At 60.4% G+C, this 57,671-nt stretch carries 50 protein-coding genes (2 of these 50 running past the window's edge); 15 read left to right on the forward strand and 35 right to left on the reverse strand.

What is annotated here, in order from left to right:
• The 4 genes from VVD49_RS18915 to VVD49_RS18930 form a co-directional block, all read left to right on the forward strand.
• Positions 1–474: the 3' portion of a condensation domain-containing protein gene (locus tag VVD49_RS18915; RefSeq protein WP_327600785.1), read on the forward strand. Its footprint begins 837 nt before the window's first position; only the last 474 of its 1,311 coding nucleotides appear in the window; the start codon falls outside the window, past its left edge; the stop codon is at positions 472–474.
• A gap of 204 nt (positions 475–678) precedes the next feature.
• The gene (locus VVD49_RS18920) at positions 679–1,248 is read left to right on the forward strand and encodes a cytochrome b (protein ID WP_327600786.1); all 570 of its coding nucleotides are present in this window, start codon (positions 679–681) and stop codon (positions 1,246–1,248) included.
• A complete protein-coding gene (locus VVD49_RS18925; protein ID WP_327600787.1) occupies positions 1,245–1,826 on the forward strand; it encodes a YceI family protein in 582 nt (193 codons plus the stop codon). The genes VVD49_RS18920 and VVD49_RS18925 overlap by 4 nt, the downstream gene beginning before the upstream one ends.
• Before the next feature lie 75 nt (positions 1,827–1,901).
• On the forward strand, positions 1,902–2,471 hold the full coding sequence (locus VVD49_RS18930) for a YceI family protein (RefSeq protein ID WP_327600788.1): 570 nt from the start codon (positions 1,902–1,904) through the stop codon (positions 2,469–2,471).
• A 69-nt stretch (positions 2,472–2,540) separates the two neighbouring features.
• On the opposite strand, the gene cysC is transcribed toward VVD49_RS18930, so the two are convergent.
• From cysC to fusA, 11 genes are all read right to left on the reverse strand, one after another.
• Entirely contained in the window at positions 2,541–3,110 is a 570-nt protein-coding gene (gene cysC, locus VVD49_RS18935; RefSeq protein WP_327600789.1) for an adenylyl-sulfate kinase, read from the reverse strand.
• Positions 3,111–3,153: 43 nt separating this feature from the next.
• The gene (locus VVD49_RS18940) at positions 3,154–4,065 is read right to left on the reverse strand and encodes a sulfotransferase domain-containing protein (RefSeq protein ID WP_327600790.1); all 912 of its coding nucleotides are present in this window, start codon (positions 4,063–4,065) and stop codon (positions 3,154–3,156) included.
• 97 nt (positions 4,066–4,162) lie between these two features.
• Positions 4,163–5,866: a hypothetical protein gene (locus VVD49_RS18945; protein WP_327600791.1), complete on the reverse strand. Its 1,704-nt coding sequence runs from the start codon at positions 5,864–5,866 to the stop codon at positions 4,163–4,165.
• Positions 5,867–6,295: 429 nt separating this feature from the next.
• Positions 6,296–7,471 (reverse strand): acyl-CoA dehydrogenase family protein, encoded by a 1,176-nt coding sequence (locus VVD49_RS18950; protein ID WP_327600792.1) that lies wholly within the window; start codon positions 7,469–7,471, stop codon positions 6,296–6,298.
• 16 nt (positions 7,472–7,487) lie between these two features.
• On the reverse strand, positions 7,488–8,414 hold the full coding sequence (locus VVD49_RS18955) for a 3-oxoacyl-[acyl-carrier-protein] synthase III C-terminal domain-containing protein (protein ID WP_327600793.1): 927 nt from the start codon (positions 8,412–8,414) through the stop codon (positions 7,488–7,490).
• On the reverse strand, positions 8,414–9,289 hold the full coding sequence (locus VVD49_RS18960) for a hypothetical protein (RefSeq protein ID WP_327600794.1): 876 nt from the start codon (positions 9,287–9,289) through the stop codon (positions 8,414–8,416). Before VVD49_RS18960 ends, VVD49_RS18955 begins: the two co-directional genes overlap by 1 nt.
• Before the next feature lie 124 nt (positions 9,290–9,413).
• A complete protein-coding gene (locus VVD49_RS18965; protein ID WP_327600795.1) occupies positions 9,414–9,647 on the reverse strand; it encodes a hypothetical protein in 234 nt (77 codons plus the stop codon).
• Positions 9,648–9,658: 11 nt separating this feature from the next.
• Positions 9,659–10,963, reverse strand: a complete 1,305-nt coding sequence (locus VVD49_RS18970) for an AMP-binding protein (protein ID WP_327600796.1) — start codon at positions 10,961–10,963, stop codon at positions 9,659–9,661.
• Positions 10,964–11,012: 49 nt separating this feature from the next.
• The gene (locus VVD49_RS18975) at positions 11,013–11,339 is read right to left on the reverse strand and encodes a phosphopantetheine-binding protein (protein ID WP_327600797.1); all 327 of its coding nucleotides are present in this window, start codon (positions 11,337–11,339) and stop codon (positions 11,013–11,015) included.
• A 265-nt stretch (positions 11,340–11,604) separates the two neighbouring features.
• On the reverse strand, positions 11,605–13,908 hold the full coding sequence (locus VVD49_RS18980; protein ID WP_327600798.1) for a non-ribosomal peptide synthetase: 2,304 nt from the start codon (positions 13,906–13,908) through the stop codon (positions 11,605–11,607).
• A gap of 202 nt (positions 13,909–14,110) precedes the next feature.
• A complete protein-coding gene (fusA, locus tag VVD49_RS18985) occupies positions 14,111–16,240 on the reverse strand; it encodes an elongation factor G (protein ID WP_327600799.1) in 2,130 nt (709 codons plus the stop codon).
• A gap of 281 nt (positions 16,241–16,521) precedes the next feature.
• On the opposite strand from fusA, the gene VVD49_RS18990 reads away from it, so the two are divergent.
• Positions 16,522–16,920 (forward strand): hypothetical protein, encoded by a 399-nt coding sequence (locus VVD49_RS18990; RefSeq protein ID WP_327600800.1) that lies wholly within the window; start codon positions 16,522–16,524, stop codon positions 16,918–16,920.
• A 43-nt stretch (positions 16,921–16,963) separates the two neighbouring features.
• Here the strand turns inward: VVD49_RS18990 and VVD49_RS18995 are convergent, their stop codons facing one another.
• From VVD49_RS18995 to VVD49_RS19090, 20 genes are all read right to left on the reverse strand, one after another.
• A complete protein-coding gene (locus tag VVD49_RS18995; protein WP_327600801.1) occupies positions 16,964–18,067 on the reverse strand; it encodes an NDP-sugar synthase in 1,104 nt (367 codons plus the stop codon).
• 180 nt (positions 18,068–18,247) lie between these two features.
• Entirely contained in the window at positions 18,248–19,606 is a 1,359-nt protein-coding gene (locus tag VVD49_RS19000; protein WP_327600802.1) for a UDP-glucose dehydrogenase family protein, read from the reverse strand.
• Between the two features lie 72 nt (positions 19,607–19,678).
• Complete coding sequence (locus VVD49_RS19005; protein ID WP_327600803.1) at positions 19,679–20,896, reverse strand: acyltransferase family protein; 1,218 nt, start codon at positions 20,894–20,896, stop codon at positions 19,679–19,681.
• A 102-nt stretch (positions 20,897–20,998) separates the two neighbouring features.
• On the reverse strand, positions 20,999–22,138 hold the full coding sequence (locus VVD49_RS19010; protein ID WP_327600804.1) for an acyltransferase family protein: 1,140 nt from the start codon (positions 22,136–22,138) through the stop codon (positions 20,999–21,001).
• Positions 22,122–23,150: an acyltransferase gene (locus VVD49_RS19015; protein WP_327600805.1), complete on the reverse strand. Its 1,029-nt coding sequence runs from the start codon at positions 23,148–23,150 to the stop codon at positions 22,122–22,124. Before VVD49_RS19015 ends, VVD49_RS19010 begins: the two co-directional genes overlap by 17 nt.
• 15 nt (positions 23,151–23,165) lie before the next feature.
• Positions 23,166–24,407, reverse strand: a complete 1,242-nt coding sequence (locus VVD49_RS19020; RefSeq protein ID WP_327600806.1) for a hypothetical protein — start codon at positions 24,405–24,407, stop codon at positions 23,166–23,168.
• Positions 24,397–25,575, reverse strand: coding sequence for a glycosyltransferase family protein (locus VVD49_RS19025; protein WP_327600807.1), 1,179 nt, complete (start codon positions 25,573–25,575; stop codon positions 24,397–24,399). Before VVD49_RS19025 ends, VVD49_RS19020 begins: the two co-directional genes overlap by 11 nt.
• Positions 25,576–25,604: 29 nt before the next feature.
• Positions 25,605–26,669 carry an acyltransferase gene (locus VVD49_RS19030; RefSeq protein ID WP_327600808.1) on the reverse strand — a complete coding sequence of 355 codons (1,065 nt, stop codon included), beginning with the start codon at positions 26,667–26,669 and terminating at the stop codon, positions 25,605–25,607.
• Positions 26,666–27,862, reverse strand: coding sequence for a glycosyltransferase family 4 protein (locus tag VVD49_RS19035; protein WP_327600809.1), 1,197 nt, complete (start codon positions 27,860–27,862; stop codon positions 26,666–26,668). The genes VVD49_RS19030 and VVD49_RS19035 overlap by 4 nt, the downstream gene beginning before the upstream one ends.
• A complete protein-coding gene (locus VVD49_RS19040) occupies positions 27,859–29,076 on the reverse strand; it encodes a glycosyltransferase (protein WP_327600810.1) in 1,218 nt (405 codons plus the stop codon). The genes VVD49_RS19035 and VVD49_RS19040 overlap by 4 nt, the downstream gene beginning before the upstream one ends.
• A 13-nt stretch (positions 29,077–29,089) precedes the next feature.
• Complete coding sequence (locus VVD49_RS19045; protein ID WP_327600811.1) at positions 29,090–30,181, reverse strand: glycoside hydrolase family 26 protein; 1,092 nt, start codon at positions 30,179–30,181, stop codon at positions 29,090–29,092.
• Positions 30,178–30,825, reverse strand: a complete 648-nt coding sequence (locus tag VVD49_RS19050) for a serine O-acetyltransferase (RefSeq protein WP_327600812.1) — start codon at positions 30,823–30,825, stop codon at positions 30,178–30,180. Before VVD49_RS19050 ends, VVD49_RS19045 begins: the two co-directional genes overlap by 4 nt.
• On the reverse strand, positions 30,822–31,985 hold the full coding sequence (locus VVD49_RS19055; protein ID WP_327600813.1) for an acyltransferase family protein: 1,164 nt from the start codon (positions 31,983–31,985) through the stop codon (positions 30,822–30,824). The genes VVD49_RS19050 and VVD49_RS19055 overlap by 4 nt, the downstream gene beginning before the upstream one ends.
• A gap of 3 nt (positions 31,986–31,988) precedes the next feature.
• Entirely contained in the window at positions 31,989–33,164 is a 1,176-nt protein-coding gene (locus VVD49_RS19060; protein WP_327600814.1) for a glycosyltransferase, read from the reverse strand.
• 2 nt (positions 33,165–33,166) lie between these two features.
• Complete coding sequence (locus VVD49_RS19065; RefSeq protein WP_327600815.1) at positions 33,167–34,534, reverse strand: hypothetical protein; 1,368 nt, start codon at positions 34,532–34,534, stop codon at positions 33,167–33,169.
• A 188-nt stretch (positions 34,535–34,722) separates the two neighbouring features.
• Positions 34,723–35,601, reverse strand: a complete 879-nt coding sequence (gene epsG / locus VVD49_RS19070; protein WP_327600816.1) for a chain length determinant protein tyrosine kinase EpsG — start codon at positions 35,599–35,601, stop codon at positions 34,723–34,725.
• 90 nt (positions 35,602–35,691) lie between these two features.
• Positions 35,692–37,035 carry a chain length determinant protein EpsF gene (gene epsF / locus VVD49_RS19075; RefSeq protein ID WP_327600817.1) on the reverse strand — a complete coding sequence of 448 codons (1,344 nt, stop codon included), beginning with the start codon at positions 37,033–37,035 and terminating at the stop codon, positions 35,692–35,694.
• A 148-nt stretch (positions 37,036–37,183) separates the two neighbouring features.
• Positions 37,184–38,032, reverse strand: coding sequence for a polysaccharide export protein EpsE (gene epsE, locus VVD49_RS19080; protein ID WP_327600818.1), 849 nt, complete (start codon positions 38,030–38,032; stop codon positions 37,184–37,186).
• A gap of 209 nt (positions 38,033–38,241) precedes the next feature.
• Positions 38,242–38,469: a hypothetical protein gene (locus tag VVD49_RS19085; protein WP_327600819.1), complete on the reverse strand. Its 228-nt coding sequence runs from the start codon at positions 38,467–38,469 to the stop codon at positions 38,242–38,244.
• Positions 38,470–38,730: 261 nt separating this feature from the next.
• Positions 38,731–39,966, reverse strand: a complete 1,236-nt coding sequence (locus tag VVD49_RS19090; protein WP_327600820.1) for a porin family protein — start codon at positions 39,964–39,966, stop codon at positions 38,731–38,733.
• Positions 39,967–40,061: 95 nt separating this feature from the next.
• Between VVD49_RS19090 and VVD49_RS19095 the strand changes: the two genes are divergently transcribed.
• From VVD49_RS19095 to VVD49_RS19135, 9 genes are all read left to right on the forward strand, one after another.
• Positions 40,062–41,462: an undecaprenyl-phosphate glucose phosphotransferase gene (locus tag VVD49_RS19095; RefSeq protein WP_327600821.1), complete on the forward strand. Its 1,401-nt coding sequence runs from the start codon at positions 40,062–40,064 to the stop codon at positions 41,460–41,462.
• A 130-nt stretch (positions 41,463–41,592) separates the two neighbouring features.
• On the forward strand, positions 41,593–41,991 hold the full coding sequence (locus tag VVD49_RS19100; RefSeq protein WP_327600822.1) for a VOC family protein: 399 nt from the start codon (positions 41,593–41,595) through the stop codon (positions 41,989–41,991).
• A 483-nt stretch (positions 41,992–42,474) separates the two neighbouring features.
• Entirely contained in the window at positions 42,475–42,873 is a 399-nt protein-coding gene (locus tag VVD49_RS19105) for a hypothetical protein (RefSeq protein ID WP_327600823.1), read from the forward strand.
• Between the two features lie 56 nt (positions 42,874–42,929).
• Positions 42,930–43,199 carry a hypothetical protein gene (locus VVD49_RS19110; protein WP_327600824.1) on the forward strand — a complete coding sequence of 90 codons (270 nt, stop codon included), beginning with the start codon at positions 42,930–42,932 and terminating at the stop codon, positions 43,197–43,199.
• A gap of 570 nt (positions 43,200–43,769) precedes the next feature.
• Positions 43,770–44,315: a hypothetical protein gene (locus VVD49_RS19115; RefSeq protein WP_327600825.1), complete on the forward strand. Its 546-nt coding sequence runs from the start codon at positions 43,770–43,772 to the stop codon at positions 44,313–44,315.
• 93 nt (positions 44,316–44,408) lie between these two features.
• Complete coding sequence (locus VVD49_RS19120) at positions 44,409–44,720, forward strand: EF-hand domain-containing protein (RefSeq protein WP_327600826.1); 312 nt, start codon at positions 44,409–44,411, stop codon at positions 44,718–44,720.
• A gap of 129 nt (positions 44,721–44,849) precedes the next feature.
• Entirely contained in the window at positions 44,850–45,035 is a 186-nt protein-coding gene (locus tag VVD49_RS19125) for a CsbD family protein (RefSeq protein WP_327600827.1), read from the forward strand.
• Positions 45,036–45,584: 549 nt separating this feature from the next.
• Positions 45,585–47,648 carry a hybrid sensor histidine kinase/response regulator gene (locus tag VVD49_RS19130; protein ID WP_327600828.1) on the forward strand — a complete coding sequence of 688 codons (2,064 nt, stop codon included), beginning with the start codon at positions 45,585–45,587 and terminating at the stop codon, positions 47,646–47,648.
• 86 nt (positions 47,649–47,734) lie between these two features.
• Positions 47,735–49,978: a hybrid sensor histidine kinase/response regulator gene (locus tag VVD49_RS19135; RefSeq protein WP_327600829.1), complete on the forward strand. Its 2,244-nt coding sequence runs from the start codon at positions 47,735–47,737 to the stop codon at positions 49,976–49,978.
• On the opposite strand, the gene VVD49_RS19140 is transcribed toward VVD49_RS19135, so the two are convergent.
• From VVD49_RS19140 to glgA, 3 genes are all read right to left on the reverse strand, one after another.
• A complete protein-coding gene (locus VVD49_RS19140; protein WP_327600830.1) occupies positions 49,966–51,093 on the reverse strand; it encodes a mechanosensitive ion channel family protein in 1,128 nt (375 codons plus the stop codon). The two genes, VVD49_RS19135 and VVD49_RS19140, sit on opposite strands and share 13 nt — an antisense overlap.
• Complete coding sequence (gene treY, locus VVD49_RS19145; protein ID WP_327600831.1) at positions 51,090–53,930, reverse strand: malto-oligosyltrehalose synthase; 2,841 nt, start codon at positions 53,928–53,930, stop codon at positions 51,090–51,092. The genes VVD49_RS19140 and treY overlap by 4 nt, the downstream gene beginning before the upstream one ends.
• A 109-nt stretch (positions 53,931–54,039) precedes the next feature.
• The gene (glgA, locus tag VVD49_RS19150; protein ID WP_327600832.1) at positions 54,040–55,572 is read right to left on the reverse strand and encodes a glycogen synthase GlgA; all 1,533 of its coding nucleotides are present in this window, start codon (positions 55,570–55,572) and stop codon (positions 54,040–54,042) included.
• Positions 55,573–56,050: 478 nt separating this feature from the next.
• Here glgA and VVD49_RS19155 point away from each other — a divergent pair, with 478 nt between their 5' ends.
• A complete protein-coding gene (locus VVD49_RS19155; RefSeq protein WP_327600833.1) occupies positions 56,051–57,322 on the forward strand; it encodes a cation:proton antiporter in 1,272 nt (423 codons plus the stop codon).
• Positions 57,323–57,392: 70 nt separating this feature from the next.
• Here the strand turns inward: VVD49_RS19155 and VVD49_RS19160 are convergent, their stop codons facing one another.
• Positions 57,393–57,671 carry the 3' portion of a hypothetical protein gene (locus VVD49_RS19160; RefSeq protein ID WP_327600834.1) on the reverse strand. It continues 75 nt past the right edge of the window, so 279 of the gene's 354 nt are visible here — the last part of the coding sequence; its start codon lies beyond the right edge, outside the window; the stop codon is at positions 57,393–57,395.

A 57,671-nucleotide genomic window follows, 5' to 3' on the forward strand; every position in this document is an offset into this window, starting at 1 on the left:
TTCTCCAACCGTTCGATCAATGGGACGGCCAATCTTGTTGGCTACCTGTCCACGACCATGCCGTCGTTTCTCGACGCCAATCCGGCGGGCGGTTCCGTCGAATGCGTGAAGGCCCTGCATCGCGAGTTTTTTCTGTTGATGTCGCAGTTCGGCATGATTCCGATCTCGGAAATCAGTCCCGGCATCGCAGAGTGCTATCCGCCCGCGCCGGCAGGATCTTCGATCAAATTCGGCAAGATTGTCATGGATGTGACCCAGAATGATTTCTCGCGGCTGTTTGGCCTGCCCAGCCGGACCTTCCAGGCAAGCATCGCGGGTGGTCTTGGTGCTGAATACAAATTCGTTTTTCGCGCGCCGCGCAGCGGTGCAGTCGAGTTATGGGTTAAAGGGCTCAGACAGTCGGGAAGCGAAGAGCTTGCCTTGCGCGTAATTGACGAACTGCTTCCCTCAAGCCTAGCGTCAATGTGCAACTGAGCGCTGCTGCACTGCCATAGATACGTTGCTGCATTCATATCGTCAGAAACAGCAAAACTGGCAACGCAACTAACTTGCTGATGAAGCGGATTGGCGCGGCAGGCGCCTATATAATCCGCGGCGGCGTGCGCTTGCCCCTCGATCTGCCGAGTGCTGAGGGCAGGCTGTGATGACGACTCAATCCTGGTACGGACCGTTTCAGACATGACCAAGCTCCCTTCACAAAGTGCTTACAAGCCAACGGCAATCGCCTTGCACTGGTTGATGGGCTTGGTGCTTGCCGTCACGTTTGCGTTGGGCCTTTACATGGCGGACATGCCTTTGTCGCCAGACAAGCTCCGCTATTACTCATGGCACAAATGGATCGGTGTCAGCCTGTTCATGCTGGCGGCTGTTCGGCTGGCGGTTCGATTGACGAGCCCGCATACCCTGGCGGGCGGATCACGATCGCTGCAGGAGAGCCTGGCGCTGTGGGCTCATCGCATCCTGTACCTGCTCATGTTTGCAATCCCCTTGTCTGGCTGGTTGATGAGCTCGGCCAAAGGGGTCCCAACCGTCTATCTCGGGCTGTGGCAGTTACCGGATCTGGTCGGACGGAATGCTGTGTTAGGCCGCAGCCTTCAGACCCTGCACGTCACACTCAATTTCACGATGGCGGTGATTGTCATCGGACATGTTGCCGCTGCATTGAAACATCACTTTGTGGATCACGATGGTGTCCTCGCGCGCATGCTGCCGTGCGTTGAACCCAGGTCCTCCGGAAAGCCATCATGAAAAGCAAACAGATCATTGCAGCGGTTTTTGTTTCGTATGCCGCGTTAAGCGCAGGCATACGCCCAGCGGCGGCGGTTGAGTACACGCGCGTCATTGCCGACAAGAGTGCCATCAAGTTCATCTACAAACAGATGAACGTGCCAATGGAAGGTAGTTTCGGGCGTTACGCGAGTCAGCTCCGATTTGATCCCGCGAAGCCGGCTGCAGCAACTGCAAGTTTCCAGATCGATCTGGCCAGCATCGACACCGGCGCCACGGATGCCGATGAAGAAGTGCGCGGCAAGCTCTGGTTCAACACGAAAACCTATCCGCAAGCGAGCTTTGTCTCTACGTCGGTTGCACCTCTGGGCGGGAATCGCTTCGAGGTCAGAGGCAAGCTGACGATGAAGGGCAAGACGCAGGACATCGCGGCACCGATCAGCTTCACGCAGGATGGTGCGAATGGTTTGTTCGAAGGCTCTTTCACTATCAAGCGCGCGGACTTTGCGATCGGCGAAGGGGCGTGGGCCGACTTCGCAACGGTGGCGAACGAAATCCAGATCAAGGTAAGACTGCTGGCGGGTGCCGGCGGAAAGTAGGTTTCTTTACGGCGTCCTGGCCGCCAGCAGCATCTTCGAATACGCCTGGAATCCCTCACCATGGAGACAAGAAGCATGAAGAGAATCGCTTTTGCAGTTGCCTGTGCAGTCATCGCCGCAAGCGCTTCGGCGGCGCCGGAGAACTATTCAATCGACCCGACCCATAGCGCCGCACGCTTTGGTTATGACCATCTGGGCTGGACCTATCAGCAGCATCGTTTTGACCAGATGACGGGCAAGATCGTCTACGACAAGGTTGCGCATACGGGTTCGGTGGATGTGACGATCGATGCAAAGTCGCTCAACACGGGTTACGCGCTGTTCACGCAGCAAATGCAGGCGGAAGACATGTTCGATACCGCGAAGTACCCGACCATTACTTACAAGTCGACCGGTGTGAAATTCGAGGGTGACAAACTGGTGGCGATCGATGGTGAGTTGACGGTCAAGGGCATCACAAAACCCGTGTCGCTCACCGTGACCTCATTCGCTGCGGGTCAGCATCCTGTACAGAAGCGACGTGAAGGTATTGGCGCGAATGCCATCGCCAAGATCAAGCGCTCTGACTTTGGTATTGCAAAGCAGGTGCCTGTCGTGGCTGATGAGGTGACACTGACATTCACCGTGCAGGCCTTCAAGGACTAAGCCTGGCGTGGATGAAAAAGCCGGCACATGTGCCGGCTTTTTTGTACCCCGCGTTCTTGGCGGAAATGATCACTCGACATTGTCAAGTACATGCCGCATCAGTTCGGCAACGCAGTGTGCGGGCGGCATCAGCGCGGTATTGATTGATACCTCGGGATTCTCCGGGTGTTCGTATGGTGCGGATACTCCGGTGAATCCTTGAAGTTCACCCGCATGGGCGCGACGGTACAGGCCTTTCGGATCACGCGATTCGCATACAGCAATCGGGGTGCTGATGTAGGCCTCGATGAAGCGTTCAGTGCCCACGATGTTGCGGGCCATCAAGCGGTCTGCCTGGTAGGGCGAGATCAACGCCGCGATGACGATGATGCCGGCCTCATTCATCAAGCGTGCAACCTCGGCAACGCGGCGGATGTTCTCGGAACGATCTTCTGCCGAGAAGCCCAGGTCGCGACAGAGCCCGTTGCGCAGGACATCGCCATCGAGCACGTAACAGGCATAGCCAGCCTCCTTGAGTTGCTGGCCCAATCCTGACGCGAGCGTGGACTTGCCTGCGCCGCTCAACCCCGTCAGCCAGATCGTGCGTGGTATGACGGTTGGCGTGTGCCTGGGTGTGGAGCGGATGCCTGAGTCTTGCATGGTGATCACCTTGTTGTAGGTATGCGTTGAACTGGCGCGGCTGTCAGTCCGCCTGCGCGCCATGGGCCAGCCAGCGAGCACATTCCTCGCCGAGTTCATGTACGGCACGTGCTTCGTATTCGGAAATCTCGGCGGCTGTAAGCGTGTCGGCCCAACGCCCATTGACGCCCTTGTTGATGAATACCTCGGCGCCTCCAGTGAGCCACTCTCCGCCGCCGCCTACATGTTTGCTGGCATTGCGCTTCATCCAGTCAAACGAGCAATGCTCGATGACGGCATCCCATTTGGCAGGTGTGATCTCAACCTCGAGGAAGTCCGCAATCTCGCGGATTTGCTTGGGCATGTCGCGCTTCAGATCCATGAAGTGCACGAACTTCACATTGGGCAGGTGGCGCGCTTCCCACCAGCCGCGTACGTTTTCCCAGAATGGCCACCAAGGATGACCGTCCTTGTCCATCCAGTCTCGCCAGTACTGCCGGATATCGGCTGGCGGTCGTTCGATCCTGGGCCCCACCAGCCCCGGCGTTTCGTTGAGATCCTGATACCAGCGCTCGTTTGCATTCGTGTGGTGGTTGTACATGCTCCACACGACATCGCGTGCGTCGCGACCGATATAGAGATACTTTGCCTTGGGTGAAAACACCAGTGCATCGAGAGGCAGATGGGTCTTCACGAAACGACGATGATTTTGCGCATTCAGGGCAAAGAGCTTCAATGCCTTGGCAGGAAACCGCAGATCCAGCCAGGGAGAGCGTTGCGCGACGTCGACGTCCGGGTCCCCACCGAAGATCAGCTGGGCAACGATCTGTTGCATCCAGGTCGTGCCCGACTTGGCATAAGTCGAGATGATGATGTCGTCATCGCGGAAGCGGAAGTTGTTCCAGATCGTCGAATCGAAATGGTGATTGTGGAACTCACGCGTCTTCGTCGGCCAGGAAATTGTCTGATCCATCATGTGCCTTCAGTGGTGGGGCGGAAGCCTGGCTGCGCAATGCAACACTGCTTGCGGATTGGAGCGTGGCCCGGGTGGGTAGCCACGCTCCGGCAGGCGCTTACAGAGACCTGAGGAACGCGTTGAGGTCGTTCTTCTCCTGCTGGGTCAGGTTCATGGTGAAGCGTGTGTTGTAGAACTCGGTCGTGTCCTCGATGGTCTTTGCAGAACCGTCGTGGAAGTAGGGCGCACGCGACGCCAGGCCACGCAATGCCGGCACCTTGAAGCGCCCCATATCGGTCCACTTGCCGCTGACAAGCGCGAAACCGGGATCCTGTACCTTGAGCAAGGTTCCTGCGGCCATCTTGCTGAGAGCGTCTGTTGCCGTGCCGGAGGCTGCCGTCAACTTCTTGAACGTGTAGAGCGGCATATCCGCAGTGCGTTTGCTCTCATCGGAGACGCCGATATTGAACAGATTGGCTTGCGACAGGCTGCCGACCTGGGGTGTGCTGTGGCAGTTAGTGCACGTCGCGCCGGTGACCGGATTTGCCGCTGTGCCCGCCACATCGCGCATGGTGAAGGTACGCGTGTTGAAGAGTTTCTCGCCACGGGCAATCGATTCACGTGCTGCCTTGACGCCAGCATCGGTAGTGCCGGTGTTGGTCAGCCAGTTGGTGAACAACTGCATGACAGTCAGCTTGGTGACGGGTGGCAGCAGCCCCGTCTTGGGATCTCCCTGCGCGCTGTTGATCTCGAAGTAGTAGTTGACGGTCGTCAGCTCCTTGGCACTTGCCTTGCTCTTTGCCGCAGTCAGGAAGCCAGCCGCGTTGTCATACTCCTGAGCGGTGAACAGGCTCATTTCGAAGTTGAGAATCGCTTGCTGTTCAGCGTTGGTCAGCGCAGTAGCCGCTTGCGCATGCCCCGTCGTTGCATTGCTTGCCTGGGTCTTCAGATCGTCGCTGAACGGGGCAAAGCATGGTGTAGGTGCTTTTGCGGGCGTGAGTTTGAGGTTCGCGAGATTGAGACAGTAGTCAGCGGCGGGGCGAGAAGATGCGGCGTCATATGGAATGCGTACGGTTTCGCGACTGTCCCACATGACCGTAGCAAGGAAACGCAGATTGGCGCTTGGAAGTGGGCGGCGGAACAATGAGAGCTCGCTCGATTTCGCATAGCCATACGGATCATCAATGGCAACGAGTTCGAACTCAGCGGCCTTGGGTGGTGTTTCGTTGGTCTGGGTCGGTACTGGCATGCCAACCCGGATCACGGCCTTGTTCAGCAGCATGCTGTAGGCTGCGCGCCGTTGATCGTAGGAGCCAACCGGCGCGTTTGGTGAGTTGGCACCGTCATTCGGACTGAATACGGGGTCGAGACCGCCTGTGGCTTCGAAGCGCGCCTGCAACCCGCTTGGTGTCATGCTGAAGCCTTCTTCCTGCACGTGGCAGCTGGCGCAGCTACGGCCGTTTGTACCGAACGCCTTGAAGAAAGGATTGGTGGTCTTGTCGATGGCGCCCAGCGTGCTGTAGCTGCGCAGCATGCCTGCATCATTTTTGAAGATGCCGCCTTCGTCGGTGCTGGGATATTCGCCGTCTGCATTGGGATAAAGCCCTCGGCTGTCGGGGTAGTAGCCCGCCGCATCAGGGTAGAAGCCGCGTGAATCTGCATACAGGCCCAACGCATTCGGGCCCAGACCGCTCGGATCTGCAGGGGCAGATGATTGCGTAGAGTTGCTGTCGCCACCGCCCCCACCGCACGCGGCGAGTACCAGCGCTGTCAATACCGCCAGAGCGAGCCCTGACCTGTTCTTGTTGAAATCGACTCTCATGATTTTCTTATCCGGATTTATGGTTCGAAGGGTCAAGCTTTACTAGCCAGGGATTGGATACGAGGTAGACGTGCCGCCGTTGCTGGCGAGAGCAAGCGGAAGGGGCGTATGGCAGCCTGCGGCGGATACGCTGCGGGGCAAGGACGTCGGCCGACAAGTCTGTCGGGTCTTTGCAGCGGGTTGGGCACGGTCGAGGCCGTGTCGCAAGCGACGTGCAGGTGCCAGCCGTTCCATCCCTGAATCGAAGAAATCATTTGCCCCTCTCCACACGCTGCCTGACGCCCGAGTCATCGATCGCCAGCAGACGCCACCAGTCCCCGACACTTGAAAGGTCGAGGTTTATTTTTCTCAGTCAAACGCATCCGCACATGTGGCCGATTGCCTGATCTGTTGCCGAGTACTTCTTGCCTGGATACCCTTAACTGCTAGTCAGGCTTCCTGCATATCGATGATCTGTTGCGCGATGATGTCGCGCATCACTTCGCTGGCGCCCCCTGCCATTGAGCCTGCGCGTGAGTCTCGATAGATCCGTGCGATGTCCGAGCCCGCCAGGTAGCCCCGCGCCCCCTGCAACTGCAGACATTCATCTGCGGCACGACAGGCCAGTTCGGTCGCTTGCAGCTTGGCCATGGAGCACTCCTTGGCGGACAGCTCATCGCGCAGGTACATCCACGCGGCGTGATAGGTCAGCGCGCGTGTACTGAACAGCTCTGTCGTGAGATTGGCCAGGCGATGGCGGATGGTCTGCAGGTCGGCGAGCCGGCCGTCGAATGCGGGTCGTGATCTGACGTGTGTGAGCGTGCTTTCGATACAGCGTTCGACGCCACCAAGCGAAAGTGCCGCTGCAACGAGTCGTTCGAGCTGGAAACCACGCATCAGGTACATGAAGCCGCTATTGCTTCGCCCGATCAGGTTTGTGACGGGAACGCGGACGTCAGTGAAGCGGATCTCCGCCGTGCCCGCTGCGTGCCAGCCGAGCTTTTCCTGCGGCGTGCGTTGAATACCCGGGGCACTCGCATCGACCAGCAATAGCGAGATGCCTGTATTGGCCCGGCGCGCATCCGCGGCAGGCTTCTGTGTGCGGACGGCCAGCACGAAGAAGTTCGCGTTGATGCCATTGGTGATGAAAGTCTTGGTGCCGTTGATGACGAAATCATCGCCGGAAACTTCGGCGCTCGTGGTGAGGCGTGACAGGTCCGAGCCCGCATCCCACTCGGTGATCGCCAGGGCTGCCGTCTTCTCTCCACGGATCGCCGGGCGGAGATACTGCTCCTGCAATTCGCTCGTCGCATACTTCCCGAGGTAATGCGTCGCCATGTAAGCGTGTACCGAGATGCCGGCGCGCAATCCTCCGTAGCCGATACGTCCAAGCTCTTCCAGAAAGACGATTGAATGGAAAAGGTCGTGATTGCTACCGCCAAGCTTCGTTGGATGCAGCAGGCCCAGCAGGCCGTGCTCTCCAAGCATGCGCCACGCACGCGTCGGAATCGAGCGTTCTAGCTCCCACTGCTCGGCACAGGGAACGATCTGCTCGCTCAGGAAGTGTCGGACACTCGACCTGAACGCGGTGTGCTGATCAGACATGTAGATGGAATGAGCACTCATGGCGATCGAATGTCTGTCAGTGCTGAAGGATGACAGCTGCAAAGCTGGAGCTGGTGCCTACGGACACCATCATGAAGTGGTCACCGGCTTTGAGTCGGCCCGCCGCGACGGCATCGCAGTAGTTGATGAACGGATCCGAAGTGAAGCAGTGCCCGGCCTTGGCGATGTTGTCCAGGTAGATCAGCTCGAGCGGGCAGGGGAAATTACGTGCAAAGAATTTCCACGAGATGGTGTTCACGTTGTGGATGACAATCAACGCAAGTTGGTCAAGACGCATTGAAGCCTGATCGAGTGCGTCGCGTACCACTTGCAGCAGATCATCGCCATAGCTGGTTGCCGGTACAGGGATGGAGCCAACAGCTTGCTGTACATCCGCCATCTCGAACTTGCGCTGGGCAACGGTGAGTACAGCATTGCGTGTGCCCTGTTTGCCCACGATGCATGCCGCAGAGGCGTCGCCGATGATGGTGGTATTCGAAATCAACCGCAGTTTTGGCGTGAAGCCGACTTCTCCGGTCAAGATCAATACCTTTGCGTCATCGGCCTCGTCGGCAAGCAATATTTCGGCAAGGCTGAGTGCGGTAAGTGGCGTCGCACACTGGTCCTGAGCCAGGCCTATGGATGTGGCGTGCTCCAGTCCGTACTTCTTCTTGAGCGGTTGCAGCAACTCGGCTCCCGACGGACATACGCAGGGTGCGGCATGACAATGAAAAATGTATTTGATCTGCTTGAGGTCAATGCTTGTCGTGGCAACGAGTCTCGCCAGCACGGCGTCAAGAAGTTCGAGCGCTCCGCCTTCGTCGACAACTGCAATCTCGCGCAAGCCGAATACCGTGCGGAAGACGCTGACATCCTGCGGCGTAAGCTCAAGCTCGCCGGCCATGTCCTGAACCGTCCGCCTCTTGGGCGCAACGTGGCTGAAGACTTCATTCAGGTAGAGCATCACGCGGCCTCCTGCATGGGAGTGCGGAGCTTGCTGAAGGAGAACAGGAACAGCTGCTCGTTCTTTGCTACGTGTACCAGCAGGACATGAGCACAGCCTTGCTTCGACTTCTCGAGCGCAGTTGAGAGGGCAGAGACGGACATGAGGCGCGGATCGGCATGCGAGATCGGTACGGCAAGCCCGGTCGTCGCATCCGATGGCGTCTGCTCATCCACGACGACATGCAGATCCTTCAGATCGATGCGCTGATCATCGAGGTAGGCATAGATTGCCTGGCTGATCCAGTTCGCCTTGCGCGAGGCCGGATCGATCCAGACCTTCCTGCCATTCATCGCGATGCCATCGGGTGCAGAGGGGCCACTGACCTTGATCAACAAGGCGTTGTCGATGGTGGTATCGGAATAGCCTGGGCGCACATAGGGCAGGGTGCCTTGGTCCAGCGCGAGCAACAGGCCGGAGCCGGTCTTTCTTCCGTCGCGATAAGCTGACAGCAGCGCAGCCAGTGCGACGTAGGGCGTTGTCAGCTCCTGTTCGGTCATGCCGATCGCGGGAGCCGTGATATTGAACTCGCTGCAAAGACGGGTCGTGGTGGAGCGAAACGGAAAATACGTGTCCGGTGTTTGATGCGCCATCAGGAAGAGGCTCACATCCTCAAGCGATGACTCCTGCTGCAAGGCATTCATCACGCTGCGGCCCATGCTCAGGAAGTCGTTGTTCATGCCATCGTCAAGCCGTGACAGATCCGTTGTCAGTCCGAACGGCTCCAGCAGGCCCGCATAGTATTCACCGACCCACGAGAAGGTCTGGGGCGCCGGTTGGCGCTCCGTGAATGTCTGGTGGCAATAAGCCTGGATGTGAACACAGCCTGAAGACATGTATTTCCTGCGCATGCATGTCGATACGCCCGCACCATCGGCAGGATGGCGGGTTTGCGACACATGAATGAGTTATTCAGAAACCTCTCACCGATATCCGGCCCCCCGGTAACGGCAAGCGGGGTCAGGCCACTTCGGTGACAACCTGATACGAGTCAAATACCGTCAGGATTGCGTCGAGCGAACCTGCATCGGCAACTGCGTCGAAACAGTTGTCCAGGAAGCCTGCCTTGACGTTCTCGAGAAACGCGATGACTTCGAGCTTGGCAAGCGAGTCAAGCTCGTAGTCATCATCGATCTTCATGACACCCGACTCGCGATTGATGAGCAATTCAGAAACGATCTGATCTTTCAGCATGATTTTTCCCCTTACACTTTTGCCTTGCCGGACGTGCCTGTCTCGAACTCTTCAACGAACTGGATGCCGCTTGGTACGAGGCTCGCGCCATAACGCTTCTTGTAGGCCTCGCTGATCGATCGGGCTGGTGCATCGCCCACGACAAGCACGTTGAAGCCTGCGACCAAGCCGGAGTTCAGGATCGGCTGGATCTTTGCGTAGCTGACGCCCGGCACCGCACATGCCACGCGTTCCAGCTCTTCCTTCTCGATACGAATGCCCTTGATCTTGAGCTGTCCATCGGCGCGTCCGAGAAAGTAGTACTTGCCGCCTTCGAGCTTGACCAGATCCTTCGTATCAAAGAATGGGACTTCCGTGCTGTGCAGATAACGAGCGACTTGTGCGCCGGAGATCAGCAGGGTTCCGTGGTCCGAGATCGAGGCAATGTTCTTGCCGAAAGGGACGCCGATGGAGACGTCAGAGTCCTTGTCCAGGGCGCTCATGTCGAGACGTTCGCCCGTACATGCAATGGTCGTTTCCGTCGGGCCATACACGTTGATGACATCGCCATTCATCGACTTTCCCCATTCGATGGCAAGCGCAGCGCCCAAGCGTTCACCACAGAAGAGTGACAACGGAATGGCGCCTTGAGGGCTGGCAGCGGTGCGTGCGCGCGCTGCGAGGATATTGGCGGCCAAGGTTGGCGTGGAGAACCAGATGTCGATCTGCCGGTCTGCAACGAAATCGGCCATCGTCATGCGCTGGCGCGGTGTCGGGAATTGCAGCGTGAGACCGTAGGTGATTGCCAGCAACAGGTCGTGGTAGAACAGATCGAACAGCGGCGAGAAAACTGCCGAGATATTGCGTGCGGTTTTGTACTCGGGGATGAAGCTGGAAACCCCTTCCACATACGCAGACAGGTTTCCCGAGTTGACGAGGATGCCCTTGGGTTTGCCTGTCGTACCCGAGGTGAACAAGCAGTAAACGTCGCCGGATTTGCGTTGTGCGGCGCCCGTGCCGTCATGCATGGAGAGATTGCCGGCTTCGTCGATGTAAGCAAACCGGGGCAGGGCTTCGCTCAAGTCTTCGAAAGAGAATTTCTGGGTGCTGAAGGGTACGACGGTGCGGTCTGCGATGACGCAGGCGCTGAACACCGAGATGTAGCGCTCCACATCCGTGCACTCGCAGAGGACAAACGATGCGTCCGGCATTTCTGCAAGATGAACGGCGATTCGTTCCGCAGCCTGGGCGATCTCGGCGAAGCTTTTCTCCGCTGTTCCCAGATTCAGCAACGGCTTGTCGGAAAACTGACTGAATGATGCAGCAATGTTCAGCATGAGACGTTCCTTCTGATCTCGGTAAGAATCAATTCGGGTACGGTGGAAGTCAGGTGTTGCTGGCTGCAGTTGATTGCGCCTGCAACAGTGCGTCGCTGATCGCCGCAGCGAGCTTGCTGAAACTGCTGGTGCTGTAGATGACGTCTGGTTCGAGCAGTTCGTCGCCGAACTCGCGGCCGATGCGCTCAAGCATACGGATGGCGCCCAAGGAGTCGCCGCCAAGCTCGAAGAAGTCGTCGTCCGGCTGGATTGCCGAGATGTGGAGTATTTCCTGCCAGATCTTCAGCAGGGAGGCTGATACCGCGTCAGGCTCGACACTGGCCGTGCCAGCGCGCGCGATCGCGCTTTCGGGCTGCAAGCAGTCTGAATTCATCATGTCTCTCCAGTTTCGGTGGCGGTCGTGTGTCCGACGCCACTCTTTTCTAGCTACTCACGCCCCCACAAGGCGTACTGACAGGACGATAGTCCGTCACTGTTGATTCTGTCAGTTAGAATAGCTTTGATTGATTTTTGCTAGGCTTCGTCTGAAAACGAGCCAATTGCAAAAAAGTGTGGCAGCTTAGCTGAAATTATTCGAAGCCTGCAACGCTATTTTTTCATTATTTTGCAGATGAGGGCTGGCGTAATTTCTTGTGTCTGTGCTATGCGCGTGAGGTGACGGGTGGCAGCGATTTGCGATCGACTTTGCCATTTGGAGTCATCGGGAATGAGTTCAGGAACACAAATGCCTGAGGGACCATATAGTCCGGCAGGGTGCTTTTGAGATGCGATTTCAATACGGGCACGCCCGGTTGTGCCGAGGTAATGACATACGCAACCAGCTTTTTCTCACCCGGATGGTCTTCCCGGACGATGACGACTGCATCGCGGACGTCCTCGTGCGCGGTCAGGCTGGCTTCGATTTCACCAAGTTCGATGCGGTATCCGCGCAATTTGACCTGGTTGTCGACGCGCCCAAGGAACTCGATGTTTCCGTCCTCGAGGTAGCGTGCCTTGTCCCCCGTGCGATACATGCGCCCGCTGTATGACTGACAGAACGGGTTGGTCACGAAGCGCTCTGCGGTCAGTTCGGGTCTGTTGAGGTAGCCGCGTGCGAGTCCTGGTCCCGCAATGAAGAGCTCACCCGGGACGCCCGCCGGAACAGGCAGTCCGTGTTGATCCAGTATGTAGGTCTTTACATTCTGCAAAGGCTTGCCGATGGGGACGCTGTGCCCGACGGCAGCATCGACCTTGAACCAGGTTGCACAGACCGTGCCTTCTGTGGGGCCGTAGGCGTTCAGCATGCGTCGCCCCGGCGCCCAGGTGCGTGTGAGTTCAGGCGACCATGCCTCGCCAGCGAGGACAAGTGTCTTCAGTGCGGGCAGGGGTCTGGCTGGAAGAACCGAGAGCAGGGAAGGGGGCAGCGTGACGATGTTGATGCCCGACTTCTCGATGAGGGACATGATCTCATGCGCTGAACGCAGGCTTTCCTGGCGAATGAGATGCAGGCAAGCACCTTTCGCGAGCGTCACGAAAGTCTCGGACACGGCCGCGTCGAAACTTATGGAAGCGAATTGCAGGGCCTGACTATCCTCTGTGACTTCGAACGCCTCGCCTTGGGCCATGCAGAGATTGCTCAGGCCGCGATGTGCCAGCGCCACGCCCTTGGGGCGTCCGGTCGAGCCTGATGTGTATATGACGTACGCGAGAGTGTCGGGTGTGGCGCGCCCCGCAAGGTTGTCTTGCGGCAGGCCGGTCAGCCCGGGAATCTCCTGGTCCATGCAGAGCACAGGGATGTCGTCCTGCTGGACGAGTCCGGACAGCGCCTGTTGTGTCAGCAATAGCGTCGGTCTGGCGTCAGCGACCATGAATGCCAGTCTGTCTGCCGGATAGGTCGGGTCCAGCGGTACATAGGCACCACCTGCTTTGAGGATGCCAAGCAGGGCGATCACCATGTCCATGGAGCGCTTGACGCATACTCCGACGAGCTTTTCGGGCCCAACGCCTTGCGTGATCAGATAGTGAGCAAGCTGGTTGGCGCGTACGTTCAGCTCTGCGTAGCTCAAGCTTGCATCGCCGAAAACAAGCGCGGGGGCCTCGGGGCGCAAGCGCACTTGTTCTTCAAACAGCTCATGCGCGCAGGCTTGAGGGAATGGGGCGTCAGACTGGTTCCAGTCGAAAACCACGGTCTGGAATTCCGCCGGGGTGAGAAGCGGGAGAGACCAGATGGTCGACGGGCCTTCTTCAGCTGCGGCTTGTAGCAAACGATTCAGATGTCCGCCCATACGCTCGATCGTCGTTGGCCTGAACAGGTCGACCGAGTAGCTCAGTTCGTATTGCAGGGTGGCGGAATCGATGATGCGCAGGGCGAGATCGAAATCAGCCAGTGCGTCCGTGCCTCCAGGGCCGGGAATGAACAAGGCCTGTATGAGAGGTGAATGGCTGCTGCTGCCCTCAAGCTCCATTGCCTCACACAGCTGGGCCAGAGTTGCGTGCGTTTGCATCTCTGCGGTGCCCAGGGCTTCTCTGGTGTGTCTGGCGAGATCGGCAAAGCCCAGCGTATCGCTCAGCGAGTAGCGCAGGATCGCCGGGTGCAAAGTAGGCTTGCGGGCGGGCAGAGCTCCTAGTAACAGGTCTGCCTGGTGGCTGTAGCGCGCGAGCAGAAGTGCGAATGCGGCCAGTAAGGCGTCCGGAAGCGCAAGGCCTTGCGTTTCGCAATAGGCGCTCAGGTCCTTGAGTACATCGGCGTCTACGGAAAGGCTGGTGTGCGCAATGCGCTTGCTTTGAACTGCTGGGCGGGGAAAGTCGGTTTGAAGGTCGAGCAGGACGGGCGCGCCTTGCAGCGCTTGCACGGATTCGCTGAGCGTGCCCCCGGTTACCGCCCGGCAAGATGACATCTCTCCCTTGTTTGTGAGGGAGTCGGTGTTTGCTGGCGTGTCGCCCTGGAAGTTGCTTGCGTTGCTCACCTCTGTCTCCGTTCTCGGTCTGCACTGGTTGGCCGTCTTGATCGCGGCGTCGGACGGCGGGCATGTTATAGCAGTAGGCAGAACAGAACCAGCTTTAGAGTGCAGCGTGGTGAGGCCGCAAAGAGCAATCCACAAAAGAAAACGGCCAGTCGCTCGCGCGACTGGCCGTTTCAATGAACCGACAGTACGCCGGTTCGACAGATTACTTCGATTCTTTTTCGATGAGCTTGTCGACCATGTTGGCCGGCACTTCATCGTAGTGGTCGAACTCCATCGTGAAGGTGCCACGACCGCTGGTAGCCGAACGCAGGAAGTTGATGTAGCCGAACATTTCTGCGAGTGGCACGAAGCCTTGCACGAATGCGCTCGGGCCCTTCTGGCCTTGGTCGGTAACTTGACCACGACGGCGGTTCATGTCGCCGATCACGTCGCCGAGGTAGTCGGCTTCGGTCACGACTTCGATCTTCATCGCTGGCTCGAGCAGCTTTGGCTTGCTCATGCGGTGTGCTTCACGGAAGCAAGCCTTGCCGGCGATTTCAAACGCCAGAGCGGACGAGTCAACATCGTGGAACTTGCCGTCGATGAGGCGAGCCTTGAAGTCGACGACTTCGTAGCCTGCGACCTGACCGAACTTGCACTCGGTGCGGATCGCGTGTTCAACGGCCGGGATGTATTCGCGCGGCACGCGACCACCGGTGACTTCGTCGGAGAACTGCACGCCGGCGCCCACTTCCAAGGGTTCGAAGATCATCTTCACTTCAGCGAACTGACCCGAACCGCCGGACTGCTTCTTGTGCGTGTAGGTGTGTTCGACCGGACCACCGAAGGCTTCGCGGAAGCTGACCTTTGGCTTGCCCATATTGGCTTCCACGCCCAGTTCCGTACGCATACGATCAATGGTGATTTCCAGGTGGAGTTCGCCCATGCCGCGCAGAACGGTCTGGCCGGTTTCCTTGTCGACTTCCAGACGCAGCGACGGGTCAGCCTTGGCCATCTTGTAGAGGGCGGTGGACATCTTGTCGATATCGCCACGGCTCTTCGGCTCGACCGAGACGCTGATGACGGGGTCAGGGAAGCGCATGCGCTCGAGCAGTTGCGGGCTGGCTGGATCACTCAGCGTGTCACCGGTTTCGGTGTCCTTCATCGACACGAAGGCGCAGATGTCGCCTGCGCGCACTTCTTCGATGTCCTTCGTGGCGGCAGCCTGGACTTCCACGATACGGCCGATACGTTCCTTCTTGTCGCGGGTAACGTTGAGCAGCGTGTCGCCCTTCTTGATCACGCCGGAGTAGACGCGAACGAAGGTCAGCGTACCGAACTGGTCGTTGATCACCTTGAAGGCCAGTGCGCGAGCCGGTGCATCGTCGGTCACTTCTTGTGTGCCGATGTTGTTACCGTCAGCATCAACCATCGAGATGCCGCCGTTTTCGCCCGGGTAAGGCATGTAGTCGATGACAGCGTCGAGGATGTGCTGCACGCCCTTGTTCTTGAACGAGGAGCCACAGAAGACGGGCACCAGCTTGCCGGACACCGTGCCCTTGCGGATCAGTTGCTTGAGAACGGCCTGGTCGTATTCACCGGTTTCGACGAAGTTCATGAATGCATCGTCGTCCATCGCCAGTGCGGTTTCCAGGGCTTCCTGGCGCAGCTCGGGCAGGCGGTCGATCCAGTCGTTGTCGGCCGAAGCTTCGAAGTTGAAACGAGCACGCAGGGACTCCAGCGGCACGGTTTCCCATGGGCTGTCCTTGTCTTCTTCCTTCCAGATGTAGGCCTGGTTGTGGATCAGGTCGGCCATGCCGCAGAACTCGGAGGAGCTGCCCAGCGGAACCTGGCACAGGACGACATTGGCGCCGAGGCGCTCCTTGATGCCTTTCACTGCGTGGCCGAAGTTGGCGCCCATGCGGTCCATCTTGTTCACGTAACACATACGCGGAACGTTGTACTGGTTGGCCAGGCGCCAGTTCGTTTCGGTTTGCGGCTCGACACCTGCAACGCCGTCGAACACAACCACGGCGCCGTCAAGCACGCGCAAGCTGCGGTTCACTTCAATGGTGAAGTCCACGTGGCCAGGGGTGTCGATCACGTTGATCTGGTGACCCTTCCACTCGGTGGAAACGGCTGCACTCTGGATCGTGATACCGCGCTTGCGTTCCTGTTCCATGTAGTCGGTCGTCGTGCTGGCCTTACCGTCCTTGGTGTCATGGACGTCGACGATCTGGTGCTTCTTACCGGTGTAGTACAGGATGCGTTCGGTGGTCGTCGTCTTACCCGCGTCGATGTGAGCGATGATCCCGATGTTGCGGTAGAGACTGAGTTCTTTCTGCCTAGCCATGGTGGTTCTCTTCAGAAGTGAAATTGCGTGGCCGGCATTATGGGGCCTAACGGCTTCTTTTTCATCAAAAAGCTGTTTCGCCAAAGCCAAAAAAAGGATATTTGTCGCGGGTCCGCCTATAAATGGAGCGGAAAGTGTGCGCAGGCGGCCGCTTTTGCTGTATGCGCCCTTGAGTCCAGGCTTGTGTCGCCATGTGGTGAGACGGGCAGTCCGCAGGGATTCCAGTGGAGTCAGGCAGGGTTTGAAGCTATAAGCGTCTAACCATCCGGAGGCAATCAGACATGCAAAGCAGTCTTTCAGTTGTTCTTGTCGCACTGGGCTGTGTGCTGGTTCTTGGTGCTTGCTCAAAGACTCAGGAGGCGAGCGAGGAGGCCGGGAATGCGCTAGGGCTTGCTATCGACAATGCCCAATCGGCGGCAGCGGCCGTCGGACACGCCGTGGTGGACGATGCGCAGTCGGCCGCAGGGGCTGCGCGCAGTGCCGTGACGGTTACGGTGGAGCAGGTCAAGGACTCGGCCCAGACTGCGGCGGACGCGACGAGCAACACCGTCGGCAAAGTTGTCGATGCGACGCAGAGTGCCGCCCACGAAGTGAAGGAAGCTGCCAGGGAAGTTGGCAAGGACGTCAAGGAAGGCGCTGCGAAAGCAAAAGACGCGGCCTCCGAAACCATGAAAAAGTAGTGCGGCGGCGGGGAGCGCGACTGGCTGCTCCCCGCATGCTCTGTCAGGCGCGCGCGTCACCCCAGCGCAAGGTCGATGTGTCGTCACCGACGTATATCGTATGACCGGCGCGGTCCACGCAGTAGGACGGTGACACGACCATCTCCTTGAATTTCATGCCCTCGCCGATCCGCGTGTATTCGAACAGCACCGAACGTTCGACGCGTGCGCCACGTCGCAGGTGGCTGCCGTGGCCGATCCATGACGGGCCGATGACTGCCGAGCCCGGTTCGATCTTCACACTTGACCCGATGTAGACGGGCCCTTCGATACGCACGTTTTCCCAGTCAATCGAAGTGTTCAGCCCGACCCAGATACCCGGCCGGATTTCCTTGCCGGGCATGTCCATCTGCGCCACTTCGCCGCTCAGGACCCGTTGCAGCACCGCCCAGAAGTCCGTGACTCGGCCGATGTCGATCCAGTTGAAGAAGCGCTTCTGCGCGTAGAAGGGCACTTCCCGCTCGACAAGCATCGGGAAGAGTTCGCTACCGATATCGAAGACGCGTTTCTCGGGAATCATGTAGGCCACGGCGGGCTCGAAGATGTAGATGCCGGTGCTGGCGAGCGTCGACTTCGCTTCTTCAGGCTTTGGCTTTTCCTGGAAAGAGCGGATGCGGCCGTTGCTGTCCGTGACGACGATGCCGTAGTTCACGACCTCTTGCAGGGGCACCTCGAGCGCCACAACGCTGGCGAGTGCTCCCTTCGATTTGTGTTCATGCAGGGCGGCGTTGATGTCCAGGTCGACGATTGCATCGCCGCAGATCACCAGCGTGGTTTCATCGAAGAAGCCGCTGTTGTCCTGAATCCTGCGTAATCCGCCGGCGGAGCCGCATGGGCGGGGCACGATCTCGCCGTGTTCAAACGCGCCCTCGTACGAATAGCCAATCTCCACGCCCCAGCGATGCCCGTCGCCGAAGTACTCCTCGATCTTGTGGTGCATGTAGGCGACATTCACCATGATCTCCTTGATGCCGTAGCGCGCAAGGTGCTCGATCAGATATTCCATCACGGGCTTGCCGAGAATCGGGATCATCGGCTTGGGTACATCCTTGGTCAGCGGTCTTACCCGCGTCCCCTGGCCTGCGGCCAGTATCAGTGCTTTTGCCATGGCGTTTCTCCTGTTCTAAGGGGATGGTTCGTGCTGTGTTCCTGTGGAGAGGTTTGCAGGTCGAGTAAGGAGAAGCGCACCACCGTGTGAGCTTGGGGGCGCTTGAGTCCTTCGCGTGCATGATCATCCGGCGCTGTCGGCGACAGCAAACGCCGTGCCTCGTTCCCGATGGCGCGCGAACTATGCGTTTCGGGTGATCTCTTTGTCATTCTCGGCCTGCTTCCTGCCTATCGAGTAATACTCCAGATCAAAACCGGCCACCAGCGCAGGTTGATAGATATTGCGGCCGTCGACGACGACGGGGTGACGCAGCTGCTTCTTGATACGGGAAAAGTCGGGGCTGCGGAATTCCTTCCACTCCGTGACGATGACGAGTGCATCTGCACCTTCCAGCGCATTGTCAGGGGTTGATGCATAGCCAAGAGATGGGCGCTCGCCCAATACTCGTTTTGCCTCCGTCATGGCGACCGGGTCGTAGGCGCAAATCGTGGCACCTCGTGCCAGCAAGGCCTCGATCAATACCAGGCTCGGTGCCTCGCGCATGTCGTCGGTGTCGGGTTTGAAAGCCAGCCCCCACAAGGCAAAGTGGTGGCCGCGCAGATCTTCCCCGAAGCGCTGTACAAGCTTCTTCTCGAGCACGCTTTTCTGTGTGTCGTTGGCGGCTTCTACCGCGGTGAGAACCTGCAGCGCGTGACCGTTGTCGTTGCCGGTCCTGATCAGCGCCTTCACATCCTTGGGGAAGCAGGATCCGCCGTAGCCGCAGCCCGCATAGAGAAAGCTGTAACCGATGCGTGGGTCCGAGCCGATGCCCTGGCGCACGAGTTCTATATCTGCGCCAAGCTTCTCGGCGAGAAGCGCCAGCTCGTTCATGAACGAGATGCGCGTAGCGAGCATGGCATTGGCCGCGTACTTGGTCAGCTCGGCACTGCGTACATCCATGACCAGCAACTTGTCGCGATTGCGCTGAAAGGGTGCGTACAGCGCACGCATGAGATGGATGGCCCGGTCGTCGTCAGCGCCTATGACAATGCGGTCTGGCTTCATGAAATCCTCCACCGCAGCGCCTTCCTTCAGGAACTCAGGATTGGATACCACGGAGTAGGGGAGCTGCACGTCGCGCTTTGCCAACTCGTCGGCAATTGCTGCGTGCACCTTGTCGGCGGTTCCAACCGGCACCGTGCTCTTGTCGACGATTACCTTGTAGTCCGTCATCAAACGACCAATGTTGCGCGCCGCTGCGAGCACGTATTGCAGGTCGGCAGAGCCATCTTCATCCGGCGGCGTGCCCACTGCGATGAACTGGATAGTGCCGAAGCGCACGGCCTCCTCTACATCGGTGGTGAAGTGCAGGCGACGCGCCGCAACATTGCGTGCCACCACGCCGTCGAGATCCGGTTCGAAGATCGGAATCTGTCCGTCCTTCAGCCTGGCAATCTTGCTGGCATCCAGATCGAGACAGAGTACGTCGTTCCCCATTTCTGCCAGGCAGGCGCCAGAGACGAGACCTACATAACCAGTGCCAATAACGGTGATCTTCATGATGTGTTGTACCGGTGAATTATCAGGGGGGTGTGAGCGAGGGCATGTGATGTGGCACGAAGGATGACTGCGCTATTTGCCATCACTTGCAGGCGCAAGCGGCCTTGCCGGGAGCATTCCGTTCGTCCTGGCTCTCGAGCGCAACCACGCCGTAATCCTCGTGGTGCTGTGCATGGCCGGATACTCGATGAACCGGAAAGTCACAAAACATGTAGCGATGAGTATGGGTGTCACTGCTGTTACGCATGCCCAGAACATGGTGGGCGAGAGGGCCCTGGATGCCTCCATGCCGATCACGAATCTGAACAGCACGAACAGCACAAGGCCGTGGAGCAGGTAGATGCTGTAAGTGACCTCGCCGAGCGTCCGGGAGACGGGGTGGCTGAGCAAGCCAAACAAGTTGTTTCCGCCTGCGAATATGGCGAATGCCATGAACAACAGGAATATCGAGGAGAACTGCTTGTAGGCGGAGGGGAACAGGAAAATAGCCGCACCGATACATGCCATGGCGACCAGCGATGCAGTCCTGGTGACCGCCCCCTGGCGGAAGAGGTCGTAGCGGACGACGACGGCTGTGGAGATGCCGCAGACAAACGAGAACCAGTGCAGCGTGCGTGGGTGCCACAGGAACGGCCCCAGCAAACCCAGGACGCTCAGCATCAGGAAGAAGCGAGGCGGTCTCAATCCAACGAGACAGGCAAGCGCGGGCAGGGAGAAATAGAAGAACCACTCGTGGCGCAATGTCCACGGGACGCCTGCGATGATCGTGAATGTATTCTCGATGCCGTTGATGTCTGGCTTGCCGAATGCCGCAAAGCCCACCCACCTTGCGACGCCAATAAGCACAGCGGAAAGGGGCTCATTGAGTTTCCAATCCGAAAGAATGGCGATGATTGTGAGAAACACCGCCATGGCAAATAGATATAACGGCGTCAGTCGCATCGCCCTCGAGACGAATAGCTTCGTCCAGTCCATTCCTTTGTGCCTGCTGTCGAGAATCTTGGTGAAGAACAGGAAGCCCGTAATCATGAAGAAGAAGACAACACTGGCCTGGCCGATGTTTGTGTAGAGAAGCGAAGGGGGCTCGGACCACACACCACTCTGGAGGTAGAAGTACCAGAAGGATGCGTGGTGAACGAACACGAAGAAAGCGAGGTAGCCGCGTAATCCGTCAATTGATGAAAACCGGTTCTGATCGGACGGCGCGCCCATCGTCTTCATGAACAGGAACGTCGTTGCAATAGCAACGACTAGCATCGATATCAGTGGCAAGGAGCTGGTCGGGTCCATTACAAACCTCCGGCGGCTACGGCAGTGACGAGCAAGCTGCGCAAGGATGCGTGGGCGGGAAGAGCCAATGTCTTGTCCATGGGAGCGCGCGTCCTTGGTGTGTCATGAGGTGGAGGCTGGCTGAGCCACGCGCGGTGCGGGATGCCGGGCAAAGATCTGCGGCAGCAGGCGGCGCAGTGCGAATCCGATCGGGGCTGCAGCGGCGATGCCGATCAGCGAGCTCAGTACGAGCCAGGTGGTCGAGTGCAGGAAGTGATCGGAGGCACCAAAGCCGAGCCGGGCCACGCCGGCCGAGAAATTCATCGTTACGGGATGGGTGCCGAAAATGATGAGTGAGTTGAACGCGAGCCAGCTCGTCAGGCCCCGGGCGGCGCGGCTGAGTGAGGCAAGCTGCAGCACGAAGGCGATGCCGAGAATTGCGCAGGCGAGATAAAGCAAGGGGCTGGGACCGAAATGGGCGGCGTTAAGGTCGACGCGCCCCATGTGCAAAGCCAGTGCTACGAATGTCAGCAACAGGAGGGGGAGGGCGGTTGCGCGGACGACGCGTGAGCCGGGCGCCATGTTCACGCCAGCATCACGTAGCAGTGAGCCGGCCGCGAGGAAAATCATGGCGACCCAGGCAATGTCCAGTCCCCAGGGCAAGCGCATGTCAGCCGCTGGCAGATACACCATGCAGATGAGCCCGGCCGTCAGGGCTATCGCCATCGTCGCGCGCGGCCCCACCCATTTACGCAGCGCAAGGTAGAGCAGCATTGTCGTGAACAGGCAGGGCAGGAACCAGAGTGCCGGATTGACGATCAGGCGGTCAGCCAGGCCGCTGGCGAAGCCGAGAAGCGGGTCGAACCATGACACTCCCGAGAACTTCTCGGCGCGCCCACCCCAGCGCAGCGACAGTAACCAATAGGCGAACGAGCCCGCAAAGAAAATCACATAGGGGCCGAGCAGGTCTCGCATCAGCCTGCGAACATGCTCCGCGAGCGGGCGTGCGACGCGCTCTGCAGAGAGCAGGTAGCCGGACAGGAAGAAAAACAGCGGCATGTGCATCGCATAGATGAGCGTTGCCGCCACAGGGGTAATGCCGCTGGCGTGACCGACCACCACCAGTACGATACCGATGGCCTTGGCCTCGTCGACGAGCGCGATGCGTCGGCTCGCTGTGGAGGTACGGACGACAGTGGCTTCGGGTGCCGCCTCGCGAGAGTTCGAAGGAGAGCGCACAAATGCGCTAGTACCGGATTGCATGTACTCCTCCGTGCGCGTCCTGTCGCCGACGAATGAGCTGGGCGATCATCAGCCGGATGCGCTCAAGTACCAGCATCGACACGAGCGACGCGCAGAAAATCACTGCGGTGGCGATAAGGGGGCCCAGGGCCTCGTGCGAGGCCAGCTGCGGCAACGGCAGTCTTGCGTAGACCAGCATCCATAGCGGGTGCACGATGTAGATGCCGAGAGAGTGCTGGCGCCCCCACTGCGAGAGTCGGCCACTGATTGCGGTGGCGTGATTGCGTGCCAGGGATATCAGCCCGACGGCCATGGGCAAGGTGCCAAGCAGGAACTGGTGTGCGAATGGAGAGGTCCCGGCATACCGCTGCAGCATGAGCACTTCGAGGAGTTGCAGCGCAGCGCCGCCGAAGGCGAGCGCCAGCGCGCTGCCATTCGCGAGCGTCGGACTGCGAGCCAGTACCAGTCCGATGAAGAGGCAAGGCAAGGCCAACAGATGGCGGAAGAATGCAAACGTGCCCTCCAGCCCATAGCCGGGAGGGAGGATCACGCTGTAGGAGCCCGAGAGCAGTGCCATCAGGATCAGCAGCGCGGAGACGTGTTTCAGCAAGCGTTTCGCGTTGCTCACCAGCAGCGTCTGCAGCAGTAGCAGGCCGATGATGAGCGCGCTGATGAACCACAAGTGGAAGTAGCTGCCGCTGCGCAGGAAATCGAACGAAAAGACCTCCTGCAGCGCGCCAGCGAACCCGCGGCTGATTATCAGTACCGGCAGGAATAGCAGTGAGGCAGCAACGAGCATGCGTATCAGGCGCGGCACCAGCAGCGCGATGCGTGTGGGGATCAGCGACAGGTCGCTGCCAAGGTGCAGGCCCGTCAGGATGAAGAAGAACGGCACCGCCCAGCGCATCTCAATGCGCACGAGGTTCCACGCCTGGCTGACCGTATCGATGGTGCCAACGTGTAGCCCGACAACGCACAGCGCGGCGAGCAGTCGCGTGGCGTCAAGGCTGTGATTGCGTGATTCGGTGTGCATGTTTCTGCTGGCCACTCAGGTCCGTTTGCCGTCGATGGAAGGGCGGCGGTCCATCAAGTAAAAGGCTGGCAGTCCGAGACTCGACGCAACAAAGATCAGCACGGCGGGCTGCCACGGTGAGTCTGTGTGCATCGCCAGCATCGATATGCCTGCTATCGCAAAACCAAGCATGGTGAGTGCGTGCGAGCTGAACAGGGCGGTAAAGCGTGACTCGGCGAGCGCCTCGGTCATCTTCAGCAGGCGCAACACGTGCGGCACGAAGGCAATGCACAAGGCATAGGCGGAGTAGTCCGCACGCAGGGGTGCTGCGAGGCCGAAGCGCGCGAGGATGACCCATAGAATCAGCATGCCCAGTACGGCCAGTACGTAGCCTGCCGACGTGATCACATTCATCCAGGTACGCATGCGCTGGCTGACCGTGCCGGCGATCAGGCGCGGATACAGGATCTGGTTGACGCCTTGCACAAGCGTCAGTGCGCGGTCGCAGAACGACCAGATGATTGCCAGCGAGGCCATCCCGCCAGGGGGGAGTAGATAACCGCTGGCCAGCACGAAGCCGCGGAAGCTCAGGATCTGCAGCAGCGAGTGGCCATACGCGCGCAGCGCGTAACTGCGCCCCGTGGCGCGTGCTGCGCTGCTGTCGCCATCGGCAATCGTGGAAGCCTGGCCGCCCAGGGAGACTTCGCGCGGCAGGCAATAGAGGTAGAGCAGCAGTTTGGCAAATGCCGCGCCGACATACAGATAGCCGACGACCCGCGCGCTGTGCGGGACCACGATTGCGACCAGCACCAGCAATACGATGTTGTGCAGCAGCTCGCCGAGCGCAAAGGTGCGGAAGGCATCGCGGCCCAGTGATACCGCCGTCAGCAGGGTGCCGAAGGTGGCGGTCGCCGCGATCATCAGCACGAGCCAGCTGTCGTAGTGCGACAGCTGTGCGATCACGAATGCAGCAAGCGATAGCAGCGCCAGCTGCAGAGCGTGCGGTGCGAGCATCTTGCGGATCACTTGTGGCGCCGCTTCCCCCGTTGCCAGGCGACGCACCACATCGTTGTAAAGTCCGAAAGACACGACCGGTACGAGAATCTGCGCCAGATTCCAGTTGAGAAAGTACTCGGCGTAGCCGGCACTGCCGAGGCCTCGGGTGAGCAAAAGCGTGGTGGCGAAGAACAGGCCTGCACCGATCACCTGGCGCATCGCATTGGAGACGAAGCGTCCAGCCAGTCCATTCGCGGCACCTCGCAGTCGCTCAAGCCGCATGGACGGACTCTCCCGGCGTCGTCACGCGCGCATACAGCTTGGCCAACTGCTGAACCTGTGTCTCGGCGGTGTAGCGGCTGCGCGAACTGCGCACCTGCATCGGTAGCGTGGGAATGGCTGTTGCCAGCATCTGCGTGATGTCGACGCCCTTGAGGTATTCCTCATCCGCCACCCTGAACATGTCGTCCGAGCCGAACAGCGCGACGTTGGCATCGCCCGCGAACACCATCTTGCCAAAAGCGGTTCCCGGCACGACAAGCTGAATGCCGGTGGCGTAGGCCTCCCAGTAGGAGAGCGTAAAAGTCGTGAAGATGGCCAGGTCGGCCGCGCAATAGACCGCGCGCAAACCGGCGGATGATGCAGGTGGCAGGATGATCTCATCACCCGGCCCCAGCTCGTCGATGGCTGCCTGCACCTCGGGCGCAATGGTGCCGATCAGGATCAGCCGGACTCCGGCTGCGCGGCATGCCTTCACCACGTCGGTAACACGCTTCATGACATGCAGCTTGCCTGACATCACGGCGACACGACTGTCGGGGGCGATGCCCAGTGTCTTGCGCGTGGCGTCGCGTTCGTCCGCCGAGAAATGGAAGCGTCGGGGGTCGGTACCCAGCGGCGCAAACATCGTTGGCACCTGTCGTGGCGTGCATGACAGGAAGTGGTCGCGGTTGGCAAGCACCGTGTGGCGTACGCAGTCCACGCACCACGAACCGGTAAAGATCAGGGCGCGACGCAGCAGGCTGTCTACGCGGCTGTACCAACGCGCGGTGCGGTCGCCGCGCTGCTCGTGGTCATAGACCACCGGTTTGCCGAACAAGCGGGCGAGCAGCGCGATGAGTACCGTGACGCCCTGGCGGAATTCGATGACATGCACTACATCTGCACTGCGGATGGCGCTGATGACGGGCAGGTACAGCACCAGGTCGCTGACGCGGAAGAAGACTTTGCGACGTAACAGCGTGACGCCGGTGGCCGCGCGGAACTCGTTGTCGCCCAAAGACGGATTGCTCGGCGTGGTGGCCCCGCGGCTGAAGCGCCAGGTCTGGCTCTGGTCGCCGCACATCAGCGTAACCGTGTGCCCGAGCGCAGCCAGTTCACTGGAGTAGGAATACTCACGGTAGGAAGGCAGCTCGCTCTCGAAGAAACCGCTGGCAATCAGGATGCGCATGAAAGTGTCCTTTGTTTGTGCGTGTGTATTCAGCCGGTGAGCACCATGCGTAGATCGGCGCGCAGACGGGCTGGGCCCACGCGAGGCAGCAGCAGGCGATTGACCAGTTGCACCTGCAGGGCGGTGATTGCGACGGACCACAGCAGGCAAGCGATCAGGATGAGGTACCACGGTGCCGTACCCGTGCCGTCAAAAGCCATCACGACCGGGATATGCCATAGATATATCCAGATGCTGTTCTGCCCTACGAATGAAACCAGCGCATGCAGACGCGGCTGTGTGGCCGCGTAGCGCGCCAGGGGGCGCGCGGCGAACCACGATGCAATGGAAAGCGGCAGGGCATAGCTCAGGTAGTACAGGGCAGGCGGGTACTTGAATTCCTGCGTTTGCACGAAACTGCCGACCAGACCTGCATGCCATAGCGCCAGCCCGCCGCAGATCGCAGCACTGGCCAATGCGATGGCCAGGAGCAGGCTGTCGGGCAAGCGGCCGGCGCGAAGACCCAGCCAAAAGACGAAGGCGTAGGGCAGCAGGTAGTGGGTAATCAACTCCACGCGTGCGGCGGGCGTGCCTGCAACGAGCAGGGAGATCGACCAAAGCAAAGCGGCTGACAGCGCGTAGAGCCCCAGCCAGTAGATCAGCCACTGGCGATTGTCGGGAAGCGAGGCATCTACATGCGCGATCAGCGGCGCCACCAGCGCGACCAGGAGGAAGACGCGGATCACCCACACGAAGCCGATGCCGGAGCCAAGGAAGAAGCTGCTCAACATGGTGTGTGTATCGGGCGCTGCGCTGCCATTCAGCGCATGTAGTACCAGGAAGTAGCCGGCCAGGAAGACCCACACCGGAATCACCAGTCGCTTGAAGCGCTTCCATACATACGCGCCCCATTGCGTGACGGCCGAAGACAAAGCGAAGGACATCCCGGCGGCGATGACCAGCATCGGCACATCGAAGTTGCGCAGCTGGAACAGCCATTCCGGCGGGCTGACATGTGCCAGCATCACGAGCACCAGGCCGATGGCGCGTAGCAGGTCGATGGCTTCGTTGCGGGCCGTGCTCGCTGCAGAGAGGGGAGGATGGAGGTTTGTCATGAGGAAGCATCCGCCGCAGTGACCGAAGCTGCCACGACCGTGGCAGGCACTTCCTCGGAGAGGTTTTCAACGAGTTGCGCAACGGCGAGCCCGAATGCCCGGCCTGAGCAATGTCTTGAGAAGCTGAGGCGATTGCGTGCGATCTGCTCGGCACGACAGGCCGGATCCTGCATACGGAGGACGGCTTCGAAGCCGGTGGCCAGATCGCCTACCGCGAACAGGTTGCGCTCATCGAGATAGGCACGCGTGCCTGGGATGTCGCTGGCCACCACGGGCAGGCCCAGGGCCATTGCCTCCAGCATGACCAGCGGCACGCCTTCGAAGCGCGAGGGCAGCAGCAACACATCATGGGCTGTCAGCGTGTCGAGGGTATTGGCCCACGGCGCGAGCTGTACGAGTTGTTCAAGTGCGCGCGAGCGGCTACGCAGGCTTTCAAGGCGGGACAGGTAGGGGCCATCGCCGACAATGGATACGACAAGCTTGCCGACGAGTTCCGGACGCGCGCCCAGATAGGCCATCAGCATGTCCAGCCCCTTCTGGAGGGCGTCGAGTCGTCCGAATACGAGCACGCGCAGCGGTTTGCTCAGGGCACGCACGGGCTGGTCGGCCGTGTCGGCACCTGCCTGCTCGATGGCGGGCGCAACGGCATTGGGCAGGCAGGCAACGGGGCCACTCGGGCGGGCCCATGCCTGGAAGCTGCGCGCCTGATCGGGTGTGATGGTGATCCAGCCGTGAGGCAGCTTTGCCAGCAGGTTGCGAACGACAGCATCTTTCAGCCAGGCATGGCGATAGCCCATCGTCGAGAACGAGTCCACCAGCGGCACATACACGATGCAGCGGCATCCACTCAGGCGGGTGGCCAATACGGTTTCCAGATAGCCCAGGTGACCGTTGGCAACGATGCACAGGTCAGGTTGCTCGTGGCGTATGGCGGCAATGATCGCGCGCGCCTGATCCCATAGCGTGCGCAGGCGTCCAAGGATTTTTCCGGGGGCCGCAGGTGCTGCGGGGTCGGCGAGACGGTGATCGCTCAGCCATTCCTGACCCTTCTCCGCCAGCGGTGTGTTGCTGCGTGCGAGCAGGCGCGGCTGGACATGCCCTTGCGCTGAAATCTCCTGCATCAGGCGCAGCAGCATCACCTCGTGGCCGCCGAAGCCCTTGGCGCTGTCAATGAAAAGCCAGCGTCGTTTCATGCCTGTAGTCCCTGGCGTGTAGCGGCGAGCGCAGCAATGCCTTGCAGGGCCGAGCGCAGGTTGCTGCCACGATCACGCCAGTGAAACAGCTCGCTGGCCGAGCGCAGCGCGCCCGTCTGCATCGCATCGAGTTGCGAGACTTCGTCGATGTTGCGCACGATGTCGTCGACGAGTGACTGCATGTCACCGCTGCAGATCATCTGGCTGCGTACGTTGTGGGGCAAACCGGCTGCAGCATCCGTGAGCGTGGCGACGGGCACGCGGCCGAAGATGTAGTCGAGAAATTTCAGCTTGAAGCCGCCGCCGATCAATTCCGGCACGACGGCCACGCGAGCCGACTCAAAGTAGGGGGCAACGCTGTCTACAAAGCCGTGGAAGTGCGTGGCGCGCACATTCGGCTGGAGCTCGGCCAGCAGTTCGGCAGGCACGTCACCCATGACATCCAGAACGATGTTGTTGGCATGGAACCTGGCATCGGCAATGGCCAGGAAGCGACGCAGATTTTCCTGTTTGACGACCCAGCGGAACGAACCGACCATCACGACGCGGCGTGGCGTCGCACTGGTGATCGTGCGTTCCGGTGCTGTCCAGCCAGAGTATCCCGGCGTAAGCGCCACGCTGGGGCGGCTTGGGGCCTGGGCGCCAAATCGCGCGGCGTCCTCGTCGGTGATGGTGGTGATGAGGTCCACCTTGCGCGCCATGCGACGCTCAAGTGCCTTCACCTTCAGATAGTTCTGCCACAGGGCAGCGCGATGCAGGGCATTGCCTTGCGCGTTGCGGGCCATATCGCGCCACAGGCTGGCTTCATGGTTATGCGATACATGGACCAGCAGGGGGCGGGGGCGGTTGTCGTTACTGGCCGCCAGGACCTGCGACAAGGCCCAGCCTGATCCATAGCTATCGAGCACGATCACATCCCATTCTTCGCTCAACTGCTCCGCCAGCAATGCGCGGGCGTTGGTCGTGGCGTGTGAGGCGGCTGCGATCGGCAGCGTGCTGAACAAGGCAGAGCGCTGGCTGCGTTTCTTGCCGGCGACGACGACCCATTCCACCGGCCAGTCGGGTGGCGTTACCTGGTGATCGGCGGCGAAACCGAAAAAGCGGACCAGCGCGCCATTCTGGGCAAATGAGTGTGCGAGATTGGCGGAGTAGATCTTGTCGCCGGCATCAAGCGGAAAGGGGATGTCGCGGGCTATCCACAGGCATTTCAGCATGCTGGGTCTCCAGTCATTTGGTTGTGGGCGCGGCGGCGGGAGCGCTGGCCGGCACGGCATAGCCTGATTGCGGCCCGAAGTTCTCCCGATAGGCAGCGCCAGCTGCGGGTTGCAGGCCGTTGGAGAGCTTCGCGTTGAAGCTCGAGGTCTCGTCCCAGTAGGTGTGGTAGATGACGTTGTTGGCGCGGATGAACGCCGCCATCTGGTTGATGAAGAACGCGTCGTCCCCACCACCCGTGCCGCTTGCATTGGTGCCGGTACCCCATTCGGAGAACGAGATCGGTTTGCCGTGCAGAGCGGCAAACTTGCGTAGCCACTCAAGGCCGTTCGGTGCCGTCAGGAGCTCGTTCCAGCGCGCCACCGGATCGGTCTTGTAGCGCCAGGACACGTTGTAGATATCCATGCCGATGATGTCGACATAGGCGTCACCGGGATAGACGAGCGCCGGGTCGATCTGTCGCGTGCCGTGCGCGGTGCTCCAGTCGAAACGGAAATTGGCGCCGGGCACACTGCGCATCGCGGTGACGATGCGACGCCAGTACAGCACCCAGTTCGTCGGATCGGCGGCGGCGCGCCAGGTGAACCACTCGGCGTTGAACTCCCAGCCGATGCGGAGGATCAGGTCGCCATAGCCAGCGGCCACGAGCTTGGTGGCAATCGTGCGGAAGTACTCGTCATAGGCGCCGCTGGCGCCGAGTGCCAGGGTGTCGCCACCTGCGCGTGGCAGCATGGAGATGGAAAGGGCTGGGCGGCGTCCCGCTTTCTTCCAGCAGCCGGTCCACCACTCGGTCTGCGTCAGATGCAGCCACGAGCGGTCATCCAGATAGTCGAGCATCAGGTCGGGTTCGCGGCCCAGCCATGCCGCAAATTGTGGAATGCGTCCGGTGCCGGTGCAGCCGGGGCCTTGTTGTACACCCAGCAGCGGCGTCGGCCGGCCAGCGCTGGTGTTCATCGTCAATGATGGATCTGCGCCCAGCTTGTCGAGCGGGCCGGAAGGCGGTTGGCTGCAGGCAGCCAGCAGCACTGCACTGGTGACAGCGATGGTGTGCCGGAAGCTGCGCAGGCGCAGCGGGTGAGCAACAGGAAGGTTCAAGGAGAAGTTCATGAGGAGACTCCCGGTGAAACCGCCTCCGCATCAATGAATGAATCCGTTTCAGAAATGCCGAGAGGGTATCGGTTGAGTACGTCGCTTTGCGACACGGTTCGACGTATCTGGGCGGGGTTTCCGACAACAAGGCTGAGTGGTGGAATGTCTGTCGTGACGAATGCGCCACCAAGAATGCGGCTGCCGCGGCCGACGGTGATGTCGCCAACCACGATTGCGTGCGGGCCGATCCATACCTCGTCTTCGATGACGGGGTAGCCTGTGCTGCGGACGCCCTGGGCGTCGATGCGATCTCCCTGACCAATGGTCACACCGTGATACAGCGTTACGTTGCTGCCGATGCGGACCTTCTTGTTGATGACCATGCCCCAGCCATGCTGGATCGACAGTGCACTGCCGATCTCTGTCTGCCAGGGCAGATCCATCCCGCCGTGGTGGCGGGCAAAGCGGTGAAGCAGCTGGCACAAGGGCAACAGCATGCGCAATGGCCACGCAGCATTCGCCAGCGCCTGGCACAAACGCAGCGTGAAGATGGCCATGAAACTGCGTTGCGTCACGAGCGAACGAACAAGTGCAAGCCACGAGGTACTGCGGCGCAAGCGCCAGACATCTCCAGCCAGTGGAGTGGAGGTATTCATGCTCATGATTTCACCCTGCCAGTGATGGCAACAGCGGCGCTGGAAGAGGGGGCTGGCCTGCTGTCGCCGGATCTGCGCAGGTAGCGGCGCATCCAGGCCGAGAAGTGCTGTTCGAAAGCCGTATAGGTTGCCCACGAGAGCAGCACCGACAGCAAGAGCGACAACACGCAGAAAACCGCCAGGATCAGGGAAGGCGCACTGCCTACCAGCAGAAGCAGGCAGACCTTCTTGACGGCAAACATCACCATGCTGCTGACGAGATAAAAACTGAAACTGATCGTGCCGAGGAACTGGAAGCTGCTCGTCTCCAGCAGCCGCACGATATGACCTCTGCGCGCCGTCACGCAGGCGAAGCAGTGCAGTGCTGCAAGGAAAGCGATGAGCGTGCAGACCCATTGCTTCGGCTGCAGCCAGATTGCGCTGTCATAGAACGGCGAAGCGTTGCCCGCGTCGGTGCTACCCCATGCCAGCAGGAAGACCAGCAGGCTGAGCGTGGGGTAGCGCAACCAGCGCTGCAGCGAAGGCAAACTGTCGCGCAACAGGAAGACGATCACGCCTGGCGCAAAGAACAGGAAGCGAGGCATCGCAATCACGCATGCTGCAAACAGCGCGATGGCCAGCCAGCAAGCGCTGCGTTGGTACCCCTGGCTTGCTCGCCACCAGACCAGCCCGGCTCCTATATAGAACAGCCACTCATAGCTGAGACTCCACGACGCGGGATGCGTCATCTGCAGTGGCAGCAAGGGCGGCAGCAGCAACAGATTGGTCAAGCTCAGTACCAGCCATTCGCTGGTCGACGTATCGGAGAAGATGCGCCAGCCTAGGAACGGGCCGAGTATGCAGATGGCCAGGTGCAGGGGCGCCCAGAGCGAAAAAATGCGCACGAAACGATCGGTATAGAAGCGCGGGAGCGAACCATGCCGCACCAGGCTGCCGACGATGACGAAGCCGCTGATCATGAAGAACATCTCGACACCGAACTTCAGCGTGCTGAACAGGAAGGGCGCCACCTGCATCAACCCGCCCTCGGCGGGCCACTCGACGATGCCGGAATTGAAAACATGAAATGCGAAGATGAACAGCGCACACAATCCGCGCAGGCCATTGATGGCCGGATTGAAGCCGGCCTTGTCTGCACGTGAATGGGTCGTTGCGCCTTGAGACATGACTCAGCCCTGCACCGAGTTACGTGCGGAGGTTGCGGGCGTCCAGGTCTGGAACAGGTCACCTCGAATCGAACGCCACACGCCGATGCCGACACCCGTCAGGGCCAGCACGATGTCGGAGATACGCGAGAGTGCCGGCACCGACCAACGTGCGCCGACATACAAGGCCAGCGGCGCGCTGATCACCAAAGCCAGGGCGGCCCAATGCCAACCTGCCAGCGCCAGTGCAAGACTGAAGCTCAGGCCGGACGCAACAAGGAAGTAGATCGTGAACCAGCGCACCAGCTTGTGCGACAGGTACTTGTAGAGCGTGAGCGCATCGAGCTTGCGGAGGTGCGGCCAGATCAGGCGATGCACATTGAAGGCCTGGCAGGCGATGCGTACCTTGCGGCGGAATTCCTCCTGCGAGTTCGAGGCCGACTCCTCATACGCACGCACATCAGTCGCTTGCAGGATGCGATAGCCCGCGCACAGGATCATGAACGAGACGTACATGTCGTCGATGATGTGATCAGGAGGGGAGCTGTGCAGGCTGCGGCGGATGGCGAAGAGCGAACCGTCAGCACCCATGATCGAGCCCGAGCGTTGCTCCTGACGCTTGATGTATTCCTCCAGACGCCAGTAGATCGACCCCGACGCTGCGGTAATCGACTGGTCAGCATTGGTGTAGATCAGGTTGCCGCATACGCAGCCAGTCTGGGGGTCGGCGAAGTAGGGGCGCAGCCGGTCGAGCGCTTCCATGTCGAGCATGACGTTGGCGTCAGTGAAAACAATGATGGAGGCCGTCGCCTTGGCCACCAGCAGATTCATGCCGTGCGTCTTGCCGTGGCGTTCGGTTGCGACGTGCAGGGTGATGCGGTCAGCGTAGGGCGCCAGTAGTTCGGCGGTGCGGTCGCTCGCGTTGTCTACATAGACAAGAATCTCGAGCCCCGGCTCACGTTCGCGCAGCGCCAGCAGGTTGCGCATCTTGGCTTCGATGACCTTCTCTTCGTTGTAGGCGCACATGCAGATGGCGAAGGTGTGCGGCTTGTGCGTGTCGAGATTGGTCGTGCCGTCGTGAGCATCGCGTCCTCCGCTTTCACGATCGGGCAGGAAGCGCAAGGAGAGCGGGTAGGTCACGAAGGGGTGCATCGCGACGAGCAGCAGGACGATGCCAAAGAGAGTGAAAAAGGTAATCACGGTCAGGTTCCTTCAATCAATGCAGATTCGTTGCTGCCCGGACGCGACTGCGTCGGGGTCGATCTTCTGTCTGCGGCGCCGCGCGCCGCGCGCGCCCAGCTGCTGGTGTCAGGACGCGGCCAGATGAGCAGGCTCAAGGCGATGCCCGGGAAGAGGAGCGTGAAGGTGCCGCCCAGGAAGAAGATGACGGCCAGGATGAATTTGACGGCCAGCGGGGCTGCGTTGTCGAAGACTGCCCACAGCACATATCCAAGAAACAGGAAGGAGCCGACGATGCCGAGTTCCAGGATGGACTTGAAGAGTGTCATCTCCGCGGTAGGGAAGGGGCTGCGGTCGATGAGTGCCCGCGCCGAACCGGGCCCGTGGCCGAAGAGCGTGTAGTAGAGACTGTCTTGCGAGAAATGATTGAAGGTGAAGAAGCCGCCGAGAAAGCGTGCATAGCCGCTGGAGCCTGTGGACTGAGATGACAGCTCGCCCGAGCGGTTGATGAAGATGTCGAGGTTCAGGTAGGGCGAGAACACCGAGATCACTGCCGCGACGACGAGTATGTAGATCAGCAGGTCCCAACGCCGCTGGCTGACGATGAGTATCGGCATGGCCAGCGCCAGCGCCATGATGCCGGTGCCGGAATAAGACACGACGAGCGCGGCAAAGTAGAGCAGCGCGTGGAGTATGCGGTTGCGCGTGCTGAGCTCGGCGATGACGCCCAGCGCCATGAGCTGGCTGTAGACCGACGGCTCCAGCATCACGACGCCGTTGGAGCGATAGAGCGCGCTGCCATAGGCCAGCGGGCCCTCGTTCGCAAAGAGCGATACGCGCATGAACTCCGGAACGTAGTACTCCACGGGAAACAGCATTTCGTGGGGCAGGAAAAACTGCAGCAGATACTGTCCGAGGCCCAGTATCGCGATCAGCTTGCACAGGCCCAGGAGGACACCCAGTGCGTCGTCGAAGGTGACGCTGGTATTCGGGAAGCGGCATGCGAAGGGCAGGAACAGCACGATGAGCAGCGCAACCGATGGCAACGAGAAATGCTCGCCATGCAGCACGGGCAAACCCAGCGTGATCACCAGGATGAGCAGGAAGCACGCGAGTCGGATCGGGTCGAAGACGAGCGTGCCACGCAAGGCTTGCACGAAGATGACAATGAATGCCAAAGGCATTGCGAGTGCGAGGCCCTTCGCACCGAACGGCGGGATGGCGGCCTTGCCGAAAAGGGTGACGCCAAACAGGGGCGAGAACAGTAGCCAACGGTCGAACCAGCTGCGCTCATGGCTCGATGCGGGTGATACCCGATGTGCCGCTGACCCGGCGCCAGCAGGCGGTATCGGGCTCGAAATGGCAGGAGTGAACTGGATGGAAGAAGACATGTGTCGCTACTGACGTGCTCTGCGTGTGGGACAGCTTTTCGCCTGGAACTCTTTTCGGGTGGATCAAACGGCCGTTGCGGGCAGCGATCCCTTGCTGACCACGGAAATCGTTACGAGAAATTCAAAGCGTTCTTGCGGAGAGCGAAGTTGAGAGCGGAACTCTCTGGATTCGCGGTCAATGTCTTCCTTCAGTATTTGTTGAACAGGCTGCCAACCATCTGCACACCGAACTGGCGCAGATTCTCGGTTGTCTGTTGCAGCTGCTTTACCGCGCCGACATTGCGGCGGGCGACGATGACTGCGCCACGTGCGTGCGCGGAGATGATTTGCGCATCTGCCGAGGCAAGTGCTGCAGGTGTATCGATGAGAATGACGTCATAGCTCTCTGACGCAGCTTCAAGCAGGTGGGCAAAACCTGGCCGGCCCAGCAGCTCTTGCGGATTAGGAGGCGTGGCGCCAGCAGTGAGTACGCTCAGGGCACGCAGATCGGGGACGCGCTGGATGCAGCGGAAATCGCAACGCTCGGCGAGCAAGGCACTCAGGCCAATGCCGTTCTTCAGGCCAAACAATTCGTGCTGGCTGGGCTTGCGCATGTCTGCATCGATCAACAACGTGCGCTCGCCGAGCTGCGAGAACACGACAGCGAGATTGGCGGTGAGCCAGCTGCGCCCGGCGCGTGCCTCAGGGCTGACGATCGCCAGCGCATTGTTTCCGGCGGTGCCAAACCAGCGCAGCATGAGCTGGCTGCGCAACGCGCGCAGATCTTCCACGACTTTGCTTTGTGGCTTCCAGGCGGCGACGAGCGCCTTGGGAAGGGCGCTGCCGCCGGTGCTGACTTGCGGCAGGTAGGCGTAGTCGAACTGCTGCGCCAAGGCAAAGTCGATATCGTCTGCATTGAGCAACTTGAGAGAAAGCGCCGCATCGCCAAAGCGCATGTTCTTCTCGCGTTGCAGCTTCATGATGCGTTCGGCATCAACCGGGTGGAGCCGGCCGGCATCGACGAGAATGCCGCCGATGGGACGGCTTGCCTGGTGATTTCTATTAGGTGCTTCGTACGGCGCGTTCATTGGATGCTCCTGCAACTTTCGTTCTGGTGCTCATGCTTCAGCGCGGCAACTGTCACTGCGGATGCTCGTGCCAGCCGGTGTGTCTAGCCGCTAGGCGGCCGACACGCCGCCCAGCATCGGAATCAGCAGTGCATCGCGTAGATCGCTTTCGCTGCGCACGCGTTTGTCGAGCCGCTCACTGACGAGGACGATGGCTATGCCGACCAACAGCCCCAGCATGAGCGCGACCAATATGTTGAGTGCGGGGCGCGGACTTACCGGACGCAACGGCGTCACGGCCGGCGTGACAACCATGACATTCGCCGTCTGGCTCTGGCTCTCGAGGCTGGTCTGCGCGAGACGCTGCGTCACGAGGTCATATGCACGCTGCGCGTTAGCTACGTCTGCTTGCAGGAAACCGATCTCGTCGCGCTGCTTGGTAATGGCCAGAACGCGGCGCTTCTGCGCTTCGAGGGCGCTGCGGAGAACGCTTTCGCGTTCCTGGTTGATGCGGTTATTGGTACCGATGGCCGTGGCCACGCGCTTCGATTCCGCGGCGATGCGTTCCCGCAATGCGGCGATCTCGCTGTCCGCGCGCTGCATGTCCGGATGGGCTGAGCCGACCCGACCGGCGAGTTCCTCGCGTTTCGCCTCCATGCGTGCAAGCTCGGTCTTGAGCGTGCCAACCATGGGATTCGCCATGACTTCAGGGAGTGTGTCCACATTGCCGGAGGTCTGGCGCTGGCGCGAAGCGCTGTCGGCAGTGATCCCTTGCAAGGCAACAAGCTGCGTGGAGAGTTCGGCGAGGCGGGCGTTCTCGACGTCGAGCTTGGCGTCGCTCTCCACAATGCCACTGGAGCGCTGGTATTCCGATAGCCTGATCTGCGCCTTCTCCAGCGCATCGCGACTGGTGGTGGTGCGTTCGCCAAACCAGTTTGCATACTCCTTGGCGGGCTCCACCTTCAGTTCCAGATTCGTGGTGATGTAGGCGCGAGCGACCGCGTTTGCGACCTTTGATGCCATGGCCGGATCGGTCCAGATCGCCGTGATGTCAATGAGATTGCCATCGTGGGAGGCACGTACGCTGAGGCGACTCAAGAGAAAACCGCACAACCATTCCTTGATATCGCCGTGGCCACCCGTACTGCGCTGCCAGGCCGCAATATGTGCAGGGTCCTTGTCCAATGCCAGAAACTCGATCACACGGCGCATCACGCGATTACTGTTGATCACGCCTACCTGGGTCGCAAGGTAGTTGGCCGTTGCGGGCGGCATTACTACCGCGCCAGAGACCGGATCGGCACTCTTGATGTCGACAACGACGGTTGCCGTCGCGCTGTATTTCTTCTCCATGAACTGCGTTGCGCCTGCCACCAGGGCAACACACACGGCGATGCTGAGCGCCAGCGTGAGCCAGCGTGCGCGCAATACGCGGACGAGTTGATCGATGCTCATTGCGGGCTCCCGGTGTGGCTGTCAGTGCAGGAAAATCTCGTCGCGCATATCCAGCGCGTGGCGCATGTTGCGCGATTGGCCGGTCCGCTCACTTCACGGCGCTGAACGCAAATAGCCGGAGGCTCCTGGGGTTTCATGAGGTGATCCACTAGAAGATGCTTTCGCGGACGAAGACAACATCGTTGGGTTGAAGTTGTTCATCCATCTTCGGCTCGATCACCACGACCTTGCCGTTGGCATTCCTTCGACTGACCTGGATCCCCTTGAGGCTGCCGCGCGGGGTGCTGCCGCCGCCTGCGGCGACCGCTTGCATGAGCATCATGTCGCGATCCAGCCGGAAGATGCCAGGGTGCTGGACTTCGCCGTAGATGAAGAAGACTGGCGCTGGATTGACGTAGATGGAGTCGCCGCCGGCGAGAAGAATGTCGTTTGTAAAGTCGCCGCTGTTGTACATGGCAGGCACATCCAGTTGCTGGCGAAATGCCTTGCCGTGCCGCGTGCCACTGACGATGACTGTGTTGCCACCTTTCTCGGCGATGCCTCCCGCCATGGCAAGCATGTCCGAGACGCGCACATTGTTTGTCTCCAGGGGATAGCGACCGGGCTTGTTGACCAGGCCGAGCACTGCCACCTGATTACCGCGAACCTCCTGCAGCAGCACGATGACTTGAGGCTTCACGACCAGGCGGCCGTCGGCGAGTTGTTTTGCAATCAATGCCTCGGCTTGTGCGACGGTGAGGCCACCGATCTGCACCCCGCCAAGGAGAGGGAAGCTGATTCGACCGCTTTCTGCAACCCGCGTGTCGGTCGTCAGGTCGGGGTTTTGGTAGACTTGGATATGGACGATGTCGCCGGGTGCCAACACATAGTCATTGGGCACCGCGCTGCCGGTAGCCTCCTGCGCTGTCGAGAGCGTGGAATGCGACAACAGGAGCAAGGCCGTGACCGCGATGACCAGCGCCGACAACAGGGTTCGGATGGACTTGCTGGACTGCATCACATTCGCTTTGTGGAGGACTCGCAAAATTGGAATTTCCTGATTGATTAAATATTTGAATGAGAGCCAGATGTAGATGCCTCAGCACTTTGCGTGCCCAAGTGCGGGTTTTCCGCGAGGGACTTTCGACGATTGGTGCGGCGCACCAAAAACAGGAAAAATTTGCATCAAATCGTAAATTTTGCACCGCACCAAAACCTTTGCGTCGCCTAGAAGCGTCCCATGCGACGCACGATGGACATCACGCCGAGACCCAGGGCGGCGAACAGCATTCCGTAGATGTTCAACTGGCTTTCGCCATTCTGTTCATCCTCGTGGCGTATCAAGTCCTGCGTGACTTCCGAGGCCGGGCCGGCTGCCGCGAGCTTGACGCGCCAGCCTTCGAGCTCCGCTCCTGCTGGCGCCATGGCAACGGTTTCGCGATGCTGCGCGGTCATGACTACGGCATCTCGGTGGCGATCGGAGACTCGCGTTGCGTGCGGTCGTACTGCACGTGCTACGTCCTTCTGTGATTGTGTGGATGGCGCTGGCACAAGGGTGTCCACCGCAAATGCGGAGGGGCTCGCCAGAACGGCAGAAAACGCGATCATCAAGGGGATGCTGCGATACATGATTCAACCTCTCTTTACGCTATCAAGTTGCTGTTTCTCAATGAGATGCGTTGCTTTTATGACTACCTTGCATCTCACGCGGGGGAACTACATTTTCCACTGTGCCGACAACGAGCTTATGACGTCGGAGTACTGCCTTGCCGTGTCGCTTGTACGCCTGCGTTCATCGCTCATCGAGAATCCGAATTCCCAATTACGGGTAGCCATGTAGCGGACGGTGACGCCGATGCGGTCTGTGCGTTCCGGTGCTCTTGGCGTAAGCGTGAAGCCGTTGTAACTACGGCGGCGCGACTCAGCTATTCCTCCTAGAGCAAGTTTCGGGCTAAGTGCCCAATTGGGCACGAGGCTGATGCCGTAGGTGTCTGCGTAACTCGCCGACGCATCGGAAACAGCACCAAGATCGCGAAATACGCGAAGCGCAAGACGCGTTGCCTCAGTAGGCGTCCATATGTATCCCACCGAACCAACCCATCCACTGAAGTCGCGCTCCGGGATGTTCTCGTGCTCGCGCTGCACGTAACTCACACGCCCTTCGAGACGTGAGGGCTCACTCAGCTGCCATACGGTCGAGAGCTCGACTTCGTTCTGTGTATAGGTGTTGTCCGACACCACGCTGGGGATGATGTTGGGATAGTTGTAGTGCGAGCGGCGATAGCGCAGGTCTATCTTGTTGCCGCTCGCGGGTTGAAAGCGGATGCCGCCATCGATCCATCCACCGTCGTTGTCACCGGTTCGTTCTGTCTCCGAACTGTTGCGGATCTTGTCTGCGCGCCAGGCAGTCACGGCAAGCCAGCGCGGCGCGAACGGAAGTGCGAGATCGGCGCCGAGCATGTCGCGTGTCGCCGTGTTTCCCGTCGCAACCTGTTGATCTGCAGGGTCTGTGGCAGATTTTGTGTGTGAGTACGAAGCGCCGTAACGACCGTCGTTGCCTATCCGTCCGCTCCAGTCCGTCACGAACTGCTGCCCGATGTAATCGAACTGGTCGAAGGTCTGGTACCGCACGATCGACGGCGCGGCAAAGATGATCAGGCGGTGGCGGCCGAAGCGCTTATCCAGTGCGGCACGCAGTGTCGTGATGGAAACAAAATCGTGGCGCTGTCCTGCCTCGCTGGTAGCAGCGGTATAGCTTTCGTTCGCGAGCCTGAACACGTTGCTGTCATATTTCGCACTTTCGGAAACTGACACGCCGAGCACCTCATCGGGGCGCACAGGATTGAGCGCCGGCTCCTCAGCCGATGCAATCCAGGGAGCGATGCCAGCGAAGAACAAGAAAATATTGATGGTGCGAAGGTGGCGATGCGGGAGGCGCAGGTCTTCGGTCATGATTCTTGCTGAGAGGAAATGAGTACGGACTCCCTACGCAATGCGCGTGCCACGCACACGATGCGTGCTACGTGTTTCTCTCAGGAAGATGACTGATGCAAGAAGTAACTTTTGGTGGGCAGACCTTTGACGGCTTTCTCCGTGGCCGCCTCACGTTGGCAACGAGCATCGAGCTTTTTCTCGATCCACTTATAATCGTATGCAGTATTTTTATAGTTGCCGCATGGCTCGGGCAGCCTCTTGAAGCGCATCACATCAGTCTTGCGCTGATTGCTTTGCTGGCAACCTTTCCCGGCTCTCTGCGATTGCGCGATACGGGCTGGCGCATGGCCTGGCGTGCCGCTGGCGAGTGGCTGCTGATCGTAGCGATGCTGTTGCTGTTCGGCTACGCATCCGGCTACATCGACTACTTCACCTCGTCTTTCATCACCGGTTGGGTCTCGACCTCGATGGCGGGCATCCTGGTGGCGCACGAAGTTGCGCGTCGTGTCTTGCCGACAGTGTTACAGCACGCACACGTGTGCAACGCCGTGATCGTTGGTGGAAATGACTTGGGAATAACGCTGTCCCGACAGTTCATCGACAATCAGTATCTTGGCGTCAAGTTCGCCGGCTTCTTCGATGACCGTGAAGCCGAGCGACTGACGAACATTGGCGATGCCCGTCTGCTTGGTTCGCTCAAGAACCTCGCGACCTACGTGAAGGCCAATCGCGTCGACCATATATATATAGCGTTGCCGATGGCATCCCAGCCTCGCATCCTGTCGCTGCTTGACGACATGCGCGACACCACGGCCTCCATCTTCTTCGTGCCGGACATCTTCATGACGGACCTGATACAGGGGCGCGTGGACTCCATCAACGGCATGCCTGTGGTCGCCGTGTGCGAGACGCCATTCACCGGCGTGCGGGGCGTCATCAAGCGCGCATCCGACATCGTGCTGTCCTCGCTGATACTGCTGGCCATCTCGCCGGTGTTTGCGGCCGTTGCCTTTGGGGTCTATCGCAGCTCGCCGGGCCCCATCATCTTTGCGCAGCGCCGCTATGGTCTCGACGGTCGCGAGATCATCGTCTACAAATTCCGTTCGATGTCGGTCACCGAAGACGGCGACAAGAAATACACGCAAGTCACGCGTGGCGATCCACGCGTAACTCCTTTCGGGAATTTCATCCGCAAGACATCGCTGGACGAGTTGCCCCAGTTCATCAACGTGTTGCAGGGGCGCATGAGCATCGTGGGCCCACGGCCACATGCCATCTCCGTGAATGAGCAGTACCGCAAACTCATTCCCGGCTACATGGTGCGTCACAAGGTCAAGCCGGGCATCACCGGCTGGGCGCAGGTGAACGGTTATCGTGGCGGCGACGACCTCGACCATATGAAGATGCGCATCAAGTACGACCTCGAGTACCTGCGCAACTGGTCGCTGAGACTCGATCTGCTCATCATCCTGCGCACGGTGAAACTCGTCGCAAAAGACAGCAAGGCCTTCTAGCAAAAGCCGAGTCACTCGGGAGCAGAGCGGGGCGCGGCGCAGGTCCCGACAGTTCCCGACGTGACATGAAGGGCGCAGGCGCATTCAAGAGGAGAGCATCATGGAGACACAGGAGCTTCACCGTGGGCGCTTGATCGATCACATCCAGCTGGTTGTGCGAGATCTGCCGAGGTCGCAGACGTTCTATGCGGCAATCTTCGAAGTTTTGGGCATCCCGATCGGTGGGAAGGGCGATGGATTCTTCTGGGCTGACGAACTGTTTGTGTCGACCTCCGATAGCAAGGCCGCGCAAGGAGTCCTGACAGGCCGTCATCATCTCGCCTTCCAGGCTCAGAGCCGTGCCGTCGTGGACGCGTTCCACACAGCAGCGCTCGCTCATGGCGGTCAGGAAAATGGCCCGCCTGGAGAGCGCCCTTACCACCCGGGCTACTACGCTGCCTTCGTGCTGGATCCTGATGGCAACAATATCGAAGCCGTCTTTCATGGTGAGGCAGAACGGAGTTCTCCTTCTGTACGCATCACCTTCTGAATCGGAGTTGTCGTCTATTGTCCGGTGATGTCCTGAGTATCGATGTCATCAGGGCAATCATCCATGACGGGACGGCGGATGCGTGATCGCACCAGTATGACAATAGACTTCTGGTGGTCGCGTCATCAAGGCGAGGCGGGGTAGAGCACTTCCTGATCGGCGCCCGACGTGCGCAAGTGTTGTTGCCTGTCCGGGTATGGCGCATATCCAGATCTCCATCCGATAGCTGACAACTGAAAGCGCCAGCCCGGCACTCGCCGGCAAACCAGCCTGGAGCGCCGAGGGCCTCGTCGTTCCCCCTCGCTTCACTCGCTGGTCGTCAGATCATCGGAGCGTTGATATCCCATTAGCTTCAGGGCAGGATTCGCTGACTTGCAGGTACTCCTGAATTCTCGTCAGCGTCTTTCGCTCATTCCCATGGCACCTCGCCCAATAATCAGATTGCTCGTATTCGTCGCTTCAGTCGTTGCGGGATTCCTTGGTGTGCTCATGGTCAGATCTGGCAACGGGGCCGGGCTTCTGGTCGGCTTCTGCACGCTCGTCGCAGCATTTTGCGGCGTAGTCGTATCCGTTTTCCGGATCCCGGTTCTTGGCAAGGCGCGTCCCGATGATAGCTTCGGTTTGCTGACAGATAGGCAAGGGAATGCCATCGGTGCTTTTCTGGTATTCCTTCTTGGCGCATTACTCATCTTTCTTCCCCTGCGGGGCCTCTTCAAGGGATCGATGCCTGCGCTGGGGGCCGGGCCCGATCTGGTGTTTGCGCAGGCACCTCTGGAATACCTGTTCTCGTTCGCGGTGTGGTTCTGTAGCGGAACAGGTGTCCTGTGGCTCTCGTGGAGGGTCGGACGAGCACGAAAGACCAGGGCCACACCTCGCAAGTGAGCTGCAGCTGACGCATTGCCCGACATACGCATCACGCTTACGCCGCGAAGGTAGACATGCTCAAGTACGTATGGCTATTGGTGCTCACAATTCCGCCATGGGCAGCCGCTGAATTCGGGGCATCGAAATGGGTCGTTGGACTTGCGCTTGCTCCTTTTTTCATTCTTGCGATGACCTATGGAGACCCGGATGAGGATCAGTTCGGGGAGGCGTCTGGAGCGTTCCGCAAGGGCGCGCTGATCGCCCTGTTCGTGGGTGCAATCGTCCTGGTCACCGTGCTGTTCATCTTGTGGCGGGTTTTCTTTCCGGGCGCTCCTGTCAGATGAGGCTGTCCTCAGTCAGGCATGGCGATTGAATTCCTTCAGGCGATTTTCGGGGTTGCAGCAAGCCGGGTGAGCACTGTTGTCGGTATGCCGTTCGCCTGATCGCGTCGGTCTGGCGACGCCATTGAGTGCGTGGGCGGCTCGCTCCGACCGTTATCGCTCGCCGTATTCCTTTCCTTCGTGTCTTGCACGCCGGATATCCCCGCTGACTCAGGCGAAGCGCTGGATTCGTTCCCTCTGCTTACGCTAGGTAAGTGTTACAGCAGTTCTTACATGGCAGGTCAGTCCGGCCCATTCTCAGAATTTCTGTTGCGCGCTGTTCTGGCCCGCAGCCGAACCAATCGTTTCGGCTGAGACTCCCGTGGCACAGGCATCGCAAGGCGTGAAGGGGTGCGCAAAGCGTGGATGGGCACGTGCGTTGCGTGGATGAAGACATCCGCGGAGACAGGCGGATCCCGTAACAAGCAGCACTTTCCTGAACACGAAAACTGCTGCAATCGGGCGCTGCCAGTGATAGCCATTCATGCCGATGTCACGTGATGCAGTGCCCCACATAAACGAGAGGAAACGCAAATGAACCAGAACCAATCGATCCTGATCAAGGCTGTTGCCTGCAGCTATCTCGCGGTGGCTGCACTGGGTGCGTCGGCTGCTTCTCCTGCAGAGAAGCAGGAGAAAGAGCGCATCTCGGCCGAGTACAAGATGGAAGTACAAAAGTGTTCCACCTTGAGTGGAAACCCTCGTGACGTCTGTAAGGCCGAGGCGAAGGCACATGAAGACAAGGCTGAGGCGAAGCTCGAATCAGAGCTTCATCCGTCGGCCAAGGCATCAAAGAACATGCAGGAGACATATGCCGATGCCGACTACAAGGTGGCAATGGAGAAGTGTGACGCCTTTACCGGAAACGATAAGGACGTGTGCAAGAAGGAGGCCAAGGCTGCCAAGGTGATGGCACTGGAGACAGCCAAGACCAATAAGGAAATCACCGATCGCAAGAACGATGCAGCGGATACGAAGAATGATGCCGCCTATTCAGTAGCGAAGGAAAAGTGTGATGCGCTGGCTGGCAATGCCAAGGACAAGTGTGTTGCCGATGCCAAGCTGAACTACGGCAAGTAAGTGCTGATTGAAAGTGCTGCGAGAGATACGCGGCCTTTCCTGACGGCAACGCCGGAAATGACTTACCCCATAAACAATGAAGGAGATATGAAAATGAAAATCCGTACATTCGCAATCATCGGTGCTCTCGTGGCGGCGCCACCCACGGTATTCGCCCAGGCGAATGGCAACGACGGTACTGCCGGTAGCGCGGGCGATGGTGACCGCGCGCAGAGCTATACCCGTCTGCTGTTCTCTGACCTGGACAAGAACCGTGATGGCCAGATTGACAAGATTGAAGGCGCGAAGCTCGAGCCTTCCCTCGTCAAGAAGATGGATACCAACGCCGACGGCAAGGTTTCACAAGCCGAGTTCGATCAGTACCAGGCCGCCACGAGTGGCAGCAAGGTGCCGAGCAGCAAGTAATCGAGCATTCAACCGCCGGGTCGGGTGATCCGGCGCTGTTGCAACACCAGGTAGAAGGGCGGCGACATGTCGCTCAGCCTGACCACGACAACGGTCTCTCCGCTGTCCAGAACTGAAAGGAAACGCATCATGAACAAGGATCAGATCAAAGGACGTGCCAAAGAAGCTGCTGGCAAGGTGCAGGAAGTCGCCGGCCGCACGGTAGGTAGCGAACGCCAGGAAGCCAAGGGTCTCGGCAAGCAGATCGAAGGCAAGGTACAGAAAAACTACGGCGACGCTCGTGAATCCGTCAAGGACTCACTCAAGGATCGCTGATCGCGACGCACTACGGCTTGAGCCGTAGCCGCAGGAAAGGACAACCTCAGGTTGTCCTTTTTTTTGCCCGGGTCTCATGGCGGGGCCGGGCCATCCGTTGCGGATTGCACGTGTAAAAAATTCTGGAGGGCGTGCCATCCGTGCCTGTATGGGCGTGGTCCTCAATTGGCGGGAGTGCCTTGCGGCGCGAACGGGACGCTTCTTCTGGCCGGGAATGTTTATTGCGATGACCGACGCTGCGTGACCTTCACTCGAGCCCCGTCCGGTGGATGGGAGAAAAAGTATTCCATTGCCGATGAAATTTGAACGTGTTCGCCGTTGTGCGGCGGTTGTACCCGGTTCTCTGCAAACCCAGTGGATTGAAGCCTCCGGTCTTCGGGGGCTCACCCTGGCATTTGTGCCACGCACTGACTGCGCGCCAGGCGCCATGACGTCGTGCCTGCAAAGTCAGTCATCCGATAGCGCTGAGTCGAGCTCCAGTGAGGCGGCCTCCCTCCGCTCGGGGAGCCGGCGCCAGGGTGCGTTCGTTCAGAGGCATGGAGTGAGCGGATGCTGCCGATGAAGCTGCGCGGATTCCCCTCTACGCCACGCGAGGGTTACCTTGTTGCCGTCATTGCCGCGGCAGTAGCTATTGCCCTTAGAGTTCAGTTCGAGTTCGTGGTCGCCGGACGGGCCACCTATCTGTTCTACGTCGGTGCCGTGGTGCTTGCCTCGCGCATGGCTGGCATGCGCGCAGGGCTGCTATGCCTGGCGCTGACGCTGCTGGCCCACATCATCATGATTGCGCCGCTTGTCTCGCAAGGGCATCTGTTGCCACTCGAGACGGCGAGCACCTTGCTGTTTGTCGTAGTCGGTCTGGCCATCTGTATTGGCCTGGGTCACATGCATCACACGTACGCGCTGCTGGCGCAGAAGATCCGCGAATACGATCATGCCAGGGGGCTCTTGTCGGAAGAGGCCGCCTATCGCGCTGAATCAGAGAGGCGGATTCGCGCACACCGTGACTGGCTTGAGACGACACTGACCACCATCGGTGACGCCACCATCCTGTTCGATGCGAATGGCGATGTCATTTCCATGAACCCGGTGGCCGAGCATCTGTGTGGCTGGACCCGCGACACTGCGAAAGGGCTGGCTGCGGAGACAATCTTTCCGCTCTTCGACGACAAGAGTGAGTCGCCGCTCGAGAGCCCGGTCAGGAAAGCCATACTGAGTGGCCGCGTGGAGAATCCCAGCAAGCAGCAGTTGCTGGTGAACCGCGATGATGTCGAGTATCCGGTCGAGCTGAGCGCCGCGCCCATGCTGGATGCTGACAGGCGGGTGACGGGGGTAGTGCTGGTCTTTCGAGATATGTCGGCGCGCAACAGGACGCAGCGTGAGATGCAGCGTCTGCTCGACGAGCTGCGCGAAGCCGATCGTCTCAAGGACGAATTCCTGGCCTTGCTGGCGCACGAGTTGCGCAATCCGCTTGCGCCTATCCGTGCAGCGATCGACATTGTGCGGATGGGGGACGAGGGGGCAGTACACAAGGCCTGTGACATCCTCCAGCGACAGGTGGAGAACATGGCGAGATTGGTGGAAGACCTGCTTCAGGTCTCGCGGATCACGCACAACCAGCTGGAGATGCGCAAGGTGCATACGGACCTTGCACCGATCCTGCGTCAGGCCCTGGAAATAAGCCGGCCTTTGATAGATGCGAAATCGCATCGCCTCGTCGAGGAGATTTCCTCCGAGCCGATGCCGGTGCATGCTGACCCGACACGCATCGCACAACTGTTTGCCAATCTCCTCAACAATGCCGCAAAGTTCACCGACCCCGGTGGCGAGGTGGCGCTGACCGTTGCACGCACGCCCGACAGTGTGCTGGTAGCGGTGAGCGACACGGGTATGGGTATTCCGCGCGGCATGGAAGAGAAAGTGTTCCAGTTGTTCGCGCAACTGGATGTGGGTATTTCGCGTTCACAGGGTGGCTTGGGGATTGGGCTTACACTGGTGCAACGGATTGCCCACATGCATGGCGGGCACGTGCGGGTGGTGCGCACGGAGGAGCCCGGGACGACCTTCATGGTCGAGCTGCCGCTGGCCTTGCGTCAGCCGGTAGCGATTCCCGTGGCTGCACCCGAAGTATCAGCGGCAGTACCAACAACAAATAAAACGACTACCAGAGTGGAGCGTGACGTGACTACAACAACGAACAAGCCCGGGTCTCCCGGCTCGCTGTCCTTGCGGATACTCGTCGTCGATGACAATCATGACGCAGCGGACAGTATGGCGGTGCTGCTTGGCATTCTCGGCAGCGAGGTGCGGATCGGCCACGACGGCGTCGAGGCGGTGGAGGCGTTCAAGGACTTCCGCCCGCACGCGGTCTTGCTCGACATCGGGCTGCCGCGGCTCGATGGTTATGGTGCCGCCGAACAGATCAGGGCCTTGCCGGGTGGCGATGCGGTGACCCTGATCGCCTTGAGCGGCTATGGGCGCGACGACGACAGGCGACGTTCGCGTGAAGTGGGCTTTGATCACCACCTGGTCAAGCCCGTCGCGCCTGACACGCTGATCAATCTGCTGGCGCCGCTCATTGCAGGCGGCGAGGTTTCGCCAACTACCGTAAACTAGGGTTCATCCGCCGGGTGAGGGCGGATCGACCCCGGGCGTGCCTGCACGTCCTTCGTACAAGAAAATACGGAAGAAGCGCCTGCAATATGGCTGTCATCGTGGAAGCGCTTAGCGGCTTGCTGGCTCGGCTGAAGTCCGGCATGGCCCGGCTCATCCAGCATTTGCCGTTCAAGGCAGCGCCCAGCGAAGAGGGCAGCTTGCGCTGGCTGCGGGCGGTGATGCGTGCCTCCATCATCGTGCCGCTGATCCTGCTTTCCGGCGCGGCGATACACAGCTATTTCGAAGCGGATGCAATTGCCGATGCACGTGTCGATCGCGATGTACGCGTGGTGCAGGAGCATGCCCTCAAGGTGCTGGAGACGGCAGCCTCGGTCGCCGGGCGTATCGACGATGTGGTCGGGAACGATCCCGCAGCGATGTCGCATGACAACGAGGCCTCGCTGCACGAGAAATTCCGCGACATCTCCACAGCGATGCCCCAGCTCCTGTCGGTGTGGCTGACCGATGCGGATGGCCGTGCGATTGCGAGTGACCGTTACTACCCGGTTCCCTTGAGTGCCAGCCTCGCTACGCGCGAGTTTTTCCAGCAACAACGCAACAACCCCTTGCCGATTGCCATTTCGGGGCTGCTTCGCGGCAGCATGAGCGGGCAGAACTTCTTCAGCCTGAGTCGCCGCCGCGAGTCGGCTGATGGTGAATTTCTCGGTGTCATCAGCGTGGGGCTTTCGGAGGCGTACTTCAGCTCTTTCTATGCGTCGATTGGCGGGGAGAACAAGGATCTGGCAGTCGAGCTGATCCGCGAGGACGGCACGCCACTGGTGAGCTTTCCGGAGCGCAGGTCGTTCACCGGCAAGCTCGCGGCCGATAGTCCGATCATGCAGGCAATCCGTAGCGGCTCGCTGCGCGGCAAGGTGCATGCCGGGCTGGATGGCACGCGCCGCCTGGTCGCCGTCCGCAAGGTGGGCAACTATCCGGTATATGCCGTCGCAGGCGCGCTGCGTTCCACCACGCTGTCGCAATGGCGCTCGCGCATGCTGCTGATCATCGGCTTCGTGCTGCCGGCTACGATCGCGATGGTGCTGCTGTGCTGGACGGCCTTGCGCAAGGTCGGTCGTGAGCACCGTGCGTTGGCGCAGTGGCGAGATGAAGTGTCGCGCCGGGTAACCGCTGAAGAGGCGTTGATGCGAGCGCAGAAGATGGATGCCATCGGCCAGATGACCGGGGGCGTGGCGCACGACTTCAACAACATGCTGCAGATCATCAGCAGCAACATCCACATCATCCGCCTCAAGCTGCCGCAGGCCGGTATCGAACCGCAACTCGCCGCCATAGACCGTGCGCGTCTGAGCGGCGAGAGTCTGACGCGCCAATTGCTGGCTTTTTCGCGCCAGCAGGCCTTGCGCCCAGAGTCCATCAACATCGACCAGCGCATGCCCTCGATCTGCGAGCTCATACGCCACTCGCTGGGTACGGGCATCCAGCTTGAGAGCGAGACCGAGCCGGGCACATGGCCCATCGAGGTGGATCCTTCACAGCTCGATCTCGCCTTGTTCAACCTTGCCATCAACTCGCGTGACGCAATGCCGGAGGGGGGCACGATCCGCTTGTATGCACGCAATGTCAGCGCTGCCGAACGCGGCGAGATCAAGGCCGACCTGCGGGGCGACTTCGTGGCGATCGTGGTCAGCGACACCGGGCAGGGGGTGCCGGCAGAGATCGCTGATCGCATCTTCGAACCGTTCTTCACCACCAAGGATGTGGGCAAGGGCACGGGCCTAGGCTTGAGCCAGGTGTTCGGTTTTGCCACCCAGTCAGGCGGAACGGTGACGCTCAGGAGCACACCGGGCGCAGGCACTACGCTTACCGTTTACTTGCCGCGCGCGCACGCTCAAGGCGTGAAGCGCACGAACACCGAGCCCGTGACTGCCGGCGAGGCACTGCACGGTCGCTTGCTGGTTGTTGAAGACAATCTGGAGGTCGGTGATGGCTTGACCTTGCTGCTCGGCGAAGTCGGTTTCACCGTGACGCTCAAGCGCAGCGCGGTGGAGGCCATGCAGGCCCTGGAGGAAGGACAGAAGTTCGACCTGCTGCTGACCGACCTCGTCATGCCGGGCAATTTCAACGGTCTGCAACTGGCGCGGCTGGTCATGCGCGAGTACCCCGACCTGCCTGTCGTGCTCATGACGGGTTATAGCGACGAAGTGCGCAAGGCATCGGCAGAAGGCTTCACGATTCTCATCAAGCCGTTCCAGATGAGCGCCTTGCTGGCGGCCATCCGCGAGCGCATCGACTGCCGGAAGGAAGCGCCCGACAAGGCTCAGGCTGACTGAGCCGGTGTCGACGGCGCCAGGGCGGCTGGTACTACCGGCGAGGGTTCTGCCTCTGCGCGTGGCATGGCAACCCGCGTCACGGGCAGTGCTTCCGGGCATTCGTTCTGCATGTAGTCGATCAAGGCTTCACGCATGCGGCAACGCAGGTCGAAGCCTCTTGACGCATTGGCCGAGCTGACCAGCAAGCGTACCTGCATGGTGTGCTCGGTAGCGTCGGTAACCTGCAGGATGCAGACACGACCATCCCAGTCCGGGTCGGCATGGCAGCGCCGCTCCAGCTCCGCGCGCAACTTGTCCAGCGGTGCTCGGTAATCCAGCCAGAGCATCACGGTGCCGAGCAGGGTGGATGTGCTGCGCGTCCAGTTCTGGAACGGCTTCTCGATGAACCATTGCAGTGGCACGATGAGGCGGCGTTCGTCCCACAGCGCCATCACGACGTAGCTGCCGGTGATTTCCTCGACACGACCCCATTCGCCCTCGACGATGAGCACATCGTCTATGCGCAGTGGCTGCGTGAAGGCCAGTTGCAGACCCGCGATGAAGTTGCCGAGCACTGGTCGCGCAGCCATACCGGCGACGACGCCTGCGATACCTGCGGAGGCCAGGATGCTGGCGCCGACCTGGCGCGCGCCGGGCAAGGTCAGCAAGGCGAACGACACACCCAGCAGGACCAGCAGGGAGATGATGCTGCGCGAGAGCACGCGCGTCTGGGTGAGGATGCGCCGTGCCTGCAGGTTGTCTTCCACGTTGATGGGATGCAGGGCGATCATCGTATCGGCCAGCGCCATCACCCATGCCGTTGCCAGCCAGGTAATGGCGGCGATGAGGCAGACCGTATTGATGTGGCGCACCTTGTCGATGGCGACCAGCGCGTCCGGCGCCAGGCGCCACGCGAACTCCAGCGCAAACAATACGATGACCAGTCGGCTCGGCCGCTTGATGCGCTTGATCAGCGCTGCGACGAACACGCTGTGCAAGGCAATGCGGCGCAGGATGGCGGCGCCCGAAGCATGGATGACGGTCGCCAGCGCGATCAGGAGGAGTGCCGCACAGCCAGTGCCTATCCAGCCCCGCGTCTGTGAAAGGTTGCCCAGATATTGGTAGACGTCATTCATCTCGCAGCGTCCTTGTCGATGCAGGTAATCAGTGCGACGGGCCACACGGCCAGCGCGTCGGCGAGTTCGATGCCGTCATCGTCAGCAATGATCCTCCGGTGCAGCAGGGCGTCTGCCAGCCGGCCGCGACGTGCGTCACCCTGCAGCGCTTCGGGTAGCAGTACCCGTGTGCCTTCCCATGCCGTCGGCTCGACCAGCGGCAGCCCGTTGTGTGCGGGCAGGCTGGCGGCCAGGCGCGTGGTGATGACGATTGCCCAGTCTCTGCCGTCGTGTCGTGCGAAGGCCAGTGCATGCGCGGCATACGGCCCTTCGATCTTCAGCGGAATGTAGGCACTCTGGAAAAGGCCCGGGTAACGCTTGCGCAAGTTCAGCGTGGAGGAGATGAGTTGCTCCTTGATGCGCCCATCACGCCATTGTTCGAGCAGGCCGCTGGCACATGCGCTCGACACGCAACCGCCTTCAAACATGATCTGCGCGTCATACGTCACGGCACGTCGATTGTCGGGATCCACGAGGCTGAAGTCCCACCTGTCCGTGCCCTGGTAGAGATCGGGAATGCCGGGGCAGGTCATGCGCAGCAGCGTCTGGCTCAGGCTGTTGATGATGCCCGGCACCTCGATGCGCGCGACGAAGCTCGCGACGTCTTTCACGAAGGCGCTGGAGAAGGTGGCCGGTTCGCCGTCGGCAAGGCCCAGCGCCTTGTCGATGAACGCCCGGCTGGCCTCTTCGTAGGCTGAGTTGGGGAGCATCCAGTCCGAGCGGGCCTTGGCTTCGCGCATGGCCTTGAGTTGCCACTCACCCAGGCGCGTGGCCAGGGCGCGCAAGCCTTCCACGTCATCAGCCTGCAATCCTGGTGGCCAGGCTGCGATGAGCATCTGGTACAGCATGTACTCGTCACAGGCGTCGGGGGCTTCGGCCCCCCGGCCTGGCTCGCCTGCGAAGCGTAGTTCGGCATTGATGGCATGCCAGCGTGAAGAAGCGGCCTGCCAGAGTTGAGGGAGTTCGCTCAACACGGCGAGACGCATGCGCGTGTCCTCGCCGCGCTTGTGATCGTGCGAGGCGGTTGCCAGCAGGCTCTGCGGAAAGAGCGCCTGACGCTCCAGGCTGCATTGGTGGAACTCATCCACGCTGCGCGCCAGCCGCTCGGGATTGCTGCCGACCTCGTTGCGCGACAGCAGGCGGCCGTGGCGGTAGAAGACCGTGTCTTCGAGTGACTTGGCGGCCAGCGGCGGTGTGAGCTGCTGGAACTTGATCATCGCCCGGCAGCGCAGCTCGGTCTCGAACTCCGTCGCGGCAGATGCGGGTGCCTCGCCGCCAAGCCACCCGTCGAGCATTTCGAGGGTGGCGTGATCGCTCACCCGAAGCATTTCGCGGGCGCCCTGCAGGGCAGCCTGCAGGCGGGGCGCGTTGACAGCGCGACGTCCCGACTTCTCGCCGTACAGCCGATAGGCTGGAAAGCAGACCAGCAGGGCGTGCAGGGCTCTGCGCAGGCTGCTGCGGCTAACGTCACGATTGGTGACACTCGAGCGGGCAATGCGGTGGAGCAGATTGACCACTGCTTCGAACTCGGCAACGAAGTGCTCCGCGAGCAGTTGCTGGCGGGCGGCGTGCAGGCCATCCTTGAACGAGGCGGTGCCTGGTGCCAGCGTTTGCCAGAGCGCCTCGAGTGGCGCGGCGCCGTTTTCGTCATGCAGCACGCTTGCGACCTCATCCATGAAGTCGTAGCCGGTATTGCCGTCGATTCGCCAGTCAGCGGCGAGCAGTTCCCCCTCGCTGAGGATCTTCTCCACCACGATGTAAGGCGTGCCCGACAGCCCTAGCGCTTGACGGGCAGGCGTCTGCGCCTCGAGCTGCTCACGCAACTGCAGGCAGTAGGTGCGCGGATTGGCGAGTCCGTCGATATGATCGACGCGCACCCCATCGATAATGCCTTCCGCATAGAGTCGGAAGATCAGCGCGTGTTGATCGTTGAACACCTCTTCACGGTCTGCCCGCATGCCGACCAGGTCGCTCACCTCGAAGAAGCGTCGCCAGTTGATTTCCTCCGCCGCGTTGCGCCACCAGGCGAGACGGTAGTGCTGGCGCTCGAGGAGCCGGTGCAGGCGCGCCAATCCCTCGGGTGTGGCGGCTGAGTACTGGGCAACAGCTTCCTCAATACAGGCCTTGCCGTCACCACTCATCTCGGTGACCACGGCACGTCGGGCCTCATTGGCGTAGCGATTATTCAGGGCCCCTGGCGCGAGTTCGGAGAAGAGCGCTGCCAGGCGCTTGCATACCGTATGCGGGTTGCTGCCGAGCACCGCAGCGTAGTCGCGCAATGCGAGCGGAAAGCGCTGCGTTGCATACGCGATGTAAAAAGCACCCGTCAGCGCGTCCACGCAAAGCTTGAGATCACCACTCGCCAAGGCATCGCCATAAGGCTGGCCAAGGAAGGGCGCGAGCACCTTGCCTTGCAGGACAGGATCGGGAGACTGCCAGTCGATGTCGAAATATTCGGCGTAGGGGCTGCTGCCGCCGCCTTCGAGCACCTGGCGCCACCACTCGTTCTCGTACGACGTGGCCATGTGATTCGGCACGATGTCGAGAATCAGACCCATGCCCCGCTGGCGCAAGCCCGCGGCGAGGTTGCGCAGGGCGACCTCGCCACCGAGTTCCGGATTGATGGTGGCGTAGTCCACGACGTCGTAGCCGTAGGTCGAGCCGCTGCGCGCACGTTGCAGGGGCGACGCGTAGACGTGACTCAAGCCCAATGCTGCGAACTGGTCTAGTCGCCGGGTGGCGTCATCGAGTGTGAACTCGCGTCGAAATTGCAGCCTGAGGGTAGCGCGAGGAATCATGGCGTGTGAGGTTGCATCTAGCGTGCCTGACGGATCGCGGGGGCGGTCTTCGGGGCGTTAGGGATAGGCAGGCACGCACCTGCCGTCGTGATCTGGTTGAAGCGCGCGTTCAAGCCCGCATCATCGAAGCCTGTTCGGGGGATCGGGGATGGCGCTCACGACTGACCGGCTGGAAGAGCGCTTGCGCAGGCTCCTCGATCAGGGTGCGATACAACTCGATGTAGCGCTGCGAGGACTTCTCCCAGCCCGCGTCGATGGCCATGTCGGCTCGCTGCAGCGCACGCCAGCACTGTGGTTGCGCAAACATCGCCAGCGCACGATCAACGGCCGAGATCATGTCCTCAGCCGTTTCGCCGCTGAACAGGAAGCCGGTGGCGCCGGCAACGGGGGCGCTTACATCTCCAGCATCGAGAATCGTGTCGGCGAGACCACCCAGACGGGAGGCAACAGGTACGGTGCCGTAGCGCATTGCGTACAGGGGCGTCAGCCCGAAGGGCTCGAAGCGGCTGCCATGCAGCAGCATGTCGGCGCCGGCGTGCAGGCAATGCGCGTGGGCTTCGTCGTAGCCGATGTGCACTGCGAGGCGTGCGGGATATGCCAGAGCAAGTGCGCGCAACCCTTCTTCAATCTCGCGATCGCCGCAACCCAGCACGGCAATCTGCAGGCGAGGGTGTGCAGCGAGCAAGGCAGGAAAAGCCTCGATCGCTACGTCGGCCATCTTCTGTCCTGTCAGGCGGCTGCCCATGGCCAGCAGCGGTGCGAATGGGTCGAACGGTAGACCGAAGGTCTTCTGCAATTCGCGTTTGCAGGCATGTTTGCCGCGTAGATCATCCTGGCTGAAATTGCGTGCAATGAGTTCGTCTTCCGCAGGATTCCAGCACTCCGTATCGATACCGTTGGGCACTGCGACGAGATCACGTACGCGCTGGCGAAGCATGCCGTCAAAACCCGCGCCGAATTCCGGCGTGAGGATTTCCTGTGCGTAGGTATCGCTGACCGTGCTGATGCGGTCTGCATAGTTGAGTGCAGCCTTCATGAAGCTGAGCTGGCCCCAGTATTCGACACTGCCGTCTTCGCGCGCATGGGCGGGTACGCCGCAGGCCTCAGCCAGTTCGAGCGGATAGTTACCCTGGAAGGCGAGGTTGTGAATGGTGAATACCGAGCGCGCCTTGCTGCCGTAGTGGCGCATCAACAAGGGGACGAGACCCGCATGCCAGTCATGCGCGTGCACCACTTGGGGCACCTCGATCTCGGTGCCGCCGCTGGCAATGATTGCCGCCGCATGACCCAGTGCGGCGAAGCGCAGCGCATTGTCAGCATACTCGCGGCCGTCGATGTCGAGGTAGGGGCCGCCGGGCCGGCAGAACAAGTCATCGTCACGCAGCAGTATGACTTCGACATTGCTGTCGGGCATGAGGCCACGCCACAGCCCCGCCTCCCGGCCGGGCAGGGTGGTAATCCAGCCGCAGGGCTTGAGCAGTTCAAGCTGCGCAAGCGCTGAGGGGTAGCCGGGCATCAGGATGCTGGTGCGGATGCCGTCACCATTCAAGGCGTCGGCCAGCGCGCCAACGACATCGCCCAGTCCGCCGGTCTTGGCGAGTGGAGCGGCTTCGGCAGCGACGAACAGGATATGTGGGCGCACGATTCGGGGTCCTTTCTGGCTGCGGGTCTCTGGATGCAGCGCGAAAATGTCTGCTCCTGCATGGTGTTGCGACGGTGCTCTGTAACTTTTGCGCCGATCCGTAAGGCTGGTTTGTAAGACTTTCAGCGGGCGTCGGGAAACGGATGCACATCGCACTGTCTGTCACCGGCTATCGCGAAGATCGTGCCTGCCTCGTGAAGATGTTTGGCGCGCTACCGGGCGTCCTGTTGCAGGCGCGCCCGGGACGTCTTCGAAAATAGTACATATGCATGTTGTGTAGCGGCTTGGCAGGCGGCTGCAGCTGCCTGTTTGTTCCTCGCTGCGGAAGTGGCCCGGAGAGCGTGAGCTTCAGGCGTGGCGGCACAGGGCTTGCGGAGTCAGGACAGGTCCCGCCCGGACGGAGCGCGGGGTTGAGAGGAGCACGGGTTCAGGCTGCTGGATCAGCGTCTTGCCCGCATGAAAAACTGGTCACCACACCATGACGCCACTGTGGTTTGCAATCATTGGCAGCCTGCTGGTCCTGATGTCGCTGATCGGCTTTGCCGTCACGCGCTGGCCGGTCAGCCCCAGCATGATCTACCTGTTCATCGGTCTGATACTCGGACCGATGGGCTTCGGCATCCTCGAAGTGGACGCCGTACGCGACGCGGAATGGCTGCTCGTTGCGTTCGAGATTACGGTATTGATCTCGCTGTTCAGCGTCGGCCTCAAATTGCGCATGCCGTTCTCCGACCGCTTGTGGCGGTTACCCTTGAAGCTGGCCAGCCTGTCGATGTTCTTCACCATCGGCTGTCTGGTCTTGCTGAGTCACTGGTTGCTGAATTATTCGTGGCCGCTGGCGGTTTTGTTCGGCGCGATCATGGCGCCTACGGATCCGGTGCTGGCTTCCGACGTGCAGGTCAGGGAGCCTGGAGACAAGGACCGTCTGCGCTTTGCGGTGACGGCCGAAGGCGGCATGAACGACGGCACGGCATTCCCCTTCGTGTTTCTCGGCCTGGGGCTGCTCGGCCTGCATGAGCTCGGGCCTGACCTGTCTCACTGGCTGGCGCGCGACGTGGTGTGGGGGATTGGTGGCGGCCTGCTGGTGGGGGCTGCGTGCGGTGTCGGTATCGGGCGTCTCATCCTCTGGTACCGCGCCAGGCGTGAGGAGCCAGTGGGGCTCGAGGAGTTCCTGTCGCTTGGCTTGATCGGACTCTCGTACGGCCTCGCCTGCATGCTCCACACGCTGGGCTTCCTGGCCGTGTTGGCTGCAGGTATTGCCATGCGTCGCCTGGAGAGCCAGGGCAGGCAGCCATTACGTGAGCAAGCCGACGTGCTCGATTCGGAGTCTCCGCAGGTTGCGGCGCCGGGTCACATGCTTGAATCGGTCCTGACCTTCAATGAGCGCTTCGAGCGCATCGCCGAGGTGGGGGCTGTGTTACTGCTTGGCGGGTTGATGTCGAACGGCTATTTCACGATGCATGGCGTGATCGTGGCTGCCGTCCTGATGTTCGTGGTGCGTCCGGCATCGGTATTCCTGGTTACCCCGGGCAGCCGTACCACCATGCGCCAGCGATGGCTGATCTCATGGTTCGGGGTACGCGGCGTTGGCTCGCTCTACTACCTGATGTTTGCCATTCACATCGGCCTGCGTACACCGCAGGCGGAAGCGCTACTACCTATCGTGCTGACAGTCGTGGCTGCCTCCATCACGCTGCATGGCATGTCCGCCACGCCGCTGATGAGCCTGTATGCGCGTCGCCATCGATAGATGCTGCGACAGACGAGAAAAAGCCACCCTGTCGATTGAAAAAGGGTGGCTTGTCGGGGGCGGCTTCGGCTCAGGCGACGCTGGTCACGCTGAGCACCTGCCTTGGCGACTCTTCGATCAGGGAGCTTGGCGAGGCGCCGGCCGGCGTGCTGGAGGACGACATGCTTGACGCCGATGAAGAGCTGGATGTGCCATCACCGGGTGGTGGTGTCAGCGGAGGCGTGTCAGCGGGCAGGGCGGATGAAGCATCGCCGCTCATGCTGCTCTGAGGCACAGTGTCGGGTGTGACCGGGCTGGTCGGGGGTTCTTCCTTCTTGCAGGCGGACAGGGCCAGGGCTGCACCCACTAC

This window comes from Uliginosibacterium silvisoli (assembly GCF_036017035.1).
Lineage (GTDB): Bacteria > Pseudomonadota > Gammaproteobacteria > Burkholderiales > Rhodocyclaceae > Viridibacterium > Viridibacterium silvisoli.

Excerpts from the sequence above, each read along its gene's own strand:
- VVD49_RS18920 (WP_327600786.1), top strand. The coding sequence starts at position 679 with ATGACCAAGCTCCCTTCACAAAGTGCTTACAAGCCAACGGCAATCGCC.
- VVD49_RS18925 (WP_327600787.1), top strand. The coding sequence starts at position 1,245 with ATGAAAAGCAAACAGATCATTGCAGCGGTTTTTGTTTCGTATGCCGCG.
- VVD49_RS18930 (WP_327600788.1), top strand. The coding sequence starts at position 1,902 with ATGAAGAGAATCGCTTTTGCAGTTGCCTGTGCAGTCATCGCCGCAAGC.
- cysC (WP_327600789.1), bottom strand. The coding sequence starts at position 3,110 with ATGCAAGACTCAGGCATCCGCTCCACACCCAGGCACACGCCAACCGTC.
- VVD49_RS18940 (WP_327600790.1), bottom strand. The coding sequence starts at position 4,065 with ATGATGGATCAGACAATTTCCTGGCCGACGAAGACGCGTGAGTTCCAC.
- VVD49_RS18945 (WP_327600791.1), bottom strand. The coding sequence starts at position 5,866 with ATGAGAGTCGATTTCAACAAGAACAGGTCAGGGCTCGCTCTGGCGGTA.
- VVD49_RS18950 (WP_327600792.1), bottom strand. The coding sequence starts at position 7,471 with ATGAGTGCTCATTCCATCTACATGTCTGATCAGCACACCGCGTTCAGG.
- VVD49_RS18955 (WP_327600793.1), bottom strand. The coding sequence starts at position 8,414 with ATGCTCTACCTGAATGAAGTCTTCAGCCACGTTGCGCCCAAGAGGCGG.
- VVD49_RS18960 (WP_327600794.1), bottom strand. The coding sequence starts at position 9,289 with ATGTCTTCAGGCTGTGTTCACATCCAGGCTTATTGCCACCAGACATTC.
- VVD49_RS18965 (WP_327600795.1), bottom strand. The coding sequence starts at position 9,647 with ATGCTGAAAGATCAGATCGTTTCTGAATTGCTCATCAATCGCGAGTCG.
- VVD49_RS18970 (WP_327600796.1), bottom strand. The coding sequence starts at position 10,963 with ATGCTGAACATTGCTGCATCATTCAGTCAGTTTTCCGACAAGCCGTTG.
- VVD49_RS18975 (WP_327600797.1), bottom strand. The coding sequence starts at position 11,339 with ATGATGAATTCAGACTGCTTGCAGCCCGAAAGCGCGATCGCGCGCGCT.
- fusA (WP_327600799.1), bottom strand. The coding sequence starts at position 16,240 with ATGGCTAGGCAGAAAGAACTCAGTCTCTACCGCAACATCGGGATCATC.
- VVD49_RS18990 (WP_327600800.1), top strand. The coding sequence starts at position 16,522 with ATGCAAAGCAGTCTTTCAGTTGTTCTTGTCGCACTGGGCTGTGTGCTG.
- VVD49_RS18995 (WP_327600801.1), bottom strand. The coding sequence starts at position 18,067 with ATGGCAAAAGCACTGATACTGGCCGCAGGCCAGGGGACGCGGGTAAGA.
- VVD49_RS19000 (WP_327600802.1), bottom strand. The coding sequence starts at position 19,606 with ATGAAGATCACCGTTATTGGCACTGGTTATGTAGGTCTCGTCTCTGGC.
- VVD49_RS19005 (WP_327600803.1), bottom strand. The coding sequence starts at position 20,896 with ATGGACCCGACCAGCTCCTTGCCACTGATATCGATGCTAGTCGTTGCT.
- VVD49_RS19010 (WP_327600804.1), bottom strand. The coding sequence starts at position 22,138 with ATGCAATCCGGTACTAGCGCATTTGTGCGCTCTCCTTCGAACTCTCGC.
- VVD49_RS19015 (WP_327600805.1), bottom strand. The coding sequence starts at position 23,150 with ATGCACACCGAATCACGCAATCACAGCCTTGACGCCACGCGACTGCTC.
- VVD49_RS19020 (WP_327600806.1), bottom strand. The coding sequence starts at position 24,407 with ATGCGGCTTGAGCGACTGCGAGGTGCCGCGAATGGACTGGCTGGACGC.
- VVD49_RS19025 (WP_327600807.1), bottom strand. The coding sequence starts at position 25,575 with ATGCGCATCCTGATTGCCAGCGGTTTCTTCGAGAGCGAGCTGCCTTCC.
- VVD49_RS19030 (WP_327600808.1), bottom strand. The coding sequence starts at position 26,669 with ATGACAAACCTCCATCCTCCCCTCTCTGCAGCGAGCACGGCCCGCAAC.
- VVD49_RS19035 (WP_327600809.1), bottom strand. The coding sequence starts at position 27,862 with ATGAAACGACGCTGGCTTTTCATTGACAGCGCCAAGGGCTTCGGCGGC.
- VVD49_RS19040 (WP_327600810.1), bottom strand. The coding sequence starts at position 29,076 with ATGCTGAAATGCCTGTGGATAGCCCGCGACATCCCCTTTCCGCTTGAT.
- VVD49_RS19045 (WP_327600811.1), bottom strand. The coding sequence starts at position 30,181 with ATGAACTTCTCCTTGAACCTTCCTGTTGCTCACCCGCTGCGCCTGCGC.
- VVD49_RS19050 (WP_327600812.1), bottom strand. The coding sequence starts at position 30,825 with ATGAGCATGAATACCTCCACTCCACTGGCTGGAGATGTCTGGCGCTTG.
- VVD49_RS19055 (WP_327600813.1), bottom strand. The coding sequence starts at position 31,985 with ATGTCTCAAGGCGCAACGACCCATTCACGTGCAGACAAGGCCGGCTTC.
- VVD49_RS19065 (WP_327600815.1), bottom strand. The coding sequence starts at position 34,534 with ATGTCTTCTTCCATCCAGTTCACTCCTGCCATTTCGAGCCCGATACCG.
- epsG (WP_327600816.1), bottom strand. The coding sequence starts at position 35,601 with ATGAACGCGCCGTACGAAGCACCTAATAGAAATCACCAGGCAAGCCGT.
- epsF (WP_327600817.1), bottom strand. The coding sequence starts at position 37,035 with ATGAGCATCGATCAACTCGTCCGCGTATTGCGCGCACGCTGGCTCACG.
- epsE (WP_327600818.1), bottom strand. The coding sequence starts at position 38,032 with ATGCAGTCCAGCAAGTCCATCCGAACCCTGTTGTCGGCGCTGGTCATC.
- VVD49_RS19085 (WP_327600819.1), bottom strand. The coding sequence starts at position 38,469 with ATGACCGCGCAGCATCGCGAAACCGTTGCCATGGCGCCAGCAGGAGCG.
- VVD49_RS19090 (WP_327600820.1), bottom strand. The coding sequence starts at position 39,966 with ATGACCGAAGACCTGCGCCTCCCGCATCGCCACCTTCGCACCATCAAT.
- VVD49_RS19095 (WP_327600821.1), top strand. The coding sequence starts at position 40,062 with ATGCAAGAAGTAACTTTTGGTGGGCAGACCTTTGACGGCTTTCTCCGT.
- VVD49_RS19110 (WP_327600824.1), top strand. The coding sequence starts at position 42,930 with ATGCTCAAGTACGTATGGCTATTGGTGCTCACAATTCCGCCATGGGCA.
- VVD49_RS19115 (WP_327600825.1), top strand. The coding sequence starts at position 43,770 with ATGAACCAGAACCAATCGATCCTGATCAAGGCTGTTGCCTGCAGCTAT.
- VVD49_RS19120 (WP_327600826.1), top strand. The coding sequence starts at position 44,409 with ATGAAAATCCGTACATTCGCAATCATCGGTGCTCTCGTGGCGGCGCCA.
- VVD49_RS19125 (WP_327600827.1), top strand. The coding sequence starts at position 44,850 with ATGAACAAGGATCAGATCAAAGGACGTGCCAAAGAAGCTGCTGGCAAG.
- VVD49_RS19130 (WP_327600828.1), top strand. The coding sequence starts at position 45,585 with ATGCTGCCGATGAAGCTGCGCGGATTCCCCTCTACGCCACGCGAGGGT.
- VVD49_RS19135 (WP_327600829.1), top strand. The coding sequence starts at position 47,735 with ATGGCTGTCATCGTGGAAGCGCTTAGCGGCTTGCTGGCTCGGCTGAAG.
- VVD49_RS19140 (WP_327600830.1), bottom strand. The coding sequence starts at position 51,093 with ATGAATGACGTCTACCAATATCTGGGCAACCTTTCACAGACGCGGGGC.
- treY (WP_327600831.1), bottom strand. The coding sequence starts at position 53,930 with ATGATTCCTCGCGCTACCCTCAGGCTGCAATTTCGACGCGAGTTCACA.
- VVD49_RS19155 (WP_327600833.1), top strand. The coding sequence starts at position 56,051 with ATGACGCCACTGTGGTTTGCAATCATTGGCAGCCTGCTGGTCCTGATG.